This is a genomic window from Pseudomonas sp. ANT_J28, assembly GCF_008370005.1.
Lineage (GTDB): Bacteria > Pseudomonadota > Gammaproteobacteria > Pseudomonadales > Pseudomonadaceae > Aquipseudomonas > Aquipseudomonas frigoris.
On record NZ_VOBM01000006.1, the window covers coordinates 57,672 to 115,342 of the forward strand.

Here is a 57,671-nt window from a genome sequence, read left to right on the forward strand (position 1 = left end):
CAACAAGGTCGAGGAGTTGCACCAATGGCTGGTCGATGAGGTCAAGGACGCCGAAGGCCGTGAACGCATGTTCATGCACTTCAAACAGCAAGAGCGCGACATTTTTCAGGAACGGCCGACCTCGCTGGGGCACAAGCTCGCCAACTTCACCGGCATTGGCCTGATCATTCACGCGTTCGAGGAAACGCCGATTGATAACGTCGGCCTCACCCATGCCTATGACGTTTTGCCCGGCAAACATGACGTCGCGGATTATCATTTGCTGCACTACCGTGGCGAAAAAATAGTCGGTGATGCGTTCAGCCATCTCAGTCAGTCCACCCACGAGCGCATGCTCAGCGACGCCAATTTCCTCCTGCGCTCCAACGGCGAGATCAGGAAAAAACTATGGATTGGCTATCTCAACGCCTTCAACCACACCTTCGGGCCAATGGCCGCGCTCGCATGGCCGGCGGCGCTGGTGGTTATCGGTGCCGGCATCGCCAATGTCGGATTGCAGATCGACCAGGCCATCAACGCCCCCACTCCGATGGAGCGCAAGGCCGCCGTCACCGCTGCAATATTTGGCAGTGTGGATGTCCTGTTCAATTTGCCGTTCCTGTGGGGTGCCGCTGAACTGGCAGACGCTGCCGAGCTTGGAGAGTACGCCGAGACGCAAGAGGCGCTTGCAACCCAGACAGAAACTGAACTGACGCCACCACCCGGGCTGCCTGTGCCGATCGCCGAAGCGGGTCCGACCGACGCCCAGATCCTCGCCCCGTTTGACACCAATGAGGTGCTTGACGGTTACTTCCCGGTCAGTGACGACGGTAAGTACAAGGGTATGTATCAACCCAATGGCGGCGGCAATTACATTGCCATGGACGATCGTTTTTTCCAGGTGAGCTACAACAACCAACTGAAGTGCTGGGCAATCATCGACCCAACCAATCCCTATTCGTTTTACCGCAACATTCCAGTTCGCCTGAATGAAGAAAACGAGTGGGAAATGATCTTGCGCGGCGGTTTGAGGGGTGGTGGTAAAAACCTCTCCAAACCAGCGACACCGAAACCCGGACCGAGCAACGGCGATTCCGCGCAAACAGCAAACACCTCCGATGGGGCAGCGCCTCAAGCACAGGCAGGTACCTCGACAGGAGCCCGCGCACCGGCGCGCCTTCGCACCCTGGAGACGCCATACGATGCGGATCCTCAATTCAAGCGAGAGCTCAGAGGATGGGCTTTGAATCTGCAACGCACTCATGTGCGCGTGATGCGCATTAACAACAGGCTCACAGTAGAAGACTCTTACGCACCTTACTACAGCCGCAAACTAGCGGATCTGAGGCGCGACGCCGGACGGTTCTTCAATGAGTTGAACTGGAGCGAACTGCCACCTCGGCCAATGTTATTTACCGTCGACGAGCCCATGAGCATTGCCGAACTGATTAAGCGAGTGTTCGAGGTGACCCATGGGTTGGTCGTGGGTGAAACCCTGGACCGCATTACCAGCCTGCGCTTCATGATTGAAAACATGCACGAGTTCGCTCAACGGGGGGTGAACACGATTTACATGCGAGGCTTGCTCAGCGATTTTGCCCAGCAGGATCTGAACAGCTTTTTCGAATCGGGGAACATGTCCGAGGATCTGAAAAACTACCTGATCAGTATCGGCCAGGACCCTGCCGGACGTTTCAACGAACTGGAACTGATCAAGAGCGCAAAACAAAACAACATCCGGGTCCAGGCAATCGATAACTCGGTAACGCTTAAAAAACCAATCCCCGACCGGCTGATTGAAGAGCAAATGATGAGCAACAGCCTGACGAACCAGATCATGCAGGCTGACACCACGTTGAACCATCCTGGGAAATGGGTGGTTTTAACGGGAGTGGAAAATACCAATACCTTCCGGGGGATGGCTGGCATCAGTGAGCTGCGAGGGGGGATCGGCTTGCGAATAGAAGAGGTCGATCCTGGCCAAAGCCTGGGCATTACCCTGGATCCCGGCATCGAGATTGATCGTGGCCCCATCCTCCAGCACGAAACAATGCGCGGTACTTCCGAGATGTTTCATGCAGACCTTCGCCTACAAATTGAAGCACCACCGGTCATCAGAACCGAGCGGCAAACGGAAAAGCTTCTCAATGTACCCGGCAAGTACCTGTTCGAAAAGAACGCAGGCGACTACACCCTGTTCCACCAAAACAGAGAAAAACAGATCACCCGTACGCCCGTCCAGCGACTAGCCAATGGCGACTATGTAGTACATCGGCCCTCCTGGCCGCAAAACGGCGTGCCTTTCCCCAGCATTGACGCGCTGTCCCGCTCCCTTAACGACTCAGGCCTGAGGCTGGTAACGCGCATTCCCACTTGACCCGTTTTGTAGCAGCAATTGCACTCACTTAATTCAAGGAATACATCATGGACGATACTCAAGACACATTCCTGCCCGACGCCGCCGATGCCTTGGCGCTCGAGGCCCTGATCCCCGATCTGATTACCGATTGTCCCGATATGTACGCCATGGCGTATCAGGTTGCCAAAGACATTCTGCTCCAGCACAACATCACCGACATCGAGCCCGACAAGGTCTACTGGCACCGATTCCGCGCCGCGCAAAGCAGTTCGAAGACCTTTACCGGCTGGCAACACGTGTTTGAAAAACCCAGGGAGTCGATGACCTTCCCGCAACTGGTGATACAGCGTTTCAGTGTGCACGACCAGGATAACGCTGACCTTCTGGACGCCGACAGCGGCTTCTATCGCGCCGATGGCAATGCCGGAAACTACGACGAAACCAACGAAATTCGCCTGCACACCAAGGATGCGCTGAAAGCCTTCTGGGACATCAACTTCAGCGACCGTTACAAGACGGCTGTCACGGCGTTCTGGGAAAAACACAGCGCCAACTTCCGCGCACTGGCCAAGTGCACCTTCATCGCCAAGGCCATCGACGACTACGAGAAGGGACACCTGACCCGCGAACACTTCACTATCGTGCTCAGGGCTGTCGTCGGAAATGTGAACCGACCGTTCACCCGCCAAATGCTGATGGACGAAGTTCCCGCGGGGCACGGTTTATCCACTCGCAAGTTTTGCATTGACCACTTCGGGTCGACAGACATCCTGAGCATTACCGACGACAGTGACCTGAACATTCTTTACATTCCGGGCCAACCCAGAGGATTTTACTGCTTTAACAATGTCGAGGAGTTGCACCAATGGCTGGTCGATGAGGTCAAGGACGCCGAAGGCCGTGAACGCATGCTGATGCACTTCAAACAGGAGGAGCGCGACATTCTTCAGGAAAGGCCAACCTCACTGGGACATAAGCTCGCCAACTTTAGCGGCATCGGCCTGATCATCCACGCGTTTGAAGAAACGCCAATTGATAATGTCGGACTCACCCATGCGTATGACGTTTTGCCCAGCGAACATAACGTCGCCGACTATCATCTGTTGCACTACCGAGGCGAAAAGATTTCCGGTGATGCGTTCACCCACCTGAACCAATCGACCCATGAGCGCATGCGCAGCGACGCCGACTTCCTGCTGCACTCCAACGGCGAGATCAGGAAAAAGCTGTGGATAGGCTATCTCAATGCCTTCAACCACACCTTCGGGCCGATGGCCGCCCTTGCATGGCCGGCAGCGCTTGTCGTCATCGGCGCTGGCATCGCCAACGTCGGGCTTCACATCGACCAGGCCATCAACGGCACTACTCCAATGGAACGCAAGGCGGCTGTCAAAGCTGCCATTTTTGGCAGTGTGGATGTGCTGTTTAATTTGCCATTTCTACGTGGCGCAGCTGAACTGGCAGAGGCCGCCGAGACAGAAGAGGCGCTTGCCTCCGGGGAAGCGTCCGAGACAGAAATAGAAACACCCACGATGCCCTCCCTCTCCGTCGACGCCGATGCTACCGGCCCCTCCGATATGGACATACTGGCGCCCTTTGAAACCAATGAGATTCTCGACGGCGACTTCCCGGTGAGTGATGAAGGTAAATTTCAGGGCATTTATCAACCCGCAACCGGCGGTAACTACATTGCTATCGACGACCGTTTTTTTCAGGTGCGTTACAGCAATGAACTGCAGTCCTGGGCAATCATCGACCCGGTCAATCCCTACTCCTTTTTTCGCAACATACCGGTGCGCCTGAATGAACTGGGTGGATGGACGGCCCTCACGCGTCCCGGACTGACAGGAGGAGGCAGGTTTTCCGATCTGTTTACCCGGGCCGAGCCGGCACTCCCGGACTTCGATGCCCCGGCGACTGCATACGATGTTCCGCAGGAGATCAAGCCAGCCCTCGAACAGGCGGCCAAGGGTATGGCCCCGAAGGGGGCTTTGAAGGACGGCTTTGTGAATCCCAACAATCCGGACGATGAGCTGGAAGCCTTCAAGAGACTGCGCCGAACGCTGCACGAGGACGCCGTAACCTTCTATTCGCAACTGCAACTGCCACCCAGGCCGAGCATTCCATCCTTCATCCCGAATGCAAAGTTCAAGGGCATCATCAAGACCCTTTTCAAGCGGTCACAGAGCCTGGTCATCGGTGAAAATCACGCCAGCGTGGGCAGCAAACAGTTTCTGATCGAGAACATGAGCGTGCTGCGCAAACAAAAAGTCAAAACCCTGTACATGGAGCATCTGCTGACCGATTTCCATCAGGCGGACCTGGACGTGTTCAACAGGACTGGAGTGATGTCCGAGGATCTGGAAAGCTACCTCAAGGACCTTGACGCAAGTTTTTCGACTGACCCCAGCGAACAATTCACCTTTGAGCAGGTGGTAAGGACGGCGCAAAAAAACCATATCCGCGTTCAGGCCATCGACTGTATGGCCAGTTACCGCAGCGCCGGCATTCAAGGGGGAGCTAGTAATTTTCGACAAAAAATGATGAATTTTTTCGCCCGACAAGTCATCGGCGCCGACCAGACAGCCAGAGGCGCACATCGCTGGGTGGCGTTGGTCGGGAACAGCCACGCCAATACCTATGCCGGCGTGGAGGGTGTCAGCGAACTTGAAGGCAGCATCGGGCTGCGTATTGAAAGCGTGGGCCCGGATGAGCTCGGCAGTATCAAGGTCGACCCGGGGGTGGCCGACGAGCCGCGCCCGGGGCACGCGGCCCGTTTTGCCAAAAATGACTTGTTGCTGCAAATCCCGACGCCGAAAAGCGTGGTCCTGGCGCAAAGGCTGGAGGATGGCCTGCCCAGGCCGGGCACGTACACCCTCAGCACCAGTACCGGTGAACCCTTTCTGGTTCACCGCAGCAGAACCCTCACCAACAGAGTCATCACCAGTAACGGCATCATCACCCGTGGCAAACTCGTTCGAACGCCCATCAAGCATGATGCAGCCGGGTTCTACGTCGAACGGGATGCCTGGCAGATCAGCGGCCGACGCTTTCAAAACCCCGACGCCTTGAGTGCAGCGCTGCACAGAATGGGCATGACCCCCGTCCGACTACCAGGCGTCTAAAACGCAAAAAGGCCGCGTGAACAGTGTTCACACGGCCTTTTCAGTTACCTGCGATCAAGCCATCAAGGCTAACGCGGGATTATTCCCACTCAATGGTCGCTGGCGGCTTGCTCGACACGTCGTAAGTGACGCGGGAGATGCCTTCGATTTCGTTGATGATGCGGCCGCTGACGGTTTCCAGCAGTTCGTAAGGCAGGTGCGCCCAACGAGCGGTCATGAAGTCGATGGTTTCCACGGCACGCAGGGCAACTACCCAGGCGTAACGACGGCCATCGCCGACCACTCCAACCGATTTCACCGGCTGGAACACCACGAATGCCTGGCTGACTTTGTGGTACCAGTCCGCTTTACGCAGTTCTTCGATGAAGATGTGGTCAGCGCGACGCAGCAGGTCGGCGTATTCCTTCTTCACTTCACCGAGGATCCGCACGCCCAGACCCGGGCCCGGGAACGGGTGACGGTAGACCATGTCGTACGGCAGGCCGAGTTCCAGGCCCAGTCGACGGACTTCGTCCTTGAACAGCTCGCGCAGGGGTTCAACCAGCTTGAGGTTCATTTCTTCCGGCAGGCCGCCCACGTTGTGGTGCGACTTGATCACGTGCGCCTTGCCGCTTTTGGCGCCAGCCGACTCGATCACGTCCGGGTAGATAGTGCCTTGGGCGAGGTACTTGATGTTGTCCAGTTTGTTGGACTGGGCATCGAAGACGTCGATGAAGGTCCGACCGATGATCTTGCGCTTCTTCTCTGGGTCGCTTTCGCCAGCCAGGTTGTTGAGGAACTGTTCTTCGGCGTTGGCGCGGATCACCTTGACGCCCATGTTCTCGGCGAACATGGCCATCACTTGCTCACCTTCGTGCAGACGCAGCAGGCCGTTGTCGACGAAGACGCAGGTCAGCTGGTCGCCAATGGCTTTGTGCAGCAGCGCGGCAACCACCGAGGAGTCCACACCGCCGGACAGGCCGAGCAGTACGTTGTCGGTGCCGACCTGGGCGCGAATGTTGGCGATGGCGTCTTCAGCAATCTTCGAAGGCGTCCACAAGGCTTCGCAGCCGCAGATGTCGAGGATAAAGCGCGACAGGATGCGACCGCCCTGCTTGGTGTGGGTCACTTCCGGGTGGAACTGCACGCCGTAGTAGCCACGAGCATCGTCGAACATGCCGGCGATCGGGCAGCTTGGGGTGCTGGCCAGGATGTGGAAGTCCTGCGGCATCTTGGTGACCTTGTCACCGTGACTCATCCAGACGTCGAGGCCGAACAGGCCGTCGGCGTCTATGTGGTCTTCGATGCCGTCGAGCAGGCGGCTTTTGCCGACCACGTCGACACGGGCGTAACCGAACTCACGCAGTTCGGAACCTTCAACCTTGCCACCCAGCTGTTCAGCCATGGTCTGCATGCCGTAGCAGATACCGAAGACCGGTACGCCCAGGTCGAACACGGCTTGCGGGCAGCGAGGGCTGTTGGCTTCGTGCACGGACTCGGGGCCGCCGGCGAGAATGACGCCTTTTGGAGCGAATTCGCGAATCGCGTCTTCATCCATATCGAACGGATGCAGTTCGCAGTACACGCCGATTTCACGCACGCGGCGGGCAATCAGCTGGGTGTACTGGGAACCGAAGTCGAGGATCAGGATGCGGTGAGCGTGAATGTCGAGGGCCATGATTCAGTCTCGTCTAAGTAATTCAGAAACAGTCGTGATTCAGAAACAACTCGGGGCTGAATAAAACAGCCCCGGTTACTTAACTTTTTGCTGGAAGGCTCAACCTACGCGGTAGTTTGGCGCTTCTTTGGTGATTTGCACGTCGTGAACGTGGGATTCGGCCATACCAGCACCGGTGATCCGCACGAACTCAGGCTTGGTGCGCATTTCTTCGATGTCGGCACTGCCGGTGTAACCCATCGAGGAACGCAGGCCGCCCATCAGTTGGTGGATGATGGCGCTCAGGGTGCCCTTGTAAGGAACACGCCCTTCGATCCCTTCCGGAACCAGTTTCTCGGCGCCTGCCGAGGAGTCCTGGAAGTAACGGTCGGAGGAGCCTTGAGCCTGGGACATGGCGCCCAGCGAACCCATGCCGCGGTAAGCCTTGTACGAACGACCCTGGAACAGTTCGATCTCGCCCGGCGCTTCCTCAGTACCGGCGAACATCGAGCCCATCATCACGCAGGAAGCACCGGCAACGATGGCCTTGGACAGGTCACCGGAGAAACGGATGCCGCCGTCGGCGATCAACGGAACGCCAGTGCCTTCAAGGGCAGCGGCGACGTTGGCGATGGCGCTGATTTGCGGGACGCCGACACCGGCGACGATACGGGTGGTGCAGATCGAGCCTGGGCCGATACCGACCTTGACGGCGTCGGCGCCCGCTTCGGCCAAAGCCTTGGCGGCAGCGCCGGTGGCGATGTTGCCGCCGATGACCTGCACTTCAGGGAAATTCTGTTTGACCCAGCGAACGCGGTCGATCACACCTTTGGAGTGACCGTGAGCGGTGTCGACCACCACCACGTCAACGCCGGCATTGACCAGGGCGGCTACGCGATCACCGGTGTCTTTACCGGTACCGACAGCAGCGCCAACACGCAGACGACCTTGGTCGTCCTTGCTCGCCAGCGGGTAAGCCTTGGCTTTTTCGATGTCGTTGACGGTCATCATGCCTTTGAGGGCGAACTTGTCGTCGACGATCAGCACGCGTTCGATGCGGTTTTTGTGCAACAACTCACGGACGTCGTTCTTGTCGGCGCCTTCCTTGACCGTGACCAGACGCTCTTTAGGCGTCATCACTTGACGGACGGTGGCGTCCAGACGGTTTTCGAAACGTACGTCACGGGAAGTGACGATGCCGACCAAGTCGCCATCGTGCAGTACCGGAACGCCGGAGATGTTGTGCATGCGGGTCAGTTCGAACAGTTCACGAACCGTGGCGTCAGCCTCGATGGTGATCGGGTCCTTGACCACGCCGGCCTCATAACGCTTGACCTTGCGCACTTCGGCAGCTTGCTGCTCGATGGTCATGTTCTTGTGGATAATGCCGATGCCACCTTCCTGAGCCATGGCAATTGCCAGACGGGCTTCAGTAACGGTGTCCATGGCGGCAGAAACCAAGGGAATATTCAGCTCGATGCCACGGGTTAGGCGGGTCTTGAGACTGACTTCGTTAGGAAGCACCTCGGAATAACCAGGCACTAGGAGAATGTCGTCGAATGTCAGAGCTTCTTGGCTGATACGCAGCATCGCGGGGGCTCCCGAGCGGGAAAATGGAAGCGCGCCATTATAGTCAGACACCCCCTCGGGTTCAATGTAAAACTCTGTCTATTATTAGCATTACTGATATACGGAGATTGTCGCTTCCTACAGCTCGACTTTCACCCAACTGACAGGTTGATCCAGCCAATCGGCAAATTCGTCGATAAAGCTCTGTTTGAACCCGGCCTCGGCCCAGTTGTTGAAGATAAAGCCCAGGTTGGAAAAGCCGCATTCCTGCAGGAAAAGAAAGCCGTTGATGTCATCTTCATGCCCGCACTCCGGACAAGTGAAGTTATCGGTGCGCGCCGGCATCCAGTCTTCCAGGCTGTCGAACAGCGCTTCGCCGACTTCCTTGCGGCACTCGGCGCAACCCGCCTCTTCAAGGAAACCCTTGGCCGGCGTATAGATGCAGCGCTTGGTGATGATTTCCAGGCCATTGATCGGTTCGCCGAATGGCAGCGCTTCAGGGTGAAGCACTACAGCGCGGGCACCGTCGCCGATGGCATGAGCCATGCGGTTGCCAGTGCGACCACAGGTGGTCAGTTCTTCTTTGACGATGTTCTTGCGCACCAACCAACGCACGACCGCCCGGGCCCGAGGTTCGTGCACCGGCAGTGTGGAGATTTTCGGGACAATAATGCTTTGCGAATTCATGGTGCGGCCTGCTGCAACGCTTTAACGAAGCCCGGCAGCATAAGCACCCGGCTTCAGAGGTCAAGCACTCAAATATCGTCCGATCAAGGCAATTCCGCTGGCCAGCACCAACCAGGTCACCAGCCGCACAAACGCCTCGCGGGACAATCTCATGATCAACCGCCGGCCGATCCACAGCCCCAATGCCATGGCCGGCAATAAACACAGCGCCAATACCAACAAGGGTAGCTCGGCATACACACCCGCGACAGCAAACAGGCTCAAGCGCACCACCGTGCTGCAACTGATCAGCGCACTCTGGGTCGCCCGGGCTGCCTCTTTGGGCAGGCGACTGTTCAAATAGATCGCATATAAAAAGCCGCCACTGCCAAACAATGCCCCGAACATCCCGCCCACGGTGCCCATCGGCACGGCCCAAGCGGCGGACAATTGCGTCGGACGGGTTTTGACCCACAAGCTGTAAATCGCATAGGCGCTGATAAACAGGCCCATCAACAGCAACAACACATCGGATTTCAGATTCAGTAAAAAAATCACCCCCAACGTGCAGCCCACCGCCATGCACGGCAGCAGCCGCAGCAACTCGGGCTTCGCCACATCCCGTCGCGAAGGCAGCAGATTGCCGAACGCCGCGACGAAATCCAGCAGCACCAACAGCGGCACGATCTTCGACAGCGGCATGAACAGAATCAGAATCGGCCCCGCCACCAACGCGGTGCCGAAACCGGCAATACCGAACACGATGTAGGCCAGGGCAATGCCCAACGCGATTACCAGCCAGTCGGTAGCGCCGAATGGCCATTGGTTCAACAACTCAAGCACGCTCATCTGCACGTCTTCCCTGATTACCGTTGATCACCGTAGGAGCTCCCGCAGGCTGCGATCTTTTGATCTTAAAAATCAAGGTCAAAAGATCGCAGCCTTCGGCAGCTCCTACAAGTGTGCGGGGTGTCAGGCGGAACGCATTGCCTTTATCATGCGCCCCATGATTAAAGATCCCTTTGCAAGACTCGGCCTGGACCGTGAAGTCCTGACTGTCAGCCAGCTCAACGGCCGCGCGCGGGTGTTGCTCGAAGACGTGTTCAGCAACATCTGGGTCGAAGGCGAAATCTCCAACCTCGCCCGCCCGGCGTCCGGTCACGTGTATTTCACCCTCAAGGACAGCGGTGCCCAGGTGCGTTGCGCACTGTTCCGGCAGAACGCGGCGCGGGTTCGTCAGGCATTGAAGGATGGCTTGGCGGTGAAGGTCCGCGGCAAGGTTTCGCTGTTCGAGGGCCGCGGCGACTATCAGTTGATCCTCGATACCGTGGAGCCGGCCGGTGACGGTGCGCTACGTCTGGCGTTCGATGCGTTGAAGGAAAAACTCAGCGCCGAAGGCCTGTTCAGCGCCGAACGCAAAGTGCCGCTGCCGGCGCATCCACAACGCATCGGCATCATCAGTTCACCCACCGGCGCGGTGATTCGCGACATCATCAGCGTATTCCGCCGCCGTGCACCGCAGATCCAACTGACGCTGATCCCCACTGCCGTGCAGGGCCGCGAAGCCACTGCGCAGATTGTCCGCGCATTGAAACTGGCGGACGCCCGTGGTTTCGACGCGTTGATCCTGGCCCGTGGCGGCGGTTCACTGGAAGACCTCTGGTGCTTCAACGAAGAAGCCGTAGCCCGCGCCGTGGATGCCTGCGTGACGCCAATTGTCAGTGCCGTCGGCCATGAAACCGACGTGTCGATCAGTGACTTCGTGGCCGACGTCCGCGCCCCGACGCCGTCCGCCGCCGCCGAACTGCTCGCGCCGGATTCCAGTGACCTGGTCCGTCGGGTCGAAAGCCTGCATCGACGTCTGGTGATGCGTATCCGCGACCGCTTGATGCGTGACCGTCTGCGCCTGGAAGGCATGTCCCGCCGCCTACGCCATCCCGGTGAACGTCTGCGCCAGCAAGCGCAACGCCTGGATGATCTGGACATGCGTATGCGCCGCGCGTTCGAACGCAGCCTCAATACCCGTCGCGAACGGTTGATCCGCCTGGAAACCCGCCTCGCCGGGCAACATCCGGGACGACAACTGGCGATGCTCCGTCAGCGCCTCGACAGCCTTGCCGAACGCCTGCCCCGTGCCATGCGCGAAGGGCTCAAATCCCGTCGCCTGCAACTGCAAAGCCAGATGCAGACGCTGCATGTGGTCAGCCCTTTGGCGACCCTCGGCCGTGGCTACAGCATTCTGCTGGACGAACGCGGCAACGCGATCCGCAACGCCGCGCAAACCCACAATGGTCAGCGCCTGAAAGCCAGACTTGGCGAAGGCGAGCTGCAAGTGCGGGTCGAAGACAATCACCTGACGCCTGTCACCCTTTCTTTACTGGATTGATCCATGTCGCGTTTTTTAGCTCCGCTGCTGTTGCTGTGCCTGACCTTCAATGCCCACGCCGACAGTTACATCACCCGCCTGTTGAACAAACCGGTGCCGGGCGGCGTGGCCGTGGTGGATCTGGGCGCCTCTGCGCAGGCACCGAAGGCCAGTTATCAAGGCAAGCCTGTGCTGGTGGTCAAGGAACAGAACAACTGGCTGGCGATTGTAGGTGTGCCGCTGACGGTTAAACCGGGCACTCAGCAGGTCAGCAGTGGCGGTCGCACTCTGAATTTCAACGTTGGTAACAAGAAGTACCCGGAACAGCACATCACGTTGAAGAACACGCAGCAGGTCAATCCGAACCCGGAGAATCTCAAGCGCATCGAGGGTGAGTTGGCCGAACAGATCCAGGCTTACCGCAGCTTCAGCCCAAACACCCCGAGCAACCTGTTGCTGGACAAACCGGTCAGCGGCCCGCTGTCGAGCAAGTTCGGCGTGCGCCGCTTCTTCAATGGTGAAGAGCGTAATCCTCACGCCGGTCTGGACTTCGCCGTGCCGGCCGGTACGCCGATCAAGACCCCGGCTGCCGGCAAGGTAATCCTGATCGGCAACTACTTCTTCAACGGCAACACGGTGTTTGTCGATCACGGGCAGGGATTTATCAGCATGTTTTGCCACATGTCGAAAATTGACGTGAAGGTTGGCCAGCAATTGGCCCGTGGTGGAGTGGTCGGGAAAGTCGGTTCCACCGGGCGCGCGACCGGGCCGCATATGCATTGGAACATCAGCCTGAATGATGCGCGGGTGGATCCGGCGATTTTCATTGGGGCGTTTCAGCCATAAATAGTTGTTGAGGCTGATGGCCCCTTCGCGAGCAAGCCCGCTCCCACATTAGATTTTCGGCGTGCACAGAATATGTGTTCACGCCGATCAAATGTGGGAGCGGGCTTGCTCGCGAAGGCGGTCTCATTGGCGCCGCTTATTCCGCCTCAAGGTCCTCAATCCCATGGATTTCCCTGTGCGCCAGGCACTCTTTGATCCAGGTCTGAGTTTCCTCCGAGAAGCCCGCCAACTCTTCAGCGCTGATCAACTCATGAGTACATAGCCCCAGCAAGTGAGCAGGCGCTTCACTGCGTGAGTGACTGAACACGCCAAACGCCCAATACAGCTCCTGTTGACCGGCCTTCAGCCTTTCTTCACTTGCTTCAATCCGCTCATAAGGCACCAGGCTTTTATCCAGCACTATGCGCTCGACCTCCTCCATGATCCGGATGCATAGCCGCTCATGGGCCAACGGACGCAGCGCACTATAAAGCTTCCAATCCGACTCGTTCATTGCCGACTCCTGCCTGCCAGTAGTCCTTGGTGAGGCTTTAAGAATAGCCGCGCTGACACGCCCCATCACCGAAAGCCTTCAATTGCGCATCGTTCAAACCTCGCGCAAACATAAAAACAATCCCCACCACTCCCCGCAATAAAATCTCGATACGCACGACTTTTCGAGGATTCCTCTCAATTTTTTTCGACCGCTTGCCATCGTTCACCCTCGCGGTTAGGGTTGAAGGCATGAAAACCTCTCACACCCTCATTCAGCTTCGCCAACACCGCAGCCTGTGCCTTGTCAGTGCACGACTGCCAGGCTGAATCGCGGTGCCTCGTCCTACGCTTTATCCCCAGAACATTTGATCCACCGGCAGGCCGCCTTTTTTCGGCCCACACAATAAGGATTCCCCGATGAGCATGCTCAAAGACCCGTCTTCGAAATACCGCGCGTTCCCGACCATCGACATCCCGGACCGCACCTGGCCGTCGAAGACCATTACCGCCGCGCCGATCTGGTGCAGCTCCGACCTTCGTGATGGTAACCAGTCGCTGATCGAGCCAATGGACGCGATCAAGAAGCTGCGTTTCTGGAAAACCCTGGTGTCGGTCGGCGTTAAAGAAATCGAAGCGTCGTTCCCGGCGGCTTCGCAAACCGACTTCGACTTCGTGCGCACCCTGATCGAAGGCAATCACATCCCGGACGACACCACCATTCAGGTGCTGACCCAGGGCCGTGAAGATCTGATCGAGCGCACCTTCGAATCCCTGCGCGGGGCGAAAAAAGCCATCGTTCACCTGTACAACGCCACCTCCCCTTCCTTCCGTCGCATTGTCTTCAACCAGGACAAGGAAGGGGTCAAGGCCATCGCCGTGAACGCGGCCAAACTGTTCGTCAAATATGCCGCCCAGCAGCCAAACACCGAATGGACCTTCGAATACTCGCCAGAAACCTTCAGCGCCACTGAGCTCGAGTTCGCCAAAGAAGTCTGCGACGCAGTCATCGAAGTCTGGAACCCGACGCCTGAGCACAAGGTGATTCTCAACCTGCCGGCCACCGTCGAATGCGCGACCCCGAATATCTATGCCGACCAGATCGAATGGTTCGGCCGTCACATCAACCGTCGTGACAGCGTGATCATCAGCTTGCACACCCACAACGACCGTGGCACGGGTGTTGCCGCCACCGAGCTGGGCCTGATGGCCGGCGCCGACCGTGTCGAAGGCTGCCTGTTCGGCAACGGCGAACGCACCGGTAACGTCGACCTCGTGACCGTGGCGCTGAACCTCTACACCCAGGGCATTCACCCTGAGCTGGATTTCTCCGACATCGACGGCGTGCGCAAAGTCGTCGAAGAATGCAACCAGATCCAGGTGCACCCACGCCACCCGTACGTCGGCGACCTGGTTCACACCGCATTCTCCGGCTCCCACCAGGACGCGATCCGCAAGGGCTTCGCCCAGCAGAAACCGGACACTCTGTGGGAAGTGCCGTACTTGCCGATCGACCCGGCCGACATCGGCCGCAGCTACGAGGCGGTGATCCGCGTCAACAGCCAGTCGGGCAAGGGCGGTATCGCTTACCTGCTGGAACAGGAATACGGCATCAGCTTGCCGCGTCGCATGCAGATCGAGTTCAGCCAGGTTGTGCAGCGTGAAACCGATCGTCTGGGCCTCGAGATGACGGCTCAGCAGATCCATGCGCTGCTGCACAGCGAGTACTTGCAGGCCAACACCCCGTACGCGCTGGTCAGCCATCGCCTGCAGGAAGAAAACGGTCACAGCGCCGTCGAAGTGGAAGTCTCTGGCAAAGGTCAGGGCGAAACCAACCTGCACTGGCGTGGCAAGGGCAACGGCGCCCTGGAAGCGCTGGTGGCCGGTCTGCCGATTCCGGTTGAGATCATGGACTACAACGAACACGCCATCGGTTCGGGCACCAATGCCAAGGCGGCGGCCTACATCGAGCTGCGCGTGAATGGTGAACGTGCGGTGCACGGCGTCGGTATCGATGAAAACATCACTACCGCCAGCTTCAAGGCCCTGTTCAGCGCACTTAACCGCTCGCTGAGCCAGCCGGAAGCGAAAGCGGCGTAAAGTCATCGCTGAAACGCAAAAGGCCCCGAGGTGCGAACCTCGGGGCCTTTTTGTTTGCCTGCCTGTTTTTGTGTTGCCCGTCCCGACCTCTTCGCGAGCAAGCCCGCTCCCACAGTGGATTTGGGTGTACACATAATCTGTGCTCACATTGATCAACTGTGGGAGCGGGCTTGCTCGCGAAAAGGCCGGTTCAGGCCGCCGAGATCTCAGGTGAACTCGAAGGTATCGGCATCCAGGTTCGCTGGAAAGCGTGTTCGATAAGCCTGAAGATCTGCAGCGTTCAGAACGACCTGAAACACGCCATCGGCTTCGCCCGCACTGAGTAACGTCTCACCCTGGAAGTCCAGCACCTGGCTGTCACCGGTGTAAGCAAAACCTTTGCCGTCAGTACCAACGCGATTCACCGCCGCCACGTAGCAAAGGTTTTCGATCGCCCGCGCTGGCAGCAAACGGTTCCAGTGCTGACGCCGTGCACCCGGCCAGTTGGCGGTGTACAGCAGCAAATCGGTGTCCTGAGCATCGCGGCTCCAGACCGGGAAGCGCAGGTCGTAGCAAATCAGCGGCCGCACTCGCCAACCCTTGAGTTCGAACTGCACCTGACGCTCACCGGGGGTGAAGTGGTTGTGCTCGCCGGCCATGCGGAACAGATGGCGCTTGTCGTAGTGCCACACCTCCCCGTCCGGCCGCGCCCACAACAGGCGATTGCGATGGCTGCCGTCACCCGCCTGGACGATCACACTGCCGGTGATCACCGCATCGAGTTTCGCCGCCTGAACCCGCAGCCATTTGCTGGTCGGACCATTTTCCGACTCGGCGAGGGTCTCCGACTCCATGGAAAAACCGGTGGTAAACATCTCCGGCAGGATGATCAGGTCAGCGCCGCGCGCCTGTTCCAGCAACGGCTCGAAATGTTCCAGATTGGCCTGACGATCGTGCCAGGCCAGGGTGGTCTGGATCAGTGCGATATTCAGATTGGGTAGCGCACTCAAATCACGCATAGTTTTGCCGCTGCTTCACGCAGGGTCTCCTCGCGTTTGGCGAAGCACAGGCGCACCAGCCGTTGGCCTTCGGGCGGGGTCTGGTAGAACACCGAGATCGGGATGCTCGCCACGCCATGTTCGCGGGTCATCCACAACGCCATCTCGACATCATTGAGGTCCGGGCGGATCTGCGAGTAATCGACCAACTGGAAATACGTGCCGGCCACTCGGGTTAAGCTGAAGCGCGACGGCGTTAGCAGATCGCAGAACAGATCGCGCTTGGCCTGATAGAAAGCCGGCAGTTCTTCGACGTGTTCCGGGTGCTCGGCCATGTAGTCGGCCAAGGCATATTGAAGTGGCGTCACGCCGCAAAAACTGACGTATTGGTGAACCTTGCGCACCTCGGCGGTGAGGGCCGGCGGTGCGATCACGTAGCCGGTTTTCCAGCCAGTGACGTGATAGGTCTTGCCGAAGGAGCTGACCACGAATGCACGCCGATATAGCTCTTCGTGATTCAGCACGCTGACGTGGGGCACGCCATCGAACACCAGGTGTTCGTAGACCTCATCGCTGATGACATAGATGTCGCGGTCGCGAATCAACGCCGCCAACTGATCCAGCTCGGCACGACTGATCAGCGCACCGCTTGGGTTATGTGGGGTGTTGAGGATGATCATCCGCGTGCGCGGGCTAATCGCTTCACCAAGCTTCTGGAAGTCGATGGCGAAGTCATTCAGGCCCAACTGCACATGAACGCAGCGACCACCGGCCAGCTCAACCGAAGGTTCATAACTGTCGTAGGCAGGATCGAACACGATCACTTCGTCGCCGCTGTGGATAACCGCCTGAATAGCGCAGAAGATCGCCTGGGTTGCGCCGGGCGTGACGGTCACTTCATGGTCGGCATCCACATTGACGCCGTAGCTGCGGGCGATCTTCGCCGCAATTTGCTGACGCAACGCCGGCAGGCCGGTCATCGGCGAATACTGATTGTGGCCCTTGGCGATATGCCGACCGACCGCATCGCACAGGGCCTGCGGGGCATCGAAGTCGGGAAAACCCTGGGACAGGTTCAGCGCCCCGGTTTGCGCCGCGAGCTGAGACATCTGAGTGAAGATAGTGATGCCGACATTCGGCAGCTTAGTGGTGATCATCGGTGATTCCCTGCTCTACACCCGGCTCTACGGCGGCGCGGGAGAGCCCGAGAATAGCCCAAACGGCAGGCATGAAAAAGGGCGCCATGGGCGCCCTCTTCCGCTTGCCTGAATCAGCGCTTGTCGCGGCGCTTTTTGTCGGCTTTCTTGTGGTGCGACATCATCCGACGCTTCTTGTTGACCTGACGGTCGGTGAGCGAGTTCTTGTTGCCTTCGTACGGGTTCTCGCCGCCCTTGAACTCGATGCGGATCGGCGTACCGACCAGTTTCAAGACACGACGGTAAGTGTTTTCCAGATAACGCACGTAAGACTTCGGCACCTTCTCGATCTGGTTACCGTGAATCACGATGATCGGCGGGTTCGCGCCACCCAAGTGGGCATAACGCAGCTTGATCCGACGGTTGTTGACCATCGGCGGCGCGTGCTCACCGACCGCATCTTCCAGAATCGTGGTCAGGCGGTTGGTTGGCCAGCGGGTGACCGCAGACTTGAACGAGTTCTGTACGGAGGCGTAAAGGTTGCCCACGCCAGTGCCGTGCAGGGCCGAGATGAAGTGGATGTCGGCGAAGTCGACGAAGAACAGTCGACGTTGCAGCTCGACTTTCACGAAGTCGCGCTCACCCGGCGTCATGCCGTCCCACTTGTTGATCGCGATAACCAGCGCACGACCAGCTTCAAGGGCGAAGCCCAGCAGGTTGAGGTCGTGGTCGACCACGCCTTCACGGGCGTCCATCACGAAGATCACCACGTTGGCGTCTTTGATCGCTTGCAGGGTTTTGACCACGGAGAATTTTTCGACTTCTTCGTGGATCTTGCCGCGCTTGCGCACACCGGCGGTGTCGATCAGCGTGTACTTCTCGTCGTTACGCTCGAACGGGATGTAGATACTGTCGCGGGTGGTGCCGGGTTCGTCATAAACGATGACACGGTCTTCACCGAGCATGCGGTTGACCAAGGTCGACTTGCCGACGTTCGGACGGCCGATGATCGCGATCTTGATCCCGTCTTTTTCGCTTGGGCCAGGAATGCGCTTGGCTTCCTCGCCTTCGGCAACGATCTCTTCTTCGCCATCTTCCGGCTCTTCTTCGTCTTTCGGGAAGGAGCTCAGAGCGATTTCAAGCATCTGGGTGATGCCACGACCATGCGCACCGGCGATCGGGATCGCATGGCCCATGCCCAACGGGGCGAATTCAGCGCGGGCCATTTCAGGGTCGATGTTGTCGACCTTGTTGGCAACCACGTAAGAACGCTTGTTACGTTTGCGCAAATGCTCGGCGATCATCTGGTCGGCGGCGGTGAAACCGGCCTTGGCATCTACCAGGAACAGAACGACATCCGCTTCTTCAATGGCCAGCAGCGACTGCTCGGCCATTTTTTCGTCCATACCATGCTCGTCACCGGAGATACCGCCGGTGTCGACCAGAATGTAGGAACGCCCTTGCCACTTGGCCTCACCGTATTGGCGATCACGGGTCAGACCGGACAAGTCGCCGACGATGGCGTCGCGAGTCCTGGTCAGGCGGTTGAACAAGGTGGACTTGCCGACGTTCGGTCGGCCCACCAGGGCGATTACGGGAACCATGCGGCTCTCCACTTCGTTATTTCAGAAAATACAAAAGCCGCTGCGAGGCAGCGGCTGGTGCTCGGGGCAGCGCCTGTAAGCGCTGCGAGCCCCGCAAAACGGGGCCGCTTGGGGAACTAACCCCAAGCATAGTCAAACCTTTACTTAATGGTCAGGGCTTCCAGTTTGCCACTGTTGCCATACACATAAATCGTGTCACCCACCACCAGCGGACGGGCACGCAGGCCGTCGCTGTCGATGCGCTCGCGGCCGACGAAACGACCGTCCACCTGGCTCAGCAGATGCAGGTAACCTTCCATATCACCGACTGCAACATAGCTGGAGAACACTTCCGGAGCCGACAGTTGACGACGGGCCAGCGAATCGTTGCTCCACAAGGCTGTGGTGGAACGTTCGTCGACGCCTTCAACGGTGCCCGAAGACAGGCTCACGTAGACGCTGCCAAAACCCTGGGCGACACCGGCATAGCTGGAAGCATCACGCTGCCAGAGCTGACGACCGCTTTCCAGATCCAGTGCCGCAACGCGACCCTGATAGCTGGCGACATACAGCGTACCGCCGGACAGCAGCAGGCCGCCGTCGATATCGACAACGCGCTCCAGTTCCGAACGACCTTGTGGAATCGCTACACGTTGTTCCCACACCGGCACGCCGTTGGAAATATCGAGAGCGACCACTTTACCGGTCGACAGGCCAGCCACCGCGAGGCGGTTGGTGACGATCGGCGCACTGGTGCCGCGCAGGGTCAATACCGCCGGAGTACTGTCATACAACCAGCGCTGGGTGCCGGTAGCGGCATCCAGACCGATCAGGCGGTCATCCTGAGTCTGAACTACAACGACATCACCGTTGTTGGCCGGCGGTGCGAGGACTTCACTGGACACGCGAGCGCGCCATTTCTCTTCACCGTTGATGGCGTCCAGGGCAACGATTTCACCCTTGATCGTACCGATCAGGAGCAGACCGTAACTGACGCCGACAGCGCCGGAAACAGGCAGTTCGAGATCTTTCTTCCATTTGACGTCGCCATTGCTGCGATCCATCGCCATCACCACACCGGTGACGTCGGCGGCATAGATGGTATCGCCATCGATTGCCGGAACCAGCATGTTATACGATTCGCCCTGACCGTCACCGATCGAACGACTCCACTGCTTGTGCAGAACCACTTCTTCTTTGAAGTCGATCAACTCGGCCGGTGGCAGTTCTTTTTTGCTGTTGCTGCTGCAACCCGCGGCCAATATGGCCAGAGCCAGCAATGCTGCATGTTTCCAACGAATCACGTCACGCATCCCCTTTGGCCAGGTCGTCCAGCTTGATTTGTAGGCCACCCACTGCCGCTTCATCCGACAGTGCCGCCTTGGCTTTTTGATACGCCGTGTTCGCTTCGTCGGTACGACCCAACTGCACCAGCAGGTCGCCTTTGAGTTCTTCGCGAGTGGCCAGGAATGCTTTATCGGCATCGCCTTCGAGCAGTTTCAGGGCTTCATCGGCCTTGTTCTGCGCGGCCAGCACCTGCGCCAGACGCTGACGAGCAATTTCGCCCAGCGCCGGGTTGGCCGGTTTGGCGATAATCGCTTTCAGCTCGCTGGCTGCGTCATCCAGCTTGCCGCTGTCGACCGCAACTTTTGCCACAAACAGGCTGCCGTACTGCGCGTAAGCGCTACCGCCGAACTCGCTGTTGAGCTTGCCGGCCAGGTCTGCAACACGGGCGGCATCAGGTTTGCCGTCTGGCGTCAGCGTGGTTTCCAGCAGTTGCTGATAGAGCATCGAGGCGCCTTGCGACTGATTGCTCTGATACTTGTGAAAGGCCTGCCAGCCGAACACGATGACCAGTGCCAACAGGCCGCCAGTGACCAGGGGCTTGCCGTTGCGTGTCCACCAGTCCTTCAAATCCGCCAGATGTTCGTCTTCGGTACTCGACACCCCAATACTCCTTAATCGCTAAATCGGCTGTTTGACAGCTTCAACCCTGCACGACGCAGGTGGCCAGGTGCGCAGCAAGCGCATCCCAGGCAATACTTTGTTGTTCGCCCTGGCCACGCAGGGGTTTGAAACCTACCACTTGCTGGGCCATTTCGTCGTCACCGAGGATCAGCGCGTACAACGCACCGCTCTTGTCGGCTTTCTTGAATTGGCTTTTGAAGCTGCCGGCGCCGGCATTCACTTGCAGGCGCAGGTTGGGCAATTGATCACGAACACGTTCACTCAGGGCAAGACCGGCCAGCTCGGCGGCTTCACCGAAGGCGCAGAGGTAGACGTCAACCTGACGGGAAATCTCTTCCGGGATCTGCTCCAGGGTTTCAAGCAACAGCACCAGGCGCTCGATGCCCATGGCGAAACCAACGCCAGAGGTCGGCTTGCCGCCCATCTGTTCCACCAGACCATCGTAACGACCACCGGCACACACTGTGCCCTGGGCGCCCAACTGGTCGGTGACCCATTCGAAAACGGTCTTGCTGTAGTAATCCAACCCGCGAACCAGCTTCGGGTTGATCACGTAAGGAATGCCGGCGGCGTCCAGGCGAGCCTTGAGGCCCTCGAAGTGCACGCGGGATTCTTCGTCGAGGTAGTCGGCCATTTTCGGCGCGTCGACCAGGACCGCTTGAGTGTCGGCGTTCTTGGTATCAAGAACCCGCAGCGGGTTGGTCTTCAGACGGCGCTGGCTGTCTTCGTCCAGCTTGTCCAGGCGGGCCGAAAGGAACTCGACCAGCGCTTCGCGATAACGACCGCGGGACTCGGCAGTGCCCAGGCTGTTGAGTTCGAGCTTGACCGCAGAACGAATGCCCAGCTCGCCCCACAGGCGCCAGGTCAGTACGATCAGCTCGGCATCGATGTCCGGACCGTCGAGGTTGAAAACTTCGCAACCGATCTGGTGGAACTGACGATAACGGCCTTTCTGCGGACGTTCGTGGCGGAACATCGGGCCGATGTACCAGAGTTTCTGCACCTGGCCACCGCCAGTGATGCCGTGCTCGAGCACCGCACGCACGCAGGCCGCTGTGCCTTCGGGGCGCAGGGTCAGGGAGTCGCCGTTGCGGTCGTCGAAGGTGTACATCTCTTTCTCGACGATGTCGGTCACTTCACCGATCGAGCGTTTGAACAGCTCGGTGAACTCGACGATCGGCATGCGGATCTGCTTGTAACCGTAGTTATCCAGCAAACGCGAGACAGTGCCCTCGAAATGACGCCACAGGGGAGTCTGCTCGGGCAGGATGTCGTTCATGCCACGTATGGCTTGCAGAGACTTGCTCACTATAAATCCTTAAATTCGTTCGATCAGCCGCGAGCGATTACTGCTGCGTCGGCTTCGACCTTTTCGGCCGCTTTCTGGCGGATCAAGCGTTCAAGCTCATCCACCAGATTGTCATTCGTCAGTTTCTGTGCCGGCTTGCCGTCGATGTAAATCAGGTTTGGCGTACCGCCGGTCAAGCCGATATGGGCTTCCTTGGCTTCGCCCGGCCCGTTGACCACACAACCGATGACCGCGACATCCAGCGGCACCAGCAGGTCTTCGAGGCGCCCTTCCAGCTCGTTCATGGTTTTGACCACATCGAAGTTCTGCCGCGAGCAACTCGGGCAGGCGATGAAGTTGATGCCACGGGATCGCAGATGCAGGGATTTGAGAATGTCGTAGCCGACTTTCACTTCCTCGACCGGGTCGGCCGCCAACGAGATGCGAATAGTATCGCCAATCCCTTCGGCGAGCAGCATACCGAGGCCTACGGCGGATTTCACCGTGCCTGAACGCAAACCACCGGCTTCGGTGATGCCCAGGTGCAGCGGCTGAACGATTTCCTTGGCAAGCAAGCGGTAAGCGGCGACGGCCATGAACACATCAGAAGCTTTCACACTGACCTTGAAGTCCTGGAAGTTCAGACGTTCAAGGTGCTCGACGTGACGCAGGGCAGACTCGACCAGCGCAGCCGGGGTCGGTTCGCCGTATTTTTTTTGCAGGTCTTTTTCCAGGGAGCCGGCGTTCACGCCGATGCGGATCGGAATCCCGCGATCACGGGCGGCATCGACTACCGCACGCACGCGGTCTTCGCGACCGATGTTGCCCGGGTTGATTCGCAGGCAGTCAACGCCCAGTTCGGCTACGCGCAGAGCGATCTTGTAGTCGAAGTGGATGTCGGCAACCAACGGCACCTTGACCAGTTGCTTGATCTTGCCGAAAGCTTCAGCGGCATCCATGTCGGGCACGGAAATTCGTACGATATCGACGCCAGCCGCTTCCAGACGATTGATCTGGGCCACGGTGGCGGCTACGTCGTTGGTGTCGCTGTTGGTCATGCTCTGCACAGCGATAGGCGCATCGCCGCCAACGGGCACGTTACCGACCCAGATCTTGCGGGATTCGCGACGTTTGATTGGAGATTCGCCGTGCATGACTATTGACCCAACTTCAGGCGAGCAGTCTCGCCACTGGTGAACAGAGCGACATCAACCACCTGTCCGTTGTAGCTGACCTGCGCGCCACGGGCGAAGCCCAGACGCACGGAGAAAGGTGGCTTGCCGCTCACGGAAACGTTTTCGCCTTTACGCTTGAGACCGCTCAACAGCACTTTACCGCTGCCATCGGTCACTTGCGTCCAGCAATCAGCAGTGAATTGCAGTTGAACCTGACCCTGGCCGGCAACTGGAGCAGCCGCTGCTGGAGCGGGAATGGTCGGAGTAACCGAGGCGCTCGCAGGCGGGGCTGATACAACAGGAGCAGTCGGGGATGGCGTGGTCAGAGTCGCGACAACCGGAGCGATGCTGTGCGTCGGTGCAACGGGCGCTGGCGCAGCAGGTGCAGTCGGAGGCGCGGTCGCTTCAGCTGCGGCCGGTGCTTCAGAGGAATTTTCGGCTTGTGGCAACGCCAGCGACGTCGAGCCTTCAGCCTGACCTTCCGCGACGGCCTGGTCTTCCGGCTCGTCCAGCGGATGGATCTGGGTGGTGCCGTCAGCGCCTTCGACTTCAACGTGTTCCGGGCTCAGGCTAGTCAGGTCTTTGGTGCGCAATGAGGTTTGATCCTGCCACCAGACAAAACCACCACCAATCACTGCGAACAGCAACAGCAGGCTGACAATTCGCAAAATGGTGTGGGAAACCCGAACAGGCTCTTCGATACGTCCCAAGCTATGAACGTTGCTGCCCTGGGAGTCGGTGCCGGTGGATTGGTCGAACTGTTGGACCAGTACGGTTTGATCCATGCCGAGCAATTTCGCGTAGGCGCGAATATAACCGCGAGCAAAGGTATGCCCAGGCAGCTTGTCGAAAGCGCCGGCTTCCAGATTGCTCAGGGAATTGACGGTGAGGTTGAGCTTGAGGGCCACTTCGGCCAGCGACCAGCCATTGCTTTCGCGGGCCTGGCGTAAAGTTTCACCGGGATTAACGCGATTCGCTGCTACAACTTCGGGATGCGCCGCTTTCATCATTGCTCCGACAGGTATTGCTGATATTCCGGCGTACCGGGATAGAGTCGTTTTAGTTGCAGGCCAAAACTGGCGGCCTTGTCGCGATCTTCAAACACTTTTGCCAGCCGAACGCCGAGCAATAGACTACGTGCATTTTGCTCGGTGAGCAGGCTAAAACGATCGTAATAGTCACGCGCGGGCACATAATGCCTGTCTTCGAAGGACAACTCAGCCATTTCCAGCAATGCACGTGGCTGTTGGCGATTCAAACGCAGGGCTTTTTCCAGCTGCTGCTGGGCCAGATCACGCTGCCCCAGCTTCGAAGCGGTCATTCCGAGGTTCTCGAACACCCGCGAACGCTCAGGATACAAGGTATCGGCGGCGGCCTGTTCGAAGCGCTCGTAAGCTTCTTTGTACCGTTTCTCTTCGAAAAGAAAACTGCCGTAGTTGTTCAGGATTCGCGCATCGTTGGGGCGGGAAGACAGCGCCTTGCGAAAATGCTGATCCGCCAGCTCCGGCTCCATCTCGGCCTGAAATACCAGACCCAGCGCAGCGTTGGCATCCGGATCCGAGTCATCCAGATCCAGCGCTTTCTTCAACGGTACTTTCGCCCGTTCGGTCATGCCCTGCTGCAAGTACCCCAAGCCCAGCTGTACATAGGCAACGCGCGCTTCATCGCGGCCCTTGCTGGTCTTCATCGGGTTGAAATCGCCCGACAGGACACAACCAGCACACAAGCTGGCCAACAGCAAAAGCAGCGCGAAGCGCAGGGACATAGAGATCCTCTCTTAATTATTGTTCGCAGCGTTCTGTGCGATATCGTTTTCGACGCTTAACTCGCGCACTGCGATATAACGTTCGCTGCGACGGGTGCGATCCAGCACCTGTCCTACCAATTGGCCACACGCGGCATCGATGTCTTCACCGCGGGTGGTGCGTACGGTGACATTGAAGCCGGCATGGTGAAGCTGATCCTGGAAACGCCGAATCGCGTTGTTACTCGGGCGCTCGTAACCGGAATGCGGGAACGGGTTGAACGGAATCAGGTTGATCTTGCACGGGATGTTCTTGAGCAACTCGATCATTTCGACCGCGTGTTCGACCTTGTCGTTGATGTCCTTGAGCAAGGTGTACTCAATGGTCAGCACGCGCTTCTCGCCCAGGGACGACATGTAGCGCTGACACGACTCGAGAAGCATCTTAAGCGGATACTTCTTGTTGATCGGCACCAATTGGTTACGCAATGCGTCGTTCGGTGCGTGCAGGGACAACGCCAGGGAGACGTCGATGTGCTTGGACAGCTCATCGATCATCGGCACCACACCCGATGTAGACAGGGTTACGCGGCGCTTGGAGATCCCGTAGCCCAGGTCATCCATCATCAGATGCATCGCGGCCACGACGTTGTCGAAGTTCAGCAGCGGCTCACCCATGCCCATCATCACCACGTTGGTGATGGCACGGTCGGCGGTCGCCGGGATGCTGCCGAACGATTTATTGGCAATCCACACCTGGCCGATGACTTCGGCGGCAGTGAGGTTGCTGTTGAATCCTTGCTTGCCGGTGGAGCAGAAACTGCAATCCAGGGCACAGCCTGCCTGGGACGAAACGCACAAAGTGCCGCGTTTGCCCTGGGGAATGTACACGGTCTCGACGCAGCTACCGGACGCCACGCGCACCACCCACTTGCGGGTGCCGTCGGTGGAGATGTCCTCGCTGACAACTTCAGGACCGCGAACCTCGGCAATAACCTTGAGCTTGTCGCGCAAGGCCTTGCTGACGTTCGTCATGGCGTCGAAATCATCGACGCCAAGGTGGTGAATCCATTTCATTACCTGACCGGCACGGAAACGCTTCTCCCCGATTGAGTCGAAGAATTTTTCCATTTCCAGCTGAGTCAGACCCAGCAGGTTGGTTTTTACAGTCGATGTAGTCATGGATTCACCTTCACTCTTAAGCCAATGCTTAGCGAGTGGTTACTTCAGTAGCTGCGAAGAAGTACGAGATTTCGCGAGCAGCAGCGGCTTCGGAGTCCGAACCGTGTACAGCGTTGGCGTCGATCGAATCAGCGAAGTCAGCGCGGATGGTACCGGCAGCAGCTTCTTTAGGGTTGGTAGCGCCCATCAGCTCACGGTTCAGAGCGATAGCGTTTTCGCCTTCCAGAACCTGAACGACAACCGGACCGGAGATCATGAAAGCAACCAGGTCGCCGAAGAAACCACGAGCGCTGTGCTCAGCGTAGAAGCCTTCAGCTTCAGCTTTGGACAGTTGCTTCAGTTTCGAAGCTACAACGCGCAGGCCAGCTTTTTCGAAACGAGTGGTGATCTCGCCGATAACGTTTTTTGCAACAGCGTCAGGCTTGATGATGGAGAAAGTACGTTGAACAGCCATGGTGTAACTCCAGAAACGGTAATTTGCGAAAAATTAAACCCGCGAATTATACGCGGGTTCTTTGGTATTGCCTAACTGCATACGGCGCAGACTCAGTCTGCTTCTTCGATCCAGGCGGCCTGAATGGCTTCAAGCACCTTCTCGCCACCGCGGGTCGGATCATCACTGAACTCCGGCAATGCCAGCACCCATTTGTGCAGATCGACGAAGTTCACATAACGCGGATCCACATCCGGCTTGGATTCAGCCAGCTGGATCGCGATTTCCAGCACATCAACCCATTTCAGACTCATTTCAGTTCCTTGAATCAGTGCGGCGCTTCAGCCGCATGGTTGACCGAGTATTTCGGAATTTCGACAGTCAGGTCTTCATTCCCGACGATCGCCTGACAGCCTAGACGCGATTGCGCCTCCAGACCCCAGGCACGATCCAGAAAGTCTTCTTCCAGTTCGTCCGCCTCTTCCAGCGAGTCAAAGCCTTCACGAATGATGCAATGACAGGTGGTGCAGGCGCAGACGCCGCCACAGGCGCTTTCCATCTCGATATGGTGTTCGTGGGCCAGTTCGAGAATGGATGTGCCAGGCTCAGCCTCCACAACCATACCTTCCGGGCAGAACTTCTCGTGTGGCAGAAAAATGACCTGCGGCATCGTTATTCCTCAATCTCATTCAGGTTGCGCCCCGCCAGCGCGGCTTTCACCGTCGAGTCCAGGCGGCGGGCAGCAAAGGCGTCGGTCACTTGCGACAGACGCTTGGTCTGCTGCTCGATGGCATAACCATCAGTACCTTTCATCAGTTCGGTCAGTTCCTGCATCTGCAATTCGATGACCATGCGCTCTTCGGCGTCGAGCAATCGCTCGCCATCGACATCGAGGGCGCCCTGCACCGCTTCGATCAGGCGCTGGGCATCGACCTGCTGCTCACGCAACACTCGAGCGACCTTGTCGTCGTTGGCGTGCTGGAACGAGTCCTTGAGCATCTTGGCGATTTCGCCATCCGTCAGACCGTAGGACGGCTTGACCTGGATGCTGGCCTCAATGCCCGAGCCCAGCTCGCGGGCAGAAACACTGAGCAGACCGTCGGCATCGACCTGGAAGGTCACGCGAATCTTCGCCGCACCGGCCACCATCGCCGGAATGCCGCGCAATTCGAAGCGTGCCAAGGAGCGGCAGTCGCTGATCAGCTCGCGCTCGCCCTGCAATACGTGGATCGCCATGGCCGACTGGCCATCTTTATAAGTCGTGAAGTCCTGAGCACGGGCGACAGGGATGGTGGTGTTGCGTGGAATCACCTTCTCCATCAGTCCGCCCATGGTTTCCAGCCCCAGGGACAACGGAATCACGTCAAGCAACAGCAACTCATCGCCATCACGCTTGTTGCCAGCCAGGGTATCGGCCTGGATCGCGGCACCGATAGCCACCACTTGATCCGGATCGATTTCGGTCAACGGTTCGCGACCGAAGGCTTCAGCGACGGCTTCGCGGACGCGAGGCACGCGTGTCGAACCGCCCACCATGACCACCGCGTGCACTTCGTCCAGCTCGATGCCGGAATCACGCACAGCGCGGCGACAGGCTTTCAGGCTGCGGGCAACCATCGGCTCGATCAGCGCATTGAAGGCTTCACGGGGCAGCGCGGCTTTCCAGTCGCCATAAGCGACTTCAACGGTCGAGGTATTGGTCAGGGCTTCTTTGGCCGCACAAGCGGTTTGCAGCAGATGGCGTTGCGCACCCGGATCGAGGTCGGCGGACAGACCGGCGCTCTCGATGATCCAGCCAGCGATTGCATGGTCGAAGTCATCGCCGCCCAGCGCGCTGTCGCCGCCGGTAGCCAAAACCTCAAACACACCGCCGGTCAGACGCAGAATCGAAATATCGAAGGTGCCACCACCCAGGTCATAAATAGCGACCAGGCCTTCAGCGTGTTGATCCAGACCGTAAGCCACAGCTGCCGCGGTCGGCTCATTGAGCAGACGCAGCACATTAAGACCGGCCAGTTTGGCCGCATCCTTGGTGGCTTGACGCTGAGCATCGTCGAAATAGGCCGGAACGGTAATCACCGCCCCCACCAACTCACCGCCCAATGTCGCTTCGGCGCGCTGACGCAGCACCTTGAGAATATCGGCAGAGACTTCGACCGGGCTTTTCGGACCCTGAACGGTGTCGATGAACGGCATGTGCGATTCGCCGCCGACGAAGCGGTACGGCAGTTGATCGCCCAATTGCTTGACGTCGGACAGACCACGACCCATCAAGCGCTTGACCGACAGCACGGTGTTCAAAGGGTCGGTGGCGGCAGCCAGTTTGGCCGACTCGCCGACCTCGACACGATCGGCGTGGTAGCGCACGGCAGACGGCAGGATGACTTGCCCGTCAGCGTCAGCCAGAGGTTCGGAAAGACCACTGCGCAATGCAGCGACCAGCGAATTGGTAGTGCCCAAGTCGATCCCCACAGCCAGACGACGCTGGTGCGGTTGAGGACTTTGGCCGGGTTCGGCGATCTGCAGTAGGGCCATCGTTATCAGGACTTATCTGTATATCAGGCGTGCGACCGGAGCGGCACTGGGTTAATCGTCGAGGCGCTCTTCTAACTGGCGCACTTCGTAGGTGAGCTTGTCGAGGAACTGCATGCGCCGCATCAGGCGTTCGGCCTGTTCACGTTGCGCTGCATCATCCCAACAGGCTGCGAAGCTTTCGTTCAGTTCATCCTGCGCAGTCTTCAGGCGACGCTTGAACACTGCAACACCCGCCAGGTCGGCGCTGTCTTGCAGGTCTTCGAGCTCTTCACGCAGCTCCATCTGCTGCAGAAGAAACTCCGGATCATGCACCGTGACCTCCAGCGGCAGCTCGCGACCGCCCATGGCGAGCAAGTAACGCGCGCGCTTTGGGGGACTTTTGAGCGTCTGGTAGGCCTCGTTGAGGCTCGCGGATTGCTCTAGCGCCAGCCGCTGCTCGCGCTCGGAAGCGTCTGCAAAGCGGTCCGGATGAACACCGCGCGCCAACTCACGGTAGCGCGTGGCCAACTGATCGAGATCCAGACGGAAGCTCGGTTTCAGCTCAAATAAAGCGAAATGACAAGGAGTACCCACGCGCAGCCTCAGATGTTGAAGCTTTCGCCGCAGCCACATTCACCGCGCACGTTGGGATTGTTGAACTTGAAGCCTTCGTTCAACCCTTCCTTGACGAAATCGAGTTCAGTGCCGTCCAGGTAGGCCAGGCTTTTCGGGTCGATGATCACTTTCTCGCCGTGACTTTCGAACACCTGATCCTCTGCAACCACCTCGTCGACAAACTCCAGCACGTAGGCAAGGCCGGAACAGCCTGTGGTGCGAACACCCAGACGAATCCCTTCACCTTTGCCGCGCCCGTTGAGGGAGCGTCGCACGTGTTGAGCAGCCGCTTCTGTCATGCTGATAGCCATCGGTGACTCCTTACTCGTCGCCAAAACTTGAAAGTCAGATCAAGCCTTTCTTCTGCTTGTAGTCGCGAACGGCCGCTTTGATAGCGTCTTCAGCAAGTACGGAGCAGTGAATTTTTACTGGCGGCAGAGCCAGTTCTTCAGCCAGCTGAGTGTTTTTGATGGTCTCTGCTTCATCCAGAGTCTTGCCTTTCATCCACTCGGTCGCCAGGGAGCTGGAGGCGATAGCCGAACCGCAACCGTAGGTCTTGAACTTGGCGTCTTCGATGATGCCTTGCTCGTTGACCTTGATCTGCAGACGCATCACGTCGCCGCACGCCGGTGCGCCGACCATGCCGGTGCCGACATCAGGGTCTTCCGCGTCCATCTTGCCGACGTTGCGCGGGTTCTCGTAGTGGTCGATGACCTTTTCGCTGTAAGCCATGATTCTTAATCCTCACTCATCAGAGAGTCGCTCTTGAGCCCTGAAAACCTGCGTTTACAGGGCCGGTTTGCGGCGACTTGAAATCAGTGTGCCGCCCACTCGATTTTCGAAATGTCGACACCGTCTTTGTACATATCCCACAGCGGCGACAGAGTGCGCAGCTTGGTAACGGCCTCGCAGACTTTCTGCGCGGCGTAGTCGATTTCTTCTTCGGTGGTGAAACGGCCGAAGGTGAAGCGAATCGAGCTGTGTGCCAGTTCGTCGTTGCGGCCCAGGGCGCGCAGTACGTACGAAGGCTCAAGGGAAGCCGAGGTGCAGGCCGAACCGGACGAAACCGCCAGATCCTTGAGCGCCATGATCAGCGACTCGCCTTCAACGTAGTTGAAGCTCAGGTTCAGGTTGTGCGGAACACGGGCGGTCATGCTGCCGTTGATGTACAGCTCTTCCAGGCCTTCGACCTGTTTGAAGAAGCGGTCGCTCAAGGCTTTGATGCGGATGTTCTCGGCAACCATGTCTTCCTTGGCTACGCGGAAGGCTTCGCCCATGCCGACGATCTGGTGGGTCGCCAGGGTGCCTGAACGCATGCCACGTTCGTGACCGCCGCCGTGCATGGTCGCTTCGATGCGAACACGCGGCTTGCGGCTCACGTACAGTGCGCCGATGCCTTTAGGGCCGTAGGTTTTGTGGGCAGAGAACGACATCATGTCGACTTTCAGCTTCGACAGGTCGATATCGACCTTGCCGGTGGACTGAGCAGCGTCGACGTGGAACAGGATGCCCTTGGAACGGGTCAGTTCGCCGATGGCTGCGATGTCGTTGATGGTGCCTATTTCGTTGTTCACGTGCATGACCGAAACCAGGATGGTGTCGTCGCGCAGGGCAGCTTCGATCATCTCTGGGGTGACCAGACCATCAGTGCGAGGCTCGATGTAAGTGACTTCGAAGCCTTCACGCTCCAGTTGGCGCATGGTGTCGAGGACAGCCTTGTGCTCAATCTTGGTGGTGATCAGGTGTTTGCCTTTGGTGGCATAGAAATGCGCCGCACCCTTGATTGCCAGGTTGTCGGACTCGGTGGCACCGGAGGTCCAGACGATTTCACGCGGGTCGGCGTTGACCAGGTCAGCGACCTGACGACGAGCGTTTTCGACGGACTCTTCAGCTTTCCAGCCGAACACGTGAGAACGGGACGCCGGGTTACCGAAGTTTCCGTCGACCAGCAGGCATTCACTCATTTTTTGCGCTACACGCGGATCAACCGGGGTGGTCGCAGAGTAATCAAGGTAAATCGGCAATTTCATGGACTATCTCCTAAATCAGGCTGGCTGGCGTGCCGCTAGCTCTTTGGCTGTCATTCGACGGCGGACGCTTCAATCTTGTCCAGGCGCGGCGTCTTGCTGTTGCAACGACGCTGGTCCTGACGCTGGGCTACTTCTTGTACCTCACGGCGAGTGACAAGGTCAGCCAAGCTGATACCGCTGAGAAATTCGTGAATCTGCAGGCTCAGATCGCACCACAAGTGGTGGGTCAGACAGGTGTCGCCTTGATGGCAATCGCCCTGGCCCTGGCATTTGGTGGCATCGACCGATTCGTTAACCGCATCGATCACCTGAGCGACCTGGATGCCCTGCATGTCGCGGGACAGCTGGTAGCCACCGCCTGGGCCACGAACACTGGACACCAGATTGCTGCGGCGCAATTTGGCGAAGAGCTGTTCGAGGTAGGACAGGGAGATGCCTTGGCGCTCGGAGATATCGGCCAGGGACACCGGCCCGTGCTGCGCGTGCAACGCCAGGTCAAGCATGGCAGTCACGGCGTATCGGCCTTTTGTAGTCAGTCGCATGGACAATTACCACGGAGTTCGGAATGGGGCGAGTATGCAATTCCCGAGTATTTAAGTCAACTATAAGACCTAGTACTTTAGTCAGGATTACCCGCAAAAGAGCGGGCGCATCATAGCAAAGGCTGGCCGCGAACAGCCAGCAATTGCTTGCGAAGGGGCCAGCCCGGAATTAGCTGGCCTTGCTTTCATCTTTATCCTTCACGCAGGCGAAATCCTCTTCGCGCAACTCAGGCAGATCCTTGGCGCAATAGTTACTGCCCAGATCCTTGAGCGCACCGCACATCCCTTCCAGACGACCATCGACCGCCTGCAGGTGATCGAGCAGTTGACCAATGGCGCGAGCCACCGGATCAGGCATGTCTTCGCCGACCCCATAGGCATCAAAGCCGATCTTCTCGGCCATGGCCTTGCGCTTGGCATCTTGCTCATCGTCAGACTTGACGATGATCCGCCCCGGAATGCCGACCACCGTCGCACCCGGCGGAACCGCCTTGGTGACCACGGCATTGGAACCGACCTTGGCGCCGGCGCCGACCGTGAACGGGCCAAGCACCTTGGCCCCCGCCCCGACCACCACGCCATCTTCAAGCGTCGGGTGACGCTTGCCCTTGTTCCAGCTGGTGCCACCCAGGGTCACGCCCTGATAAAGGGTGACGTCATTGCCGATCTCAGCGGTTTCACCGATGACGATGCCCATGCCATGGTCGATAAAGAAGCGACGACCTACCTTGGCACCCGGATGAATCTCGATCCCGGTCAACCACCGACCGAAGTTCGACACCAGTCGCGCCAGCCACTTCCAGCCCATACCCCACAGGGCCGACGACAGACGGTGGATCCAGATGGCATGCATACCCGGGTAGCACGTCAGAACTTCAAAGGCGTTGCGCGCTGCCGGATCACGATGGAAAACACTCTGGATATCTTCACGCAAACGCTCGAACATTTTTAATCCTTCCGCTTAAGAAGCTCGCCACGGGCCGCTTTCTGGGTTTCCGTGAGGATGCCACGCAATATATTCATTTCCGCCCGGCTGACCGAGCTGCGTCCGTACAACCGGCGCAGGCGCGCCATCAAGTGCCGTGGCTTTTCTGGATCGAGGAATTCAATGGCCACCAGGGTTTGCTCCAGATGCTCGTAGAATCGCTCCAGCTCATCCATGGTCGCCAGCTCACCACTTTTGGTGGACGCCACTTCATCCTTCTCGATCTTGCTCGGCTGACCTTGGGCCGCGAGCCAGGACATGCGCACTTCATAACTCAACACCTGCACCGCCGCCCCAAGGTTCAGCGAGCTGAACTCAGGGTCTGAGGGGATGTGCACGTGATAATGACATCGCTGCAGTTCTTCATTGGTCAGGCCGGAATCTTCACGACCAAACACCAAGGCAATCTCGGCGCCCTGCCCGGCTTCCTCGACCACTTTCACGCCGCACTCGCGGGGATCGAGCAACGGCCAGGGAATGCGCCGGTCGCGAGCGCTGGTGCCGAGCACCAGATTGCAGCCGACCAAGGCATCTTCCAAGGTGGCGACGACTTGCGCGTTTTCAAGGATGTCCCCGGCGCCGGAGGCACGAGCATCAGCCTCGTGGTGCGGGAACAACCGCGGTTCAACCAGCACCAGCCGCGACAGGCCCATGTTCTTCATGGCACGCGCAGCCCCGCCGATGTTACCGGGATGGCTGGTATTGACCAGGACGACACGAATGTTATGCAGCAAGGTAGGCGCTCTCGAACACATTAATGGGGAGCAGAATCTTACAGCTCAACCTACCGTTAAGCTATGAAAGCGAACACTGACCTTCACCTGTAGAAACTTTCTGATAGAATGCCCGGCTTTCTTTAACAACCTTAGGTGACACATCCATGCAGCCCATGCTGAATATCGCGCTGCGCGCCGCCCGCAGCGCCAGTGAATTGATCTTCCGCTCCATCGAGCGCCTGGATACCATCAAGGTCGACGAAAAAGACGCCAAGGATTACGTATCCGAGGTGGATCGCGCCGCCGAACAGAAAATCATCGACGCGCTGCGAAAGGCCTACCCTACCCACGGCATTCTCGGCGAAGAAACCGGCATGCACCCAGGTAGCGGCGAAGGCGAAGAATACCTGTGGATCATCGATCCACTGGACGGCACCACCAACTTCCTGCGCGGCATTCCTCACTTCGCCGTCAGCATCGCCTGCAAATACCGCGGCCGCCTGGAACACGCAGTTGTTCTGGACCCGGTTCGCCAGGAAGAATTCACCGCCAGCCGTGGTCGCGGCGCTCAACTGAACGGTCGTCGTCTGCGCGTCAGCGGCCGTACCAGCCTGGACGGCGCCCTGCTGGGTACCGGCTTCCCGTTCCGCGATGACCAGATGGACAACCTCGACAACTACCTGGGCATGTTCCGCGCCCTGGTTGGCCAAACTGCCGGCATCCGCCGCGCTGGCTCGGCGAGCCTGGACCTGGCTTACGTAGCGGCCGGCCGTTTCGACGCATTCTGGGAGTCGGGCCTGTCCGAATGGGACATGGCTGCAGGCGCACTGCTGATTCAGGAAGCAGGCGGCCTGGTGAGCGACTTCACCGGCGGTCACGACTTCCTTGAGAAAGGCCACGTCGTTGCCGGTAACACCAAATGCTTCAAAGCAGTACTGACGGCCATCCAGCCGCACCTGCCGGCTTCGCTGAAACGCTAAGCGAGCAGCCACAAAAAAAGCACCCTTCGGGGTGCTTTTTTTTTTGAATCTGAATTTCATCTATTTACTGAGCCGGCTCATTCCGCCCCAGGATCAGCTTGCCTTCCTTGTCGACCGGAATCTGGTTGCCCGGATCGCGATCCATCCGGACTTTGCCTTCCTTGCCATCCAGCGAATAACGGACGTCATACCCTACGACCTTGTCGCTGATGTCATTCACCGTATTGCAGCGAGTTTGGGTCGTGGTGTAGGTGTCACGCTCCTGCATGCCTTCTTGCACCTTGTTACCCGCATAACCGCCGCCGACCGCACCGGCCACTGTGGCGATCTTCTTGCCAGTACCGCCGCCGATCTGATTACCCAACAGACCACCAGCCAGCGCACCGACCACCGTACCGGCGATCTGGTGTTGATCTTTCACCGGCGCCTGCCGGGTAACCGCTACATCCTTGCACACTTCACGTGGCGTCTTGATTTGTGTCTTGACCGGTTCAACGGCTAGAACTTGCGCATATTCAGGGCCGCTTTTAACCAGCTTGTAGGTGGCAACAGCACCCCCAGCAGTTACGCCGACAGCACCCAATACCGCACCAACCAGCAACGACTTGTTCACATGAACCTCCTGACCATCACATACGGGACAAGCCCGCGCTTCTCCCAGCCTTGGAGCATAAAAAAAGGCGCGAGTTCAATACTCGCGCCTTTTCGGCCGACAGCTGGAAAACGATAGCCGTTATGGGCGGTCGTCGACTTCCTTATCGGTAGCCACTGCAGGAATCAGATCCTCGGTGCTCAGGTTCAGCCAGATCAGCACGACGTTGGCGATGTAGATCGACGAGTAGGTACCCGCCAACACACCAATAAACAGGGCAATGGAGAAGCCGAACAGGTTGTCGCCACCAAAGAACAACAGGGCTGAGATCGCCAGCAAGGTGGAGATCGAGGTCGCCATGGTCCGCAGCAGGGTTTGCGTGGTCGAGATGTTGATGTTCTCGATCAGGGTCGCCTTGCGCAGTACGCGGAAGTTCTCACGAACCCGATCGAATACCACGATGGTGTCGTTGAGCGAGTAACCAATGATCGCCAGTACCGCCGCCAACACCGTCAGATCGAAGGTGATCTGGAAGAACGACAGGATACCGATGGTCACGATCACGTCGTGGATCAGCGAAACGATCGCACCGACCGCAAACTTCCACTGAAAGCGGAAAGCCAGGTAGATCAGGATGCCACCCAGCGCCATCAGCATGCCGAGGCCGCCTTGGTCGCGCAGCTCTTCACCGACCTGAGGGCCGACGAATTCGACGCGCTTGACCGTCGCCGGGTTGTCGCCGCCGACCTTCAGCAGCGCTTCTGCAACTTGATGACCTAGCTGCGGGTCTTCACCCGGCATACGCACCAGCAAATCGGTGGTTGCACCGAAGCTCTGCACGATGGCCTCGTGATAACCCGAAGTGACCAGCTGCTCACGCACCTTGGTGACGTCGGCCGGACGCTCGTAGGTCAGCTCGATGAGCGTACCACCGGTGAAGTCCAGCCCCCAGTTCATGCCCTTGGTGGCAACACTGAACAACGCCAGTGCGGTAAGGAACAATGTGACGCCGAACGCAACGTTGCGAACGCCCATGAAGTTGATTGTACGTAACATGGCAGCCCCTTAAATCCACAACTTCTTGAAGTCACGACCGCCGAAGATCAGGTTGACCATCGCGCGGGTCACCATGATGGCCGTGAACATCGAGGTAAAGATCCCGAGGGACATGGTCACTGCGAAACCTTTGACCGGGCCGGTGCCCATCGCAAAGAGAATCCCGCCGACCAACAAGGTTGTCAGGTTGGCGTCGAGAATCGCGGTGAATGCCCGGCCGAAGCCTTCGTTGATTGCCCGTTGTACGGTCATGCCCGCCGCGATCTCTTCACGTATCCGCGAGAAGATCAGAACGTTGGCGTCGACGGCCATACCCATGGTCAACACGATACCGGCGATACCCGGCAGGGTCAGCGTTGCACCCAGCAGCGACATCAGTGCCAGCAGCAGCACCATGTTCACCGCCAGAGCGACGGTGGCGATGATGCCGAAGAAGCGGTAGATGGCCATGATAAACAGCGAGACAAACAGCATGCCCCACAGCGATGCATCGATACCTTTGATGATGTTGTCGGCACCCAGGCTTGGGCCAATGGTGCGCTCCTCCGCGAAGTACATCGGTGCAGCCAGACCACCGGCACGCAGCAGCAGCGCCAGTTCGGACGACTCGCCCTGGCCGTTCAGGCCAGTGATGCGGAACTGAGCACCCAGCGGCGACTGAATGGTCGCCAGGCTGATGATCTTTTTCTCTTCCTTGAACGTCTGGACCGGCACGTCTTTCTCGACGCCATTGACCACTTGCTTGACGTAAGTGGTCACCGGACGTTGCTCGATAAAGATCACTGCCATGCTGCGACCGACGTTGCTGCGAGTCGCACGACTCATCAGCTCACCACCATGGCCATCCAGACGGATGTTCACTTCTGGCGTGCCGTGCTCGCCGAAGCCAGCCTTGGCGTCAGTCACCTGGTCGCCAGTGATGATCAGGCCACGCTCAATCTGAGCAGGCGGACGCTTGCCTTCACGGAACTCGAAGGTCTCGGAAGAGGCTTTCGAAGCACCCGGCTCAGCAGCCAGACGAAACTCAAGGTTGGCCGTCTTGCCGAGGATACGCTTGGCTTCGGCGGTGTCCTGCACGCCCGGCAGCTCAACCACGATGCGGTTGGCGCCCTGACGCTGAACGATTGGTTCGGCAACACCCAGCTCGTTGACGCGGTTACGTACCGTGGTCAAGTTCTGCTTGATGGAGTATTCGCGGATTTCCGCCAGCTTGGCCGGGGTCATCGCCAGACGCAGTACCGGTTGGCCATTGAGGTCGGCCGGAACAATGTCGAAATCGTTGAAGCTCTTGCGGACCAGCGCACGGGCTTGTTCGCGGGTTGCTTCATCAGTGAAGCCCAGCTGAATGGCACCGTTGAGTTGCGGCAGGCTGCGATAGCGCAGTTTCTCTTTACGCAACAGGCTCTTGACGTCGCCTTCGTAGACTTTCAAGCGGGCGTCGAGGGCTTTATCCATGTCCACTTCCAGCAGGAAGTGCACACCACCGGACAAGTCCAGACCCAGCTTCATCGGGTGCGCGGCCAGGCTACGCAGCCATTGCGGGGTGGTTTGTGCCAGGTTCAGTGCAACGACGTAGTCATCACCCAATGCCTTGCGTACGACGTCCTTGGCAGGTAGCTGATCTTCAGCCTTGGTCAGACGAATCAGGCCGCCCTTGCCGTTTGCTGCCAGGGTAGCAGCCTTGACGTTGATCCCGGATTCCTTGAGCGCTGTGCTCACACGATCCAGATCAGCCTGATTGACCAACAGCGCAGTGCTTGCACCGCTGACCTGAATGGCCGGGTCATCAGGATATAGATTGGGAGCGGAATAAATCAGACCGACCGCCAGCACCGCCAGGATCAGAATGTATTTCCACAGAGGGTATTTGTTCAGCATCACGCCGCCCGCTTATGACGCGGGGCGCCTTGCGCGCCCCGTCGATTGAGTAAAAGTTGAAACTTAGATCGCTTTCAGCGTGCCTTTTGGCAGCGTGGCGGCGATGGCGCCTTTCTGGAACTTCATTTCGATGGTGTCAGAAACTTCCAGAACAACGAAATCGTCAGCCACTTTAGTGATCTTGCCGGCGATACCACCGGTGGTCACAACTTCGTCGCCTTTCTGCAGGCTGCCCAACAGGTTCTTCTGTTCTTTGGCGCGCTTGGCCTGTGGACGCCAGATCATCAGGTAGAAGATGACCAGGAAACCGACCAGGAAAATCCACTCAAAACCGCCACCCATTGGGCCGGCAGCAGCCGGTGCAGCAGCGTCAGCCATGGCATTAGAGATAAAAAAGCTCATTTAGCACTCCAGTTGCAAATGTTGAATCTTGGGGTCAGAAAACTCAGTCCAAAGGCGGAACAGGTAACCCGCGTTTGGCGTAGAAGGCATCGACAAAGGCGGCCAATGTACCCTGTTGAATAGCCTCGCGCAAACCAGCCATAAGCACCTGGTAATGGCGCAAATTGTGGATGGTATTCAACATGCTACCCAGCATTTCGCCGCACTTGTCCAGATGGTGCAGATAAGCACGGGAGAAGTTCTGGCAGGTGTAGCAATCGCAGGTCGGATCCAGCGGCGAATCATCATGGCGATGGAACGCATTACGGATCTTCAGCACGCCTGTATCAATGAACAGATGCCCATTGCGGGCATTACGGGTTGGCATCACGCAATCGAACATGTCCACACCGCGGCGCACACCCTCAACCAGATCTTCCGGTTTGCCAACGCCCATAAGGTAACGAGGTTTGTCAGCCGGCATCTGACCCGGCAGGTAGTCGAGCACCTTGATCATCTCGTGTTTCGGCTCGCCCACCGACAGACCGCCAATGGCCAGACCATCGAAGCCGATATTGTCGAGGCCTTCCAGGGAACGCATGCGCAGATCCTGGTGCATGCCGCCCTGAACAATGCCGAACAGCGCCGCCGTGTTGTCGCCATGGGCTTCTTTCGAACGCTTGGCCCAACGCAACGACAGCTCCATCGATACCCGCGCGACGTCTTCGTCGGCCGGGTAAGGCGTGCATTCGTCAAAGATCATCACGATGTCCGAGCCCAGATCACGTTGGACCTGCATCGACTCTTCCGGGCCCATGAACACTTTGGCGCCGTCGACAGGAGAAGCGAAGGTCACGCCCTCCTCCTTGATCTTGCGCATCGCGCCCAGGCTGAACACCTGGAAACCGCCGGAGTCGGTCAGAATCGGGCCTTTCCACTGCATGAAATCGTGCAGGTCGCCGTGCTTCTTGATCACTTCGGTGCCAGGACGCAGCCACAAGTGGAAGGTGTTACCCAGAATGATTTCCGCGCCCGTGGCGGTGATATCCCGCGGCAACATGCCCTTGACCGTGCCATACGTGCCCACCGGCATGAACGCCGGGGTCTCGACGGTACCGCGCGGGAAGGTCAAACGACCGCGACGAGCCTTGCCGTCAGTGGCCAGCAGTTCAAACGACATACGACTCATACTGTTTCCTCAGGGCCGCGTGGCGCCGGATTACGGGTGATAAACATCGCATCACCGTAGCTGAAAAAGCGGTAACCATGCTCCACCGCTGCTTTATAGGCAGCCATGGCTTCGGGATAACCGGCGAACGCCGAAACCAGCATCAACAGCGTGGATTCGGGCAAATGGAAGTTGGTGACCAGGGCATCGACCACATGAAACGGCCGGCCCGGGTAGATAAAGATGTCGGTGTCGCCACTGAACGGCTTGAGCACGCCATCGCGCGCGGCACTTTCCAGGGACCGCACGCTGGTGGTCCCCACAGCCACCACACGACCACCGCGAGCACGGCAAGCCGCGACGGCATCGACCACGTCCTGACCGACTTCCAGCCATTCGCTGTGCATGTGGTGATCTTCGATCTTCTCGACGCGCACCGGCTGGAACGTGCCAGCACCGACGTGCAAGGTCACGAACGCCGTCTCGACGCCCTTGGCGGCAATCGCCTCCATCAGCGGCTGATCGAAATGCAGCCCCGCCGTCGGCGCCGCCACCGCGCCCAAACGCTCGGCGTAGACCGTCTGATAACGCTCGCGGTCCGAACCTTCATCAGGGCGGTCTATATAAGGAGGCAACGGCATGTGCCCGACGCGATCGAGCAGCGGCAACACCTCTTCGGCAAAGCCCAGCTCAAACAGCGCATCGTGACGCGCCAGCATCTCGGCTTCGCCACCGCCGTCGATCAGGATCTTCGATCCCGGCTTCGGCGACTTGCTCGACCGCACATGGGCCAGCACGCGATGGCTGTCGAGCACCCGCTCCACCAGGATTTCCAGCTTGCCGCCGGAAGCCTTCTGGCCAAACAGCCGCGCCGGAATCACCCGGGTATTGTTAAACACCATCAAATCGCCCGGGCGCAAATGCTCGAGCAAATCAGTGAATTGACGGTGTGCCAGGGCGCCGCTGACCCCATCCAGGGTCAACAGGCGACTGTTGCGACGCTCGGCCAAAGGGTGGCGAGCGATCAGCGAATCAGGGAGTTCGAAAGTAAAGTCAGCAACGCGCATGATGGGGTTCGTCTAGCAGGGGCCGGAAGTCTAGCCGAAATAGTGAAAATTCTCTATGTACCTGATTGACCGACGGTAATCTCATCTCTATACTTCGCCGCCATTGAGCCCTGATGGCGGAATTGGTAGACGCGGCGGATTCAAAATCCGTTTTCGCAAGAAGTGGGAGTTCGAGTCTCCCTCGGGGCACCAAAATTAAGAAAGGTCTTGCTTTGCAAGGCCTTTTTTTTCGTCTGTAGAAAAGTGACTGGCACGCCGCCGACCTGTAGGAGCCGGCTTGCTGGCGATGCTTTTGATCTTCTCGCTTGTTTCGGCGGGTACGACAATTCTCAAGGATTCATCCCATGGAACTGCTGCTGGAAACCGTCGCCCTGTTCTGCCTCAAGCTTGCTTATGAGACGGAAGGTGAAAGTCCGATTCTGCGGGATGACCCGATCATGAGCGATTACGAGCGGGAGGTATTTGGGTTGCTGGTGCGCCGGGAGGATATCGAGGGCATTCAGTTTAGAGTGGCGCATTGTTTGGGGTTGGCGATGGAGGCCATCGGCGGAATTGATACAGTTCTGGGTCGCGAACTGCGTAGGTTGGCGGCAGATGTCAGCGCGGCGCAGACGATGGGTCAGCTTGATAGCCCGCTCATCGCGCTCAAGGACTATCTGAAAGACATTCAATGATTGACGGCGGGCGATCTAAAAAGCGGTATCGCTCGATACCCATACAGACGTTGATTACTACGTCTTATCCAAAACAAATCGATCCTTTTTCCCCTTATCGAACACGGTTAGCAATTGAGCCGGATGCGCATGCAGCGATCAATTAAAACAATGAATTCTCCCTGAGAATTGCGTCTGTGACTATTTCTATAGGGGCACCGTACAAGAGAAAATTTGGAACTTCAGGCGGCTCTAGTTCGCTGAGACTTATTTGACTGTTTATGACTTTCTCTCTCAACTCCATAAGCAGTCGACCAAGAACATTGGCACCAACCAATTCGTTGGGACCAGAGGGAACAGCCCCCCAAAATTTATCTTTGCTTGACTGCTCGACTATGGGTAGATTTTTTGTTTCCATTAGAAGTTTAGAGAAAACTTCTCGATTCTGGATGAGTTTGCATGCCAAACACCACCGCATTATCCGAACCCTAACTCTTAGCCAATCGTCCCGAGTTTGTGACCTAAATGGTTTACTACGCATTTTTGCAGTCATTGGACTGGACTGACTTATGATGAGCCGTTGGACTTCGCCTAAGTGGGGAAAGCGGCATGCTTGATAGAGAGCCTCAGTGGTAAGTATCCTAGAGCCATTGACTTCTAACGGGAAGCCACCAGCCATATTTGAAAGTCCCCCGAAGGCATCTTTTGTTTTTAAAAAAACTACACAGCCTTCGCGAGTGTAGGTCCTTATAGCCACTTTCCCCATCTCTATTCCTCACCAGTCCTCAGAGGCTCGTTTCATCTTCGCATCTGCATTTGTTGACCTCGGGAGCAGAGGATACCATGGCTCGCCTGCCCAGAGCGCTAGAGGAGCATTGTTCGGGCAATTTCGGTAGGTAATTATCATTGAGCCGAACCCCAAAGTCTCTAAACCACTGTAACCAAGCGGTCGATGTTGTTTTTTGAGATTAGGGCACTTCTGCTTAATTAGAATTCCTGTATTAAGAAATTCTTGTTCCAGTACATTCCTCCCCGCCTCAGAGGAAAATATACCAAACGGGCCGCATTTTCCAGGGCTACGATATACTGGCTTGTAGGTCATCGCCTCTATGTAGTCCAGCACCAGTTTTTCGCTTGAGGCCATCGCGGGGCGTAAAACGTCACAGTTATCTATTTCGCTCTTCCTGTCCTCTATGATGAAACGGCGCACCCAATTAATTTTTATATTTTTCTTTGAGTCTTTTACGATCTCGGAAATCCTCTTTTCTGCATAATATTTCCCATACGCATGCCACCCCATGACCAAAATAGTTAGCGCGCAATTATCAGGCGCAGAAGCCACCCATTTTGTTACGTCCTGGATCACACGATTGCCTGAAAAGATAAAATCATCAATATAAAAAAATCTGGTTGCGTCACCTTTATTGACTGGAACATCAATTTCGAACTTGTTCAAAATTATATTTTTTATAAGAGCAACAAGTTCGTGCTGACTATTGCCTCCTTCTTGGATATCTAACAAAGTAGAGGTATCCCACATCGCCCTTGGAAACTTACCTACAACAACGGCATGTTCCGACGCAAGATTGAGAAATTTTATAGTCTCAATCTTAGTCATATAGGCTTTGCCTAGGACGTGGACAAACTCTTGAAGGATTTGCGCCTGAGACGCCGTTGGGAATTGGGATATCCAAGTGTCAACGTGCTGATAGTCTGGCTTTTTGATTTCACCTTCTCGATAGTCAGCGATGGCATCAGCCACCTGTTGAATCAGATCTGCACGTTCCGTCATGCTGTCCTTCCTTGATGATGGTTGCGAAGCGGGCAGAGTGCCATCATTCTGGCGCGACGTCACGCTAGAAAAATTTCCTTTTAAAAAAGCAGTTCGTAAACTCAATTCTAGGTGAGGGCTTGATAATGGGTAATTACCAACGGGAGGTGTTTAAGCGGTTGGTTCACTAAGGTGTTGTCGAGGCGATCCGGTTGAGCGCGAATGAATGATTGTGTGGGATTGGAGTCAGAAGCCATCGGATGAGGTGGAGAATCCGTTTTTTTGGGGAGGGGGGCGCTGAAGAGCTTGGTAAAGAGGACGAAAAATGGAACATATTCATTTTCAAGCACCATCCAACCAAGGTATGTTCGAAACGGCATTGGAGTGGGAGGAGTAACTTCCGAGCGATGATTGAACTGAGGTAGAGCTGTTAAAACCTCTATTCGTTAATTACGAGCACAATAGACTAACCTTCCGATGCTTTAAAACAAAGAGGGCATCAACTCTTCTTACCTTAACCGACATGCCCAGATAGCTGGAACCATCATAGCGAATTATGGCCCTACCAGACAGGATCGCCATCTAATTTAAAGCGGTGAATTTTTTGTATTTTGGAGAGAAGGCTTTGACGCTTCAATAGCGCTTGAGCAGACCGGAAAATAGTTCACCGTTTTTTTTCGATGGATATACACCTATCCTTTCAATCACCAGTTCACCCCCCCAGCAAAACCAAGCTGGGCAGACCTTGCTAAACTGCCCTCTAGGAGAGAAGATGACGGAGACATATCACCAGACAAATGCGAAAAATGGATTTTCGATGACTACACCATCATAGATCCAGCCTCAACAAGGATGGCATTTTTTTTTGCAAGAGGACTCACTATGAGCAATGTAAATATCCGTAGAGCCATCGAAAACATTCGATCTGGAACAAGCATATACACCCCTATAATCGAATCTATAGTCAATGCAATTCAGGCAATTGAAGCCAACCAATCCAAAAAAGGTTTAATCGAAGTAATTGCCATAAGAGAAAAGCAGATATCGTTAGACTCTTCACTACCAGAAATAACTGGCTTCATCATAACCGACAACGGAATTGGTTTTAATGATGTCAACAGAGAATCATTTGATACGTTGTATTCAGCGCACAAGATTTCGGAAGGTGGAAAAGGGTTTGGACGCCTAACTTACTTAAAGTATTTTGATGAAGTACTAATCGAAAGCACATTTCTAAACGGTAATAATTATTTCCTTCGAACGTTCAAAATGGGAAAAAACAACGACATTATCGTTGACGAAACCCAATCAATCGTCAAAACTATCACCTCTGGATCTCGAATCACACTAACCAACTTAAAGAATGTTAAATTTCCAGAGAAAAAGACTCAAACGATCGCAAGGGTGCTGGTAGAAAAACTACTACCATATTTCTATATAAAACCAGAATTACTCCCCCAGATAATTCTTAGGGAGGAAGATGAGTCCAACTCCATAACGCTGAACAGTTTCATTGAAAATGAAGGCTCTCACTTAATAGAAGAAATTGAATCTGCAGGCGGTGAGTTTTATCTCGAAAGCACGCTGCAACCCGAATTGTTTACAGCGCGTGTTTTTAAGCTTTACTCGCCAAAAACCCAAACTAGCAAAGTTAGTCTTGTTGCTCACAGAAGGGAAGTTACCAGCGTATCTCTCCACAAATACATCCCTGAATTCATTGATGAGTTTTACGAAAAAACCTCTAATGAACTCGAAGCAAAAGATAGAAACTTTGTAATAAAAATATATGTATTTGGAAAATATCTAGACGACAATGTATCCCTTGAAAGAGGAGGATTTGAGTTCCAAAAAGAAAACGACATGATGCTAGGAGTTTCCCAGTCACAGATTGAAAGTATTGCATCAGAATTCGCAAAAAAAGCAGTAGATGCCGAGGTAGAGGCTCGCATACAGAAAAAATTAGAACGCGTTTCAAATTACGTAAGAGATAATGCGCCATGGCATGCCCAGATTCTGAAACACGCAGATCTTACAAACCTCCCTTATAATGCTGAAGACGAGCAAATAGAAAGCAGACTACAACAAATAAAATACGAACAAGAAGTACAAATCAAAGGCCAAATGCGGCAGATCCTTGAGACAACCGAGCCGTCTGATATTGAAGAAAAAACGGCAGAGATAATTGAAAAAATCTCAGAGGCCAGCAAAAATGATTTAGTACACTACATAGCATTAAGAAAAAACATCATTGAGCTTTTCGAAAAGAATTTGGAAATCAACACTACTGATGGAAAATATTCTTCTGAAGGAATAGTGCACGACATTATCTTCCCTAGAAAGGGGGATTCACTTACCACGCCACTCAAAGACCACAATCTATGGCTAATCGATGAAAGATTGAATTTCACACACTATCTTTCATCAGACCTACCACTCCAAGGCAACAGCGACCGCCCTGACCTCATCGCCTATGATAAACGAGTGTTATTTCGAGGCGAGAATATCGAAAGCAACCCTGTAACTATTTTTGAATTTAAAAAACCTCAACGAGATGATTTCACTAATCCATCCTCCAGCGAAGACCCAGTTACGCAGATCATAAGATATGTGAGAAAAATCCGGAATGGGGAATTCAAAACACCAACGGGTAGAGAGATATTGATCGGAGATAATACGCCTTTTTATGGTTACGTGATTTGTGAATTAACTCAAAAAACCAAAAGCTGGCTTGAAGATGAAAAAGATTTTAAACCCATGCCTGATCGCCTCGGTTACTTTAAATGGAATGACAGTTTGAATCTCTATATCGAGGTTCTTGGCTGGGATAAAATACTCAAAGACGCAAACATTCGAAACAAAATATTTTTTCATAAATTAGGCATCAACTTTTTAATAAATCCACCTCTCATCTCTGACCAGAGCTAAAAAAGTAGTTGGTCACTTCCAATCGAGAATGCATGGCCGATCCTTCGCTATAAAAAGGAACAGACCACATCACTCACCGTAAGTAGGGTTTGGTTGGATCGAATGTTTCGAAGGTTGCAGGGATACGTTCTGCACGATACCCTTGCATCGTCGCTGCCAATTCAGCGACCGGGTGTGGAAACCCGTGTAATTCAAGGCGCAACAGCGCCCCCATCACGTCTGCCGGCGCTTTTTTTATGCCTGTGGCGTGAGTTATGGCGGCTGTGCGTGGGACGTCTTCGGGCGTGCCGGTTTCCTTGATTCCCGGTTTTCCACCCTGCGCACAGCTGTCACCCATTCGTGTGGAAACGAATGCGGCAGCTTCACATATCAAGGAGTCTGATAATGCGCAGCATCAATCCGTACAAAATTTGGCTTTTCCCTCTACGCAATTCCCAATCGCGTAACGCCCCACCATCCACCCTCTCCCACCGCCTCTCCCTCATCGGAGGTGGCCAATGACCGATCAACCCGAACTCAAAACCATCGGCCTAACACCCGCCATCTACTGCGCGGATCAAGCCCTGTTCCATGTCACTCGCGGCGTCCCCCTCGGCGATGCGTTATCGATGGCTTCTGACTTCCTGTTCCTAGCCAAGAAGCTGAACGAAGATGCCGCCTACGCCACAGACACCGACCGCCACGCCTGGGCCGCGCATTATTTGACGGCGATGAGTAAGGCGGTGGTGGATGATGCGGTGAAGGTGCTGAATCGGGATCGGGACAATGAGATGGCGTCTAAGCGGGCGGGGGCGAAGGCTGAAGCTTAGTGTTTGAGGCCTGTGGGGTGTGGGTGGCTTGCGATAGTGGCAGCTGATTCAGCATTTTTGTTGGCTGGGCTGGCGCTATCGCGAGCAGGCTCGCTCCCACAGGGATTGCAGTGAGCTACAGGCATTATTTGGCCCGACTAGGTGGCTGGGTTGTCATTGCGGGGCATCTTCAGCATTGATGGTGGCTGGGCTGGCGCTATCGCGAGCAAGCTCGCTCCCACAGGGGTTTTGTGGGGTGATTGGGATTTTTGGATTTGGCCCGAGGTTTTTGGGGCTTTTTGTTATTCGGCTCGGGGGGAATGGCTTGGGTTTACAGCGGGATAGATCAACGCATCTGCACCCTGGAATGCCCATGGATCTGATGCTGTTTCTTGCCTGTGATGCTTGCTATACATCAGGCATCGACAGGCCCTCAGGGCATTAGGCCGGTGAGTGAACGCCCGCACCCCACTCATCTAGACTTAATGGATAGTCGTAGGCAGAACCGAACACGTCGCTTTGGTGCAGTTCAATCAATAGCAGCGTGGCAAGCTGCCCTTTATGCCCAGTAGAGGTGCGGCGAAGACCGCATCGGGCACAACAAGATGCCCGCTCAGGGTGCCCTGGCCGACGGCCTGAAATTGCCACGATACCGTGACGTGGTGTGAGTGCCGCAGCCGACACTTTCGGACGACCGACAACCCTCTGGTTTGTCCGTGACCGTGAGGAATGCTGAATGCCTGATGAGATGTTGCAATTGCCGATGGTCAACAGCGTGCTGGAGCGCCACAAGGGCTCTGCGGGTGCACTGTTGCCGATTCTTCATGAGATTCAGGAGGGCATCGGTTATATCCCCGATGCCGCCATCCCCGAGATTGCCCACGCGCTGAACCTGAGTCAGGCCGAGGTTCGCGGGGTGATCAGCTTTTACCATGACTTCCGTACCGCGCCTCCGGCCCGGCATATCCTGCGTCTGTGCCGCGCCGAGTCGTGCAAGAGCCGCGGCGCCGAGCAGCTTGCGGCGCAGTTACGCGAACGTCTGCAACTGGACGATCACGGCAGTAGCGCCGACGGCAATATCAGCCTGCGCCCGGTGTATTGCCTCGGTGCCTGCGCCTGTTCGCCCGCGCTGGAGCTGGATGGTCAGGTGCATGCGCGGCTCAGTGCCAAGCGTCTGGATGCCCTGCTTGATGCTTGCCGGGAGGACGCATGATGTCGCGCCTCTATCTGCCCAGTGATTCTCTGGCCCGCGCCGTGGGTGCCGACGAAGTGGCGGTCGCCCTTGCCGCGAAGACCCAGGAACACAATCTGCCGCTGGACCTGCAACGCACCAGCTCGCGCGGTCTGTATTGGCTGGAACCGCTGCTGGAAATGGACACCCCACAAGGCCGTATCGGCTTTGGCCCCCTGACCGCTTCCGATGTGCCATCCGTGCTCGAAGCGCTGCAGGGCGAGCCCTCCGCGCATCCACTGGCCTTGGGCCTGGTGGAAGAATTGCCTTATCTGAAGACCCAACAACGCCTGCTGTTCGCCCGCGCCGGTATCACCCGGCCGCTGTCCCTGGATGATTACCGGGCGCACGGCGGCTTCGAGGGCTTGACCCAAGCCGTCGCCCTGGGCGGCGAGCAAACCGCGACTGCTGTGTTCGATTCAGGCCTGCGCGGCCGTGGCGGCGCGGCTTTCCCCGCAGGGATCAAATGGCGCACGGTGCGCGCCACCCAAGCGGCGCAGAAGTACATCGTGTGCAACGCCGACGAAGGCGACTCCGGCACCTTCGCCGATCGCATGTTGATGGAAGGTGACCCCTTCCTGCTGATCGAAGGCATGGCCATTGCCGGCATCACCGTCGGCGCCACCTACGGCTACATCTATGTGCGCTCGGAATATCCGGATGCCGTAACCACCCTGCGCAACGCGCTGGAGATTGCCCGGTCGAACGGTTACCTCGGCGCCAATGTCGGCGGCAGCGGCCTGGCTTTCGATATGGAAGTGCGCGTCGGGGCCGGCGCTTACATCTGCGGTGAGGAAACTGCGCTGCTGGACTCGTTGGAAGGCAAGCGCGGGATTGTCCGCGCCAAGCCACCGATCCCCGCGTTGAAGGGCCTGTTCGGTTTACCGACTCTGGTGCACAACGTGCTGACACTCGCTTCGGTGCCGCTGATTCTGGCCAAGGGCGCGCAGTTCTATCGCGATTACGGCATGGGCCGTTCCCTGGGCACCATGCCCTTCCAATTGGCGGGCAATATTCGTCACGGCGGCCTGGTGGAACGGGCCTTTGGCCTGACTCTGCGGGAACTGGTGGAAGACTACGGCGGCGGAACCGCCAGTGGCCGGCCGCTGAAGGCCGCACAGGTAGGCGGCCCGCTTGGCACGTGGGTGCCGCCGTCGCAATTCGACACGCCGCTGGATTACGAAGCGTTCGCCGCCATCGGCGCGATGCTCGGCCACGGTGGTGTGGTGGTGGCGGATGACACGGTGGACATGGCTCAAATGGCGCGTTTCGCCATGCAGTTTTGCGCCGAGGAATCCTGCGGCAAATGCACGCCGTGCCGCATCGGCTCGACCCGGGGCGTGGAGGTGATCGACCGCCTGCTCGCCGCGCCAGACCAGAACGGTCGCGAAGAGCAAGTGATCATCCTCAAGGACCTATGCGACACGATGCAATACGGTTCGCTGTGTGCGTTGGGCGGCATGGCCCCATTTCCGGTGGCCAGCGCCCTCAAGTACTTCCCCGCCGACTTCGGTCTGCAATCTTCGGAGGCCGACCAATGATCACTCTCTTCGACCCGAAAACCGATATCGACCTGGGCACCCCGGCCCGCGACAGCGACGTGCAGGTGACCCTGAACATCGACGGGCGCAGCATCAGCGTGCCCGAAGGCACCTCGGTGATGCGCGCCGCAGCGCTGATGGGCACTACCATTCCGAAACTGTGCGCCACCGACAGCCTGGAAGCCTTCGGCTCCTGCCGCATGTGCCTGGTGGAGATCGATGGCATGCGCGGTTATCCGGCGTCCTGCACCACGCCGGTCACAGAAGGCATGAGCGTACACACCCAGACGCCGAAACTCGCGACCCTGCGCCGCAATGTCATGGAACTGTACATCTCCGATCACCCGCTGGATTGCCTGACCTGCTCCGCGAACGGCAATTGCGAGCTGCAAACCGTCGCCGGCCAGGTCGGCCTGCGGGAGGTGCGTTACGGCTATGAAGGCGACAACCATCTGGCCGACGTGAAGGACACGTCCAACCCGTATTTCGACTTCGACCCGAGCAAGTGCATCGTCTGCAACCGCTGCGTGCGCGCGTGCGAAGAAACCCAGGGCACGTTTGCCCTGACCATTACCGGGCGTGGCTTCGAATCCCGGGTCGCGGCCGCCGGTGGCGAGAACTTCCTCGACTCGGAATGCGTGTCCTGCGGCGCCTGTGTGCAAGCCTGTCCCACCGCAACGCTGATGGAAAAAAGCGTGGTCGAACTGGGCCAGCCCGAACGCAGCGTGATCACCACCTGTGCCTATTGCGGCGTGGGCTGCTCGTTCCGCGCCGAGATGAAAGGCGACAAGCTGGTGCGCATGGTTCCGGACAAGAATGGCCAGGCCAACCACGGCCACTCCTGCGTCAAAGGACGCTTTGCCTGGGGCTACGCCACGCACCCGGATCGCATCACCAAACCGATGATCCGCAAAAACATCAACGACCCTTGGCAGGAAGTGAGCTGGGATGAAGCGGTGACCTACGCCGCCAGCGAATTCCGTCGGCTACAGCAAAAATACGGCCGCGACTCCATTGGTGGCATCACTTCCAGTCGTTGCACCAACGAAGAAACCTATCTGGTGCAAAAACTGGTGCGCGCCGCGTTCGGCAACAACAACGTCGACACCTGTGCGCGGGTCTGTCACTCGCCGACCGGCTATGGCCTGAAACAAACCCTTGGCGAGTCCGCCGGTACCCAGAGTTTCGACTCGGTGATGCAGGCCGACGTGATCCTGGTGATGGGCGCCAACCCCAGTGACGCCCACCCGGTGTTCGCCTCCCAGCTCAAACGCCGCCTGCGTGAAGGCGCGCGGCTGATCGTCATCGACCCACGACGCATTGATCTGGTGGACTCGGTGCATGCCCGCGCCGAATTGCACCTGGCCCTGCGCCCGGGCACCAACGTCGCCATGCTCAACGCCCTGGCCCACGTCATCGTCACCGAAGGCCTGCTCAACCAGGCCTTTATCGACGCCCGTTGCGAGGACAACGAATTCGCCCACTGGCGCGAATTCGTCAGCCGCGCGGACAACTCGCCGGAAGCCCTCGGTCCCATCTGCGGCGTAGACCCCGCCGACATCCGCGCCGCCGCCCGTTTGTATGCGACCGGCGGCAACGCGGCGATCTACTACGGCCTGGGCGTCACCGAACACAGCCAGGGCAGCACCGCGGTCATGGGCATCGCCAACCTGGCCATGGCCACTGGCAACATCGGCCGCGAAGGCGTGGGCGTGAACCCGCTGCGTGGGCAGAACAACGTTCAGGGCTCCTGCGACATGGGTTCGTTCCCCCATGAGCTGCCCGGCTACCGCCACATCTCCAACGAGGTGGTACGGACGCAATTCGAACAGGCCTGGAATGTCACCCTGCAACCTGATCCGGGCCTGCGCATTCCCAACATGTTCGAAGCCGCCCTCAGCGGCAGCTTCAAGGGCCTGTATTGCCAGGGCGAGGACATCGCCCAGAGCGACCCGAATACCCAACACGTCACCGCAGCCCTGTCCGCCATGGAATGCATCGTGGTGCAGGACATTTTCCTCAACGAAACCGCCAAGTTCGCCCACGTGTTCCTGCCGGGCTGCTCGTTCCTGGAAAAAGACGGCACCTTCACCAACGCCGAACGACGCATCTCCCGGGTGCGCAAAGTCATGGAGCCTCTAGGCGGCAAGGCCGACTGGGAAGGCACCGTGGCTCTGGCCAACGCCCTGGGCTACCCAATGAACTACAAGCACCCGTCGGAAATCATGGATGAAATCGCCAGCCTCACGCCGACGTTCACCAACGTCAGCTACACCGAACTGGACCGCCACGGCAGCCTGCAATGGCCGTGCAACGCCGCGGCGCCGGACGGCACGCCGACCATGCACATCGAGGAATTCGTGCGCGGCAAGGGGCGCTTCATGCTCACCGGCTACGTGCCCACCGAGGAAAAGGTCAACAATCGCTATCCGCTGCTGCTGACCACCGGGCGCATTCTCAGCCAGTACAACGTCGGCGCTCAGACACGGCGTACCGAAAACGTCGCCTGGCACGACGAAGACCGCCTGGAAATCCACCCGACCGATGCCGAGAGCCGTGGCATCAACGAAGGTGACTGGGTCGGCATCGGCAGCCGCGCCGGCCAAACGGTACTGCGTGCGCGGGTCACCGAACGGGTCGCCCCGGGCGTGGTGTACACCACGTTCCACTTCCCGGAATCGGGCGCCAACGTCATCACCACCGACAACTCCGACTGGGCCACCAACTGTCCGGAGTACAAGGTCACGGCCGTGGAAGTCAGCCGCGTCTACCACCCTTCCGAGTGGCAAAAACGCTATCAGGAGTTCAGCGACAACCAGCACCGTCTGCTCAACGAACGCCGTCAGGCGCGTGGCACTAAAGCCGAGGTACGCCGATGAGCACTGAAAATCTGATCAAAATGGCCAACCAGATCGCCCAGTACTTCGCCAGCCAACCGGATCAGCAACAGGCCGTGCTCGGCGTGCGTAATCACCTGCAGATGTACTGGACGCCCGGTATGCGCAAGGAGTTGCTGGCCTGGCAGACGGAGCATCAGGGGGCAGACTTGCACCCACTGGCGCAGGCTGCGGTCAGTGGGGCGGGCTGGGAGGCTTAGGTTCGCACAGGATCCCTTGGAATTGCCCCTTGGGCGAAGGGGCTAATGCCGGTCAGTTAAGGGGGTAAACACCGCAACCTGTGGGAGCGAGCTTGCTCCGGGCGGCGTTCCGACGATAGCGGCAGTTCAGTCTGCATTGATGTTGAATGTAGCGCCGCCATCGCGAGCAAGCTCGCTCCCACAACCATGCCTTTACGCCAGCTGCGCTATCATCGCCCGCTCCTCTGCGCCCGGTGTCTTGAACCTGCATGTCTATGTCTTCGCCATTACCTGATGATCAACACTCACTGCCACCGGTCCTGGTCGGGCCGCTGTTGCGGCGGCTGGAGCCCACGCGGCTGGTGATGTGGCTGGTGGGGTCGCGGGCATTGTCGCTGAGGTTGCGCCTGCAAGATCGCGACGCTATCCACCTCGACGCGAGTCAGTGCACGATCATTGCGGTGGGCACCCACGCCTTTGTTCATTTGATCGATGTGTCGCCGGACACCGCCCTGCCCTGCGACACGTTAATCGAATACGACCTGCTGATTGACGACGCTGGCACAGGCATCGCCGATTGGGCCCCGCACTTGCTGTACGGCGACGCCCGTTGCCCAAACTTCGTCCTGCGTAAACGGGCCGATCATCTGTTGCACGGTTCTTGCCGCAAACCTCATCATCCCGCCCCGGACGGTTTGCTGTGCGTCGATCGTTTGCTGGAGGCCGAGCCGGATGCACACAAACGTCCGGCGCTGTTGATGATGAGTGGTGATCAGGTTTATGCCGACGATGTCGCGGGCCCGATGCTGCGAGCCATCCATGCCTTGATCAAGCGCTTGGGGCTGTTCGAAGAGCACCTCGAAGGCGCGGTAGTCAGTGACAGCGCCAAACTCTACGAGCACCCCGCCAGCTACTACCATCGTGCGGATTTATTACCGGCGCTGGAGAGCAACGAAACCCTGCGCGAGCGATTTTTCGGCGGGGCGCGTAAGCCGATTTTCACCAGCAGCAGTGCCGACAACCATCTGGTGACGTTCGCCGAGGTCATGGCCATGTACTTGCTGGTGTGGTCACCGACTCCCTGGACATTGATTACCCCGCAACCGCCGGCGCTGACACCTGAAAGACGCGAGCGTTATGCGCTTGAGCAAACGCGCATCGATGGCTTCAAGGCCGGTCTGGGAGGTGTCGCCCGAGCACTCGCGCACCTGTCGAGCCTGATGATTTTCGACGACCACGATATTACCGATGACTGGAATCTTTCCGCGCAATGGGAGGAAACGGCCTACGGCCATCCGTTTTCCAGGCGCATCATCGGCAATGCACTGATTGCTTATATGCTGTGCCAGGGCTGGGGCAACAACCCGGATGCGTTCGGCGCGGTGCTGAAGAAAGCCGGCAGATTGAGCGCGACCGGGCATGACCGCTACCTCGACAGTGACATTCAGGACGAGTTGATTGACGAACTGCTGAGATTTCAGAACTGGCATTACGTGCTGCCCACCCGCCCGGCCATCGTGGTTCTCGACACCCGCACCCGACGCTGGCGCAGCGAGATGAACCTCAAGCAGCCATCGGGCCTGCTGGACTGGGAAGCCCTCAGCGAACTGCAACAGGAGCTGCTCGATCACCCTTCGGCCATCATCGTTTCGCCGGCACCGATCTTCGGCGTCAAACTGATCGAAACCGTGCAGCGCGTCTTCAGCTGGTGCGGTTATCCCCTGCTGGTGGACGCCGAAAACTGGATGGCCCATCGCGGCGCGGCCCAGGTGATCCTGAACATTTTCCGACACTCGCGTACACCCGGTAATTACGTGGTGCTATCAGGCGATGTGCATTATTCCTTCGTCTACGAAGTACTGATCCGACACCGCAAGGCCGGCCCGCGCATCTGGCAGATCACCAGCAGCGGCATCAAAAACGAATTCCCTCCCGCGCTGCTCGAGTGGTTCGACCGCCTCAACCGCTGGCTCTACTCGCCGCGCTCGCCACTGAACTGGCTGACCAAACGCCGGCGCATGCGCATTGTTCCGCATGTCCCGGAACATGCGGAAGCGGGTGAACGACTGTGGAATTCGGCGGGGATCGGGCAAGTGTTCTTTAATGAAAAAGGACAGCCGCAGGAGATCTATCAGCACAACTCGAACGGTTCGCCTAAGACGCGGATGGTTGCGCCTGACAACGAAGACTGAAGGCGTTCGCTCACACGATCGGATTACGGCTCCCTTACATGATCGGTGTCGATATGAACCTCACTCGAACCCTGATCATCGGCAACTCCGGTTCCGGCAAAAGCTGGCTGGCCGAACGACTGGCCAAGCACCTGCAAGTGCCGTGGGTCGATCTCGATTCGATTCACTGGTTGTCCGACGAACACAGCATCCCCCGCCCCCGTGCCGAGGCGCTGGGCATGGCACGGGTGCTTGCCAGTAAAAAGCGCTGGGTGATCGAAGGCGTTTACGGCGGGATCATCAGCGAACTATTGCCCCGGGCGACAGCACTGATCTGGCTGTGTGTTGAAGATGAGGAATGTGTTGCCAATGTTCGTCAGCGAGAGGCACAGCGGGACAAGAATGACGAGTTGTTGATTGCGTTGCTCGACTGGGCCGGCAGCTATCGTACCCGCGAAGACTCCAGTGGATTTGCCGCGCATCAGCGTCTGTTCGAAGGGTTCAGCGGTTCGAAACTCAAACTCAGGGATCGAACCGAAATCACAACATTCGCGAACACCGTGTTACAAGCCAACTGACTCACACTGTTTACCAAGGATGCGTATGTTTGCACGGAACAAATTAGTCCCCGAATTAATGGTCACGGACATCAAGAAAAGCCATTCCCACGCGGAGCGTGGGAACGATCAATTGTGTATCAGGCCGCTTTCACTGCCCGGCAAACCCCTCTGACAATCATCTCCACTTCCCGCTCATCAATCGTCAGCGGTGGCAGCAAGCGAATGGTTTTGCCCCGTGTCACGTTGATCAGTAAGCCGTGATCCCGTGCGGCGATGAGGGTCAGGTCGCGAATCGGTTGTTTGAGTTCGATGCCGATCATTAAGCCCTGGCCGCGGATCTCCAGGATGTTCGGGTCGTCCGCCAATTCGATGCGCAATCTGGCAAGCAAACGCTCGCCCTGAAGCTTGGCGTTGTCCAGCAGTCCTTGTTCTTCGATGATCTCCAGCACGGTGCAACCCACGCGGCAGGCCAGTGGATTGCCGCCGAAGGTGCTGCCGTGACTGCCGGGGGTGAAGAGGTCGGCGGCTTTGCCTCGGGCCAGACAGGCGCCGATGGGAATGCCGTTACCCAGGCCCTTGGCCAGGGTCATGACGTCGGGAACGATGCCTTCGTGCTGAAAGGCAAACCACTGGCCAGTGCGGCCAATGCCGGTCTGGATTTCGTCGAGCATCAGCAACCACGAGCGCCGTGTGCAGAGTTCGCGAATGGCTTTCAGGTAACCGGGCGGGGCCATTTGGACACCGCTTTCACCCTGAATCGGCTCCATCAGGATCGCCACGATGCGCGGGCCGTGGGCTTGCTGCACCTTGTCCAGCGCCTTGAGATCACCAAATGGCACTTTGACGAAATCCCCCGGCAACTCGTTGAAGCCCAGGCGCACGGCCGGGCCATCACTGGCGGACAAAGTGCCGAGGGTCCGGCCGTGAAAGGCGTTTTCCATGACCACCACCAGCGGTTGTTCGATGCCTTTGTGCCAACCGTACAACCGTGCAAGTTTCAGCGCGGTCTCGTTGGCTTCAGCACCGGAGTTGTTGAAGAACGCCCGCTCCATACCCGCCAACCGCGTCAGTTTCTGCGCCAGCCGTTGTTGCCAATCGATGCTGTAGAGGTTGGAAGTGTGCAACAGCAACCCGGCCTGTTCGCTGATGGCTGAGACAATTTTCGGATGGGAGTGACCGACGTTGGTCACTGCCACGCCCGCCACCGCGTCCAGGTATTCACGACCGGCCTGATCCCACAGGCGTGTGCCCAGGCCCTTGCTGAAACTCAAGGCCAAGGGTTGGTAAGTGGTCATCAGGCAGGCGGCGGTCATGACATCAAGCTCCATCAACGGTCGGTGTTTTTGCAGTATGGTTAGCCACCTGAGCTAGATAAACGCTGAAACACTTCAATCATTTTAAAGCTGGGTTTGATCATGGATTTGTTCCAGGCAATGACTGTTTACGTCCGGGTGGTGGAAACCGGCAGCATGACCGCCGCCGCGTTGCAGTGCGAAATGTCCACCACCATGGTCGGCAATCACCTGCGGGCGTTGGAGCAACGCCTAGGTGTGCGCCTGCTCAACCGTACGACACGACGCCAGCGGTTAACGGAATTCGGCGCTGCTTATTACCAGCGTTGCCTCGAAGTGCTGGGGCTGGTGGCCGATTCCGAACGCTTGGCCGAGCAGGCTCTCGATGAACCGAGCGGCACCTTGCGCATCACCGCACCGCTGACGTTCGGCACTGAAAAACTGGCACCCGCCCTGAGTGAATTCGCCCTGCTGTGTCCACGCGTCAAATTGGATGTGGTCCTCACCAATCGCCGTCCGGACCTGCTCGAAAACGGT

General features: G+C 57.6%; 51 protein-coding genes and 1 tRNA gene (2 of these 52 cut by a window edge). 17 read left to right on the forward strand and 35 right to left on the reverse strand.

What is annotated here, in order from left to right:
• Both FQ187_RS05440 and FQ187_RS05445 read left to right on the forward strand, forming a co-directional pair.
• Positions 1–2,356, forward strand: partial view of a membrane-targeted effector domain-containing toxin gene (locus FQ187_RS05440; protein ID WP_149628703.1) — the 3' portion only. Its footprint begins 776 nt before the window's first position; 2,356 of the gene's 3,132 nt are visible here — the last part of the coding sequence; the start codon falls outside the window, past its left edge; the stop codon is at positions 2,354–2,356.
• A 47-nt stretch (positions 2,357–2,403) separates the two neighbouring features.
• Entirely contained in the window at positions 2,404–5,463 is a 3,060-nt protein-coding gene (locus tag FQ187_RS05445) for a membrane-targeted effector domain-containing toxin (RefSeq protein ID WP_149628704.1), read from the forward strand.
• Positions 5,464–5,542: 79 nt separating this feature from the next.
• Here the strand turns inward: FQ187_RS05445 and guaA are convergent, their stop codons facing one another.
• The 4 genes from guaA to FQ187_RS05465 form a co-directional block, all read right to left on the reverse strand.
• Positions 5,543–7,120 carry a glutamine-hydrolyzing GMP synthase gene (guaA, locus tag FQ187_RS05450; RefSeq protein ID WP_149628705.1) on the reverse strand — a complete coding sequence of 526 codons (1,578 nt, stop codon included), beginning with the start codon at positions 7,118–7,120 and terminating at the stop codon, positions 5,543–5,545.
• Positions 7,121–7,219: 99 nt separating this feature from the next.
• Positions 7,220–8,689: an IMP dehydrogenase gene (guaB, locus tag FQ187_RS05455; RefSeq protein ID WP_149628706.1), complete on the reverse strand. Its 1,470-nt coding sequence runs from the start codon at positions 8,687–8,689 to the stop codon at positions 7,220–7,222.
• A 117-nt stretch (positions 8,690–8,806) separates the two neighbouring features.
• Positions 8,807–9,355 carry a sugar ABC transporter ATPase gene (locus FQ187_RS05460; RefSeq protein ID WP_149628707.1) on the reverse strand — a complete coding sequence of 183 codons (549 nt, stop codon included), beginning with the start codon at positions 9,353–9,355 and terminating at the stop codon, positions 8,807–8,809.
• A gap of 60 nt (positions 9,356–9,415) precedes the next feature.
• The gene (locus tag FQ187_RS05465) at positions 9,416–10,183 is read right to left on the reverse strand and encodes a sulfite exporter TauE/SafE family protein (protein ID WP_149628708.1); all 768 of its coding nucleotides are present in this window, start codon (positions 10,181–10,183) and stop codon (positions 9,416–9,418) included.
• A 157-nt stretch (positions 10,184–10,340) separates the two neighbouring features.
• Here FQ187_RS05465 and xseA point away from each other — a divergent pair, with 157 nt between their 5' ends.
• On the forward strand, positions 10,341–11,720 hold the full coding sequence (gene xseA, locus FQ187_RS05470; RefSeq protein WP_033061484.1) for an exodeoxyribonuclease VII large subunit: 1,380 nt from the start codon (positions 10,341–10,343) through the stop codon (positions 11,718–11,720).
• A gap of 3 nt (positions 11,721–11,723) precedes the next feature.
• Positions 11,724–12,545, forward strand: coding sequence for a peptidoglycan DD-metalloendopeptidase family protein (locus FQ187_RS05475; RefSeq protein ID WP_149628709.1), 822 nt, complete (start codon positions 11,724–11,726; stop codon positions 12,543–12,545).
• A gap of 136 nt (positions 12,546–12,681) precedes the next feature.
• Here the strand turns inward: FQ187_RS05475 and FQ187_RS05480 are convergent, their stop codons facing one another.
• Positions 12,682–13,038: a hypothetical protein gene (locus FQ187_RS05480; protein WP_149628710.1), complete on the reverse strand. Its 357-nt coding sequence runs from the start codon at positions 13,036–13,038 to the stop codon at positions 12,682–12,684.
• 398 nt (positions 13,039–13,436) lie between these two features.
• Between FQ187_RS05480 and leuA the strand changes: the two genes are divergently transcribed.
• The gene (gene leuA, locus FQ187_RS05495; RefSeq protein WP_149628712.1) at positions 13,437–15,116 is read left to right on the forward strand and encodes a 2-isopropylmalate synthase; all 1,680 of its coding nucleotides are present in this window, start codon (positions 13,437–13,439) and stop codon (positions 15,114–15,116) included.
• A gap of 206 nt (positions 15,117–15,322) precedes the next feature.
• On the opposite strand, the gene FQ187_RS05500 is transcribed toward leuA, so the two are convergent.
• The 21 genes from FQ187_RS05500 to trmJ form a co-directional block, all read right to left on the reverse strand.
• Positions 15,323–16,114, reverse strand: a complete 792-nt coding sequence (locus tag FQ187_RS05500) for an amidohydrolase (protein WP_149628713.1) — start codon at positions 16,112–16,114, stop codon at positions 15,323–15,325.
• A complete protein-coding gene (locus tag FQ187_RS05505) occupies positions 16,102–17,250 on the reverse strand; it encodes a pyridoxal phosphate-dependent aminotransferase (RefSeq protein ID WP_149628714.1) in 1,149 nt (382 codons plus the stop codon). Before FQ187_RS05505 ends, FQ187_RS05500 begins: the two co-directional genes overlap by 13 nt.
• A 113-nt stretch (positions 17,251–17,363) precedes the next feature.
• Positions 17,364–18,833 (reverse strand): ribosome biogenesis GTPase Der, encoded by a 1,470-nt coding sequence (der, locus tag FQ187_RS05510; RefSeq protein WP_149628715.1) that lies wholly within the window; start codon positions 18,831–18,833, stop codon positions 17,364–17,366.
• A gap of 140 nt (positions 18,834–18,973) precedes the next feature.
• Positions 18,974–20,125 (reverse strand): outer membrane protein assembly factor BamB, encoded by a 1,152-nt coding sequence (gene bamB, locus FQ187_RS05515; RefSeq protein WP_149628716.1) that lies wholly within the window; start codon positions 20,123–20,125, stop codon positions 18,974–18,976.
• Positions 20,118–20,759, reverse strand: a complete 642-nt coding sequence (locus tag FQ187_RS05520) for a tetratricopeptide repeat protein (RefSeq protein ID WP_149628717.1) — start codon at positions 20,757–20,759, stop codon at positions 20,118–20,120. Before FQ187_RS05520 ends, bamB begins: the two co-directional genes overlap by 8 nt.
• A gap of 40 nt (positions 20,760–20,799) precedes the next feature.
• On the reverse strand, positions 20,800–22,089 hold the full coding sequence (hisS, locus tag FQ187_RS05525; protein ID WP_149628718.1) for a histidine--tRNA ligase: 1,290 nt from the start codon (positions 22,087–22,089) through the stop codon (positions 20,800–20,802).
• Between the two features lie 23 nt (positions 22,090–22,112).
• A complete protein-coding gene (gene ispG / locus FQ187_RS05530) occupies positions 22,113–23,222 on the reverse strand; it encodes a flavodoxin-dependent (E)-4-hydroxy-3-methylbut-2-enyl-diphosphate synthase (RefSeq protein WP_030129849.1) in 1,110 nt (369 codons plus the stop codon).
• Positions 23,223–23,224: 2 nt separating this feature from the next.
• Entirely contained in the window at positions 23,225–24,250 is a 1,026-nt protein-coding gene (locus tag FQ187_RS05535; RefSeq protein ID WP_149628719.1) for a RodZ family helix-turn-helix domain-containing protein, read from the reverse strand.
• Entirely contained in the window at positions 24,250–25,008 is a 759-nt protein-coding gene (gene pilW / locus FQ187_RS05540; RefSeq protein ID WP_111450278.1) for a type IV pilus biogenesis/stability protein PilW, read from the reverse strand. The genes FQ187_RS05535 and pilW overlap by 1 nt, the downstream gene beginning before the upstream one ends.
• 12 nt (positions 25,009–25,020) lie before the next feature.
• A complete protein-coding gene (gene rlmN / locus FQ187_RS05545) occupies positions 25,021–26,169 on the reverse strand; it encodes a 23S rRNA (adenine(2503)-C(2))-methyltransferase RlmN (RefSeq protein ID WP_149628720.1) in 1,149 nt (382 codons plus the stop codon).
• Positions 26,170–26,197: 28 nt separating this feature from the next.
• Positions 26,198–26,623 (reverse strand): nucleoside-diphosphate kinase, encoded by a 426-nt coding sequence (gene ndk / locus FQ187_RS05550; RefSeq protein WP_007916882.1) that lies wholly within the window; start codon positions 26,621–26,623, stop codon positions 26,198–26,200.
• A 92-nt stretch (positions 26,624–26,715) separates the two neighbouring features.
• Positions 26,716–26,916: a Fe-S cluster assembly protein IscX gene (gene iscX / locus FQ187_RS05555; RefSeq protein ID WP_008147746.1), complete on the reverse strand. Its 201-nt coding sequence runs from the start codon at positions 26,914–26,916 to the stop codon at positions 26,716–26,718.
• Positions 26,917–26,930: 14 nt separating this feature from the next.
• Positions 26,931–27,272, reverse strand: coding sequence for an ISC system 2Fe-2S type ferredoxin (gene fdx / locus FQ187_RS05560; RefSeq protein ID WP_033061467.1), 342 nt, complete (start codon positions 27,270–27,272; stop codon positions 26,931–26,933).
• Positions 27,273–27,274: 2 nt separating this feature from the next.
• Entirely contained in the window at positions 27,275–29,137 is a 1,863-nt protein-coding gene (gene hscA / locus FQ187_RS05565; RefSeq protein ID WP_149628721.1) for a Fe-S protein assembly chaperone HscA, read from the reverse strand.
• Between the two features lie 51 nt (positions 29,138–29,188).
• Positions 29,189–29,710, reverse strand: a complete 522-nt coding sequence (hscB, locus tag FQ187_RS05570; protein ID WP_008070981.1) for a co-chaperone HscB — start codon at positions 29,708–29,710, stop codon at positions 29,189–29,191.
• A gap of 8 nt (positions 29,711–29,718) precedes the next feature.
• On the reverse strand, positions 29,719–30,042 hold the full coding sequence (gene iscA / locus FQ187_RS05575; protein WP_007903589.1) for an iron-sulfur cluster assembly protein IscA: 324 nt from the start codon (positions 30,040–30,042) through the stop codon (positions 29,719–29,721).
• Positions 30,043–30,076: 34 nt separating this feature from the next.
• Entirely contained in the window at positions 30,077–30,463 is a 387-nt protein-coding gene (gene iscU / locus FQ187_RS05580; protein ID WP_003443374.1) for a Fe-S cluster assembly scaffold IscU, read from the reverse strand.
• A gap of 83 nt (positions 30,464–30,546) precedes the next feature.
• Complete coding sequence (locus tag FQ187_RS05585) at positions 30,547–31,761, reverse strand: IscS subfamily cysteine desulfurase (protein WP_074873944.1); 1,215 nt, start codon at positions 31,759–31,761, stop codon at positions 30,547–30,549.
• Positions 31,762–31,811: 50 nt separating this feature from the next.
• The gene (gene iscR, locus FQ187_RS05590; RefSeq protein ID WP_008042436.1) at positions 31,812–32,303 is read right to left on the reverse strand and encodes a Fe-S cluster assembly transcriptional regulator IscR; all 492 of its coding nucleotides are present in this window, start codon (positions 32,301–32,303) and stop codon (positions 31,812–31,814) included.
• Between the two features lie 169 nt (positions 32,304–32,472).
• Positions 32,473–33,249, reverse strand: a complete 777-nt coding sequence (cysE, locus tag FQ187_RS05595) for a serine O-acetyltransferase (RefSeq protein ID WP_149628722.1) — start codon at positions 33,247–33,249, stop codon at positions 32,473–32,475.
• Between the two features lie 2 nt (positions 33,250–33,251).
• Entirely contained in the window at positions 33,252–34,022 is a 771-nt protein-coding gene (gene trmJ, locus FQ187_RS05600; protein WP_149628723.1) for a tRNA (cytosine(32)/uridine(32)-2'-O)-methyltransferase TrmJ, read from the reverse strand.
• 146 nt (positions 34,023–34,168) lie between these two features.
• On the opposite strand from trmJ, the gene suhB reads away from it, so the two are divergent.
• A complete protein-coding gene (suhB, locus tag FQ187_RS05605; RefSeq protein WP_008147729.1) occupies positions 34,169–34,984 on the forward strand; it encodes an inositol-phosphate phosphatase in 816 nt (271 codons plus the stop codon).
• A 64-nt stretch (positions 34,985–35,048) separates the two neighbouring features.
• Here the strand turns inward: suhB and FQ187_RS05610 are convergent, their stop codons facing one another.
• The 6 genes from FQ187_RS05610 to queA form a co-directional block, all read right to left on the reverse strand.
• Positions 35,049–35,597, reverse strand: coding sequence for a glycine zipper 2TM domain-containing protein (locus FQ187_RS05610; RefSeq protein ID WP_129438199.1), 549 nt, complete (start codon positions 35,595–35,597; stop codon positions 35,049–35,051).
• 120 nt (positions 35,598–35,717) lie between these two features.
• On the reverse strand, positions 35,718–36,632 hold the full coding sequence (secF, locus tag FQ187_RS05615) for a protein translocase subunit SecF (protein WP_149628724.1): 915 nt from the start codon (positions 36,630–36,632) through the stop codon (positions 35,718–35,720).
• Positions 36,633–36,641: 9 nt separating this feature from the next.
• The gene (gene secD / locus FQ187_RS05620; protein WP_149628725.1) at positions 36,642–38,510 is read right to left on the reverse strand and encodes a protein translocase subunit SecD; all 1,869 of its coding nucleotides are present in this window, start codon (positions 38,508–38,510) and stop codon (positions 36,642–36,644) included.
• Positions 38,511–38,573: 63 nt separating this feature from the next.
• Positions 38,574–38,912 (reverse strand): preprotein translocase subunit YajC, encoded by a 339-nt coding sequence (gene yajC / locus FQ187_RS05625; RefSeq protein WP_129438205.1) that lies wholly within the window; start codon positions 38,910–38,912, stop codon positions 38,574–38,576.
• 43 nt (positions 38,913–38,955) lie between these two features.
• A complete protein-coding gene (tgt, locus tag FQ187_RS05630; RefSeq protein ID WP_161990833.1) occupies positions 38,956–40,071 on the reverse strand; it encodes a tRNA guanosine(34) transglycosylase Tgt in 1,116 nt (371 codons plus the stop codon).
• A 5-nt stretch (positions 40,072–40,076) separates the two neighbouring features.
• Positions 40,077–41,126, reverse strand: a complete 1,050-nt coding sequence (gene queA / locus FQ187_RS05635) for a tRNA preQ1(34) S-adenosylmethionine ribosyltransferase-isomerase QueA (protein WP_064679573.1) — start codon at positions 41,124–41,126, stop codon at positions 40,077–40,079.
• A 107-nt stretch (positions 41,127–41,233) separates the two neighbouring features.
• Here queA and FQ187_RS05640 point away from each other — a divergent pair.
• Positions 41,234–41,318, forward strand: a tRNA-Leu gene (locus tag FQ187_RS05640).
• A gap of 152 nt (positions 41,319–41,470) precedes the next feature.
• The gene (locus FQ187_RS05645) at positions 41,471–41,800 is read left to right on the forward strand and encodes a hypothetical protein (protein WP_149628726.1); all 330 of its coding nucleotides are present in this window, start codon (positions 41,471–41,473) and stop codon (positions 41,798–41,800) included.
• Between the two features lie 142 nt (positions 41,801–41,942).
• Here FQ187_RS05645 and FQ187_RS05650 read toward each other — a convergent pair whose 3' ends face one another.
• The gene (locus FQ187_RS05650) at positions 41,943–42,545 is read right to left on the reverse strand and encodes an NADAR family protein (protein WP_149628727.1); all 603 of its coding nucleotides are present in this window, start codon (positions 42,543–42,545) and stop codon (positions 41,943–41,945) included.
• A gap of 9 nt (positions 42,546–42,554) precedes the next feature.
• Positions 42,555–43,571 (reverse strand): hypothetical protein, encoded by a 1,017-nt coding sequence (locus FQ187_RS05655; protein ID WP_149628728.1) that lies wholly within the window; start codon positions 43,569–43,571, stop codon positions 42,555–42,557.
• Positions 43,572–44,432: 861 nt separating this feature from the next.
• On the opposite strand from FQ187_RS05655, the gene FQ187_RS05660 reads away from it, so the two are divergent.
• From FQ187_RS05660 to FQ187_RS05700, 8 genes are all read left to right on the forward strand, one after another.
• The gene (locus FQ187_RS05660) at positions 44,433–46,475 is read left to right on the forward strand and encodes an ATP-binding protein (RefSeq protein WP_149628729.1); all 2,043 of its coding nucleotides are present in this window, start codon (positions 44,433–44,435) and stop codon (positions 46,473–46,475) included.
• A gap of 497 nt (positions 46,476–46,972) precedes the next feature.
• Entirely contained in the window at positions 46,973–47,284 is a 312-nt protein-coding gene (locus FQ187_RS05670; protein ID WP_149628730.1) for a DUF3077 domain-containing protein, read from the forward strand.
• Positions 47,285–47,999: 715 nt separating this feature from the next.
• The gene (locus FQ187_RS05675; protein ID WP_149628731.1) at positions 48,000–48,476 is read left to right on the forward strand and encodes a formate dehydrogenase subunit gamma; all 477 of its coding nucleotides are present in this window, start codon (positions 48,000–48,002) and stop codon (positions 48,474–48,476) included.
• Positions 48,476–50,035: an NADH-quinone oxidoreductase subunit NuoF gene (locus FQ187_RS05680; RefSeq protein WP_149628732.1), complete on the forward strand. Its 1,560-nt coding sequence runs from the start codon at positions 48,476–48,478 to the stop codon at positions 50,033–50,035. Before FQ187_RS05675 ends, FQ187_RS05680 begins: the two co-directional genes overlap by 1 nt.
• The gene (fdhF, locus tag FQ187_RS05685; RefSeq protein ID WP_149628733.1) at positions 50,032–52,914 is read left to right on the forward strand and encodes a formate dehydrogenase subunit alpha; all 2,883 of its coding nucleotides are present in this window, start codon (positions 50,032–50,034) and stop codon (positions 52,912–52,914) included. Before FQ187_RS05680 ends, fdhF begins: the two co-directional genes overlap by 4 nt.
• Positions 52,911–53,132, forward strand: coding sequence for a formate dehydrogenase subunit delta (locus FQ187_RS05690; RefSeq protein WP_095131521.1), 222 nt, complete (start codon positions 52,911–52,913; stop codon positions 53,130–53,132). The genes fdhF and FQ187_RS05690 overlap by 4 nt, the downstream gene beginning before the upstream one ends.
• 248 nt (positions 53,133–53,380) lie before the next feature.
• On the forward strand, positions 53,381–55,303 hold the full coding sequence (locus tag FQ187_RS05695; RefSeq protein WP_149628734.1) for an alkaline phosphatase D family protein: 1,923 nt from the start codon (positions 53,381–53,383) through the stop codon (positions 55,301–55,303).
• A gap of 53 nt (positions 55,304–55,356) precedes the next feature.
• Positions 55,357–55,860 carry an adenylate kinase gene (locus FQ187_RS05700; RefSeq protein WP_149628735.1) on the forward strand — a complete coding sequence of 168 codons (504 nt, stop codon included), beginning with the start codon at positions 55,357–55,359 and terminating at the stop codon, positions 55,858–55,860.
• Between the two features lie 119 nt (positions 55,861–55,979).
• Here FQ187_RS05700 and FQ187_RS05705 read toward each other — a convergent pair whose 3' ends face one another.
• Positions 55,980–57,155 (reverse strand): aspartate aminotransferase family protein, encoded by a 1,176-nt coding sequence (locus tag FQ187_RS05705; RefSeq protein ID WP_149628736.1) that lies wholly within the window; start codon positions 57,153–57,155, stop codon positions 55,980–55,982.
• A gap of 102 nt (positions 57,156–57,257) precedes the next feature.
• Here FQ187_RS05705 and FQ187_RS05710 point away from each other — a divergent pair, with 102 nt between their 5' ends.
• Positions 57,258–57,671 carry the start of a LysR family transcriptional regulator gene (locus FQ187_RS05710; protein WP_149628737.1) on the forward strand. The gene runs 492 nt beyond the window's last position, so only the first 414 of its 906 coding nucleotides appear in the window; it begins with the start codon at positions 57,258–57,260; the stop codon falls past the right edge of the window.

Bases quoted from the DNA above. Each gene is read 5' to 3' on its own strand.
- guaA (WP_149628705.1), bottom strand. From the start codon at position 7,120: ATGGCCCTCGACATTCACGCTCACCGCATCCTGATCCTCGACTTCGGT.
- tgt (WP_161990833.1), bottom strand. From the start codon at position 40,071: ATGTCGTTTGAACTGCTGGCCACTGACGGCAAGGCTCGTCGCGGTCGT.
- FQ187_RS05585 (WP_074873944.1), bottom strand. From the start codon at position 31,761: ATGAAATTGCCGATTTACCTTGATTACTCTGCGACCACCCCGGTTGAT.
- FQ187_RS05680 (WP_149628732.1), top strand. From the start codon at position 48,476: ATGTCGCGCCTCTATCTGCCCAGTGATTCTCTGGCCCGCGCCGTGGGT.
- guaB (WP_149628706.1), bottom strand. From the start codon at position 8,689: ATGCTGCGTATCAGCCAAGAAGCTCTGACATTCGACGACATTCTCCTA.
- FQ187_RS05460 (WP_149628707.1), bottom strand. From the start codon at position 9,355: ATGAATTCGCAAAGCATTATTGTCCCGAAAATCTCCACACTGCCGGTG.
- leuA (WP_149628712.1), top strand. From the start codon at position 13,437: ATGAGCATGCTCAAAGACCCGTCTTCGAAATACCGCGCGTTCCCGACC.
- FQ187_RS05645 (WP_149628726.1), top strand. From the start codon at position 41,471: ATGGAACTGCTGCTGGAAACCGTCGCCCTGTTCTGCCTCAAGCTTGCT.
- cysE (WP_149628722.1), bottom strand. From the start codon at position 33,249: ATGTTCGAGCGTTTGCGTGAAGATATCCAGAGTGTTTTCCATCGTGAT.
- secD (WP_149628725.1), bottom strand. From the start codon at position 38,510: ATGCTGAACAAATACCCTCTGTGGAAATACATTCTGATCCTGGCGGTG.
- FQ187_RS05535 (WP_149628719.1), bottom strand. From the start codon at position 24,250: ATGAAAGCGGCGCATCCCGAAGTTGTAGCAGCGAATCGCGTTAATCCC.
- der (WP_149628715.1), bottom strand. From the start codon at position 18,833: ATGGTTCCCGTAATCGCCCTGGTGGGCCGACCGAACGTCGGCAAGTCC.
- FQ187_RS05670 (WP_149628730.1), top strand. From the start codon at position 46,973: ATGACCGATCAACCCGAACTCAAAACCATCGGCCTAACACCCGCCATC.
- FQ187_RS05675 (WP_149628731.1), top strand. From the start codon at position 48,000: ATGCCTGATGAGATGTTGCAATTGCCGATGGTCAACAGCGTGCTGGAG.
- suhB (WP_008147729.1), top strand. From the start codon at position 34,169: ATGCAGCCCATGCTGAATATCGCGCTGCGCGCCGCCCGCAGCGCCAGT.
- FQ187_RS05465 (WP_149628708.1), bottom strand. From the start codon at position 10,183: ATGAGCGTGCTTGAGTTGTTGAACCAATGGCCATTCGGCGCTACCGAC.
- FQ187_RS05660 (WP_149628729.1), top strand. From the start codon at position 44,433: ATGAGCAATGTAAATATCCGTAGAGCCATCGAAAACATTCGATCTGGA.
- bamB (WP_149628716.1), bottom strand. From the start codon at position 20,125: ATGCGTGACGTGATTCGTTGGAAACATGCAGCATTGCTGGCTCTGGCC.
- fdx (WP_033061467.1), bottom strand. From the start codon at position 27,272: ATGCCGCAGGTCATTTTTCTGCCACACGAGAAGTTCTGCCCGGAAGGT.
- iscU (WP_003443374.1), bottom strand. From the start codon at position 30,463: ATGGCTTACAGCGAAAAGGTCATCGACCACTACGAGAACCCGCGCAAC.
- FQ187_RS05695 (WP_149628734.1), top strand. From the start codon at position 53,381: ATGTCTATGTCTTCGCCATTACCTGATGATCAACACTCACTGCCACCG.
- iscX (WP_008147746.1), bottom strand. From the start codon at position 26,916: ATGAGTCTGAAATGGGTTGATGTGCTGGAAATCGCGATCCAGCTGGCT.
- FQ187_RS05655 (WP_149628728.1), bottom strand. From the start codon at position 43,571: ATGACGGAACGTGCAGATCTGATTCAACAGGTGGCTGATGCCATCGCT.
- FQ187_RS05480 (WP_149628710.1), bottom strand. From the start codon at position 13,038: ATGAACGAGTCGGATTGGAAGCTTTATAGTGCGCTGCGTCCGTTGGCC.
- FQ187_RS05650 (WP_149628727.1), bottom strand. From the start codon at position 42,545: ATGGGGAAAGTGGCTATAAGGACCTACACTCGCGAAGGCTGTGTAGTT.
- FQ187_RS05475 (WP_149628709.1), top strand. From the start codon at position 11,724: ATGTCGCGTTTTTTAGCTCCGCTGCTGTTGCTGTGCCTGACCTTCAAT.
- iscA (WP_007903589.1), bottom strand. From the start codon at position 30,042: ATGGCTATCAGCATGACAGAAGCGGCTGCTCAACACGTGCGACGCTCC.
- queA (WP_064679573.1), bottom strand. From the start codon at position 41,126: ATGCGCGTTGCTGACTTTACTTTCGAACTCCCTGATTCGCTGATCGCT.
- rlmN (WP_149628720.1), bottom strand. From the start codon at position 26,169: ATGACTACATCGACTGTAAAAACCAACCTGCTGGGTCTGACTCAGCTG.
- FQ187_RS05500 (WP_149628713.1), bottom strand. From the start codon at position 16,114: ATGCGTGATTTGAGTGCGCTACCCAATCTGAATATCGCACTGATCCAG.
- FQ187_RS05700 (WP_149628735.1), top strand. From the start codon at position 55,357: ATGAACCTCACTCGAACCCTGATCATCGGCAACTCCGGTTCCGGCAAA.
- FQ187_RS05690 (WP_095131521.1), top strand. From the start codon at position 52,911: ATGAGCACTGAAAATCTGATCAAAATGGCCAACCAGATCGCCCAGTAC.
- FQ187_RS05505 (WP_149628714.1), bottom strand. From the start codon at position 17,250: ATGATCACCACTAAGCTGCCGAATGTCGGCATCACTATCTTCACTCAG.
- iscR (WP_008042436.1), bottom strand. From the start codon at position 32,303: ATGCGACTGACTACAAAAGGCCGATACGCCGTGACTGCCATGCTTGAC.
- secF (WP_149628724.1), bottom strand. From the start codon at position 36,632: ATGTTACGTACAATCAACTTCATGGGCGTTCGCAACGTTGCGTTCGGC.
- yajC (WP_129438205.1), bottom strand. From the start codon at position 38,912: ATGAGCTTTTTTATCTCTAATGCCATGGCTGACGCTGCTGCACCGGCT.
- xseA (WP_033061484.1), top strand. From the start codon at position 10,341: ATGATTAAAGATCCCTTTGCAAGACTCGGCCTGGACCGTGAAGTCCTG.
- hscA (WP_149628721.1), bottom strand. From the start codon at position 29,137: ATGGCCCTACTGCAGATCGCCGAACCCGGCCAAAGTCCTCAACCGCAC.
- pilW (WP_111450278.1), bottom strand. From the start codon at position 25,008: ATGTCCCTGCGCTTCGCGCTGCTTTTGCTGTTGGCCAGCTTGTGTGCT.
- fdhF (WP_149628733.1), top strand. From the start codon at position 50,032: ATGATCACTCTCTTCGACCCGAAAACCGATATCGACCTGGGCACCCCG.
- ndk (WP_007916882.1), bottom strand. From the start codon at position 26,623: ATGGCTGTTCAACGTACTTTCTCCATCATCAAGCCTGACGCTGTTGCA.
- FQ187_RS05445 (WP_149628704.1), top strand. From the start codon at position 2,404: ATGGACGATACTCAAGACACATTCCTGCCCGACGCCGCCGATGCCTTG.
- ispG (WP_030129849.1), bottom strand. From the start codon at position 23,222: ATGCACGGCGAATCTCCAATCAAACGTCGCGAATCCCGCAAGATCTGG.
- FQ187_RS05705 (WP_149628736.1), bottom strand. From the start codon at position 57,155: ATGACCGCCGCCTGCCTGATGACCACTTACCAACCCTTGGCCTTGAGT.